This is a genomic window from Gracilibacillus sp. YIM 98692 (assembly GCF_010993965.1).
Lineage (GTDB): Bacteria > Bacillota > Bacilli > Bacillales > Amphibacillaceae > Gracilibacillus.
The window spans coordinates 403,700-461,370 of record NZ_WIXM01000001.1; the positions used below are offsets into that span (position 1 = coordinate 403,700).

Below are 57,671 nucleotides of genomic sequence, written 5' to 3' on the forward strand. Positions count from 1 at the left end.
GTTTCCCATAAAATAAATGTACCGATTGGATATCCTTTGATAATACTATCTAGAAGCTGTGATGATTGAGCTTTAGACCAAACAAAATCACGTTGGAACTGTGGGATTTTAATAATTCCTTTGTCAATATCATGAATTAAAGTGGAAAAAGTAATAGACTGCGGTTCAGGCTGATACATAATTATTCCTCCATTTCATTACATATTAGTGGTCGTGTTGTCCAAATTCCAGCTCATCCCGAAGTCATGCTGTTTAGGTCTTTTCCAACCCTCATGAAATGCGAGAGCAAATTATTCAGTAAATCAGCACAATAATAAATCTAGGATTCTAGCAGGTTATTGCTGGGAATGGCCGAAGTAGAAGCGTACGACTCTGATTATTATGACATCTACCTAGTACCGGGTATTTATCAAAAAAGGCTAGCGCTAGATCATTTTCAAGAATGATTTCTAGGTTGTTGTTATGGAAAAAAATGGGCATGACATAGTAAATTTTCCTTTTAATTTTCCCTTATTTTAACATAATTTGAAGTAGGATGTGGTAGAAAATATGCACACTACCACTCCTGACTCCTCAAATATTCCTGCAACCTTCGATCAGACTTAGTAGCTTTTTTCTTTTTTTCCTTTTCCTGTTTTATTTTTTGATTATGCTCTTCTTTTTGTTTCACATACCAATCCAGCACAATATCTCGTTTAGATTTATGATTTTTTTCTGAAATGCTATCGTTTTCTGTCAAGTCTTGTATCATCTAACGTTTTAATACCAGTATGTTCCCAGTTTAACAGCACACTTTCAATGTATTTCACCCCTTTTGTATCTGCTTTCGCTGCGACTTTCATTACAGCAAGTAACAAATCATAGCCATATTCGTCATACCACTGTGTCAACAGTTCGTAATTGAAAGGTGACTCGATAATCCCTCTTTGTAAATTGTCACGATAAAAATGAATCACTTTTTCCCAAAAGCGCTCGTCTTTATTATTATTATAATATTCTTTTATGTCTTTAATCTTTAATGTCTTTAATAATGTCTTTACGGAGCTTGTATCCCTTATCACGACTGACTCCCCGCCATTTATCGGTACGTATTTTACGAACTTGAAAGTAAGTGTTTTACTTACCGTTTTATTGCGTTTGGTAAGTAAATTACTTACCTGTATACTTTTAGGAGTTAGTGTTTCACTTACTTTTTTCGGCATTTTGGCAGCTGGTGTCATAGGTATCACCTCAGGTTATTTTCAAATATTCATAATGTTGACCATGCCATATTTATAATCATCAAAAGATGCGTAAAGGTTAGTTAGTCTAGTTAATTTTTACAAAAATTTTACATTATAGGAGTTTGTATGATTATGTAGTTTGAGGAATATAGAAATGGAACGAGGAAATTTCCGTGCGGTTATGTTTTAATTAAGGAAAAGCATGAAGATACCTTTATAAAAATCAGAAAGATTTCTTGCTTATAAATTCCCATAGAACGAAAAAAAACAGTCAATATTTTAAACTGTTGAAGGTTAAGAAATTCATATAATAAAGCCCATAGCGGTCACTATGGGGTGTGGATAAGTAGTCCCCCTTAGAGGAATCGGCTGCATTCTTCGATCAATGATACAATCAAGAAGGTGCCAAAAGTATATAACATTATGAAATCTAATACATACTCACAAGGCTACTCCCTTTCTAGTTAGGGAGTAGCCCAACTTAACCTAAAAAAACGTTACCCATTTTTCGGTATAACACAACTAACTTGAACAAACATTCTTTTATCATGTTTGTTACGGTGAGACAATCGACAAAAACCGGTAAGTACAGGCACTGGAAATTAAATAGCTTGACACCATTTCCAATATTTCATAATACGCAGAAATGCCGAAGAACGTTGCCCTTATAATCTTCTAAAATATATTAAAATCATGTAAACTATTTAACATAAGTTATCTATCTGTTTTCAGTTAACTTTTTATGTCTAATATAATCAGGAAAACCTTTCAAAAAGAAAACCACTTCTGTTACTGTATTATTTATTAGTCCTTGTAACATTCCCTTCCCTGATATCAGGATAACAAGCTCTAATCAAATCATTAGTACGACTAACTAATTCAGGTACACTTTTACTGTCTTTATTTTGAATATATCTATAAGAAGTAAATTCATCTATAACTTTCTGCTTTTGTTTAGAAAGTGGGTTACCAAAATATATGTCATTCATACCTATGAGACTTTTACCAGCTGCTTGTGAAATAACCTGACTTGATTTTGGATCGACTCCAGAACTAATCGCCCCCAGGTATGCTCCAACTTTGCCTAGTGTAGGCATCAATTTTAATGCATATTCCTTAAAGTTCTTCTTTGCTTTAGAAAAATTACCATCAATCACTTCATAAATCTCTTCAATTAAACTTTTTAACAATTCTTCGCTATTACTAACCATCCAAGGATTAAATCGGATGATATGACATTTTTTATCATCTATTAGGAACTGTTCACAAAAATTTAGCATAGTAGATTTTCCTGTACCCCAATCTCCATTTATCGATATTGCAAACGGAGTATGGGGGAGTAGTTTCTAATAAAATCAGCTATTTGTTCAGACCTTTCAGTAAAGTGTAACTTATCAAATTTAAAATCTCGTAAAGGTTGATACTCAATTAAATTTTCCAATTATATAACCTCCAGACCTGTCAAAAGATTCAATTCTTAGGGTCTCCTCACCATATAATTGTTCTATTTTATTTGAAATAGTACAATGTCTTTTAGAAGGAAGTGAAACTGATGCCCACTATCAATTTCGGAACAACAATAATCTATTATAATTACTTCATTCAGAATAGAAAAGACGTAAAAATTTCAATAGATCTTGTAAATGGTGTTGAAATCTATAAACCAAGGAATGTAAGTAAATCTAAATTAAACGATATACTTATTCAAAAAGCACCATGGATCAACCAAAAGCTTGAGGAACTAAATGAAGTTAAAACAAGCGTTCAACAAAAAGAGTTTGTTAGCGGCGAAAAACTTCCATACCTAGGTCGTCATTATCGATTAAAGGTATTCAAAGAGCCTGTTAAGACTGCTTCTATACAACTTAAACAAGGGCGCTTTATTGCGGTCGTTCCACATGATTGGACTCAATATCAAATCCAGGATCTTCTTGAACAACAACTTATTGCATGGTATCGTCAACATGGTTTTAAAAAAATAATAGAACGAGCAAAGGATTATCAAGCGATTTTAGGTGTTGAACCTCGTTCCATCCAATTAAGAACGCAACATAGACGATGGGGTACATGCACGCCCAATGGTGATATCTATCTGAATTGGAGAATGGTAATGGCTCCAGTTCGAGTGATTGATTATATCATTGTACATGAATTAGTTCATCTACTTGTTCCTCAACATAATGATAAATTTTGGCGTTTAGTTAAATCGACACTTCCTCATTATGAACATTCCAAAGAATGGCTAAGAGTTCATGGTGTTGAACTACATTGTATCGGCTGAATTCAATGCATATAACCCAGTTCAATTCGTTTGTAATCATTATAGACGGTTTGGTGATGCTGTGAAATATTCACACAACATTTGCTCGTTAGATGTGTACGCATTGTATATTCTTTATACGTGGTTCCAGCTCGTTTCATCTTATCCAAAACTCCTTGGACTGTGAAATTGATTTTACCTTTCTCTTTCACGAGCTCCTTGATAACCTGTAACATTTCATCTTCACAACTTGTTCTTTTTTTATCACCCATTGTTTTACCTCCTGATATGAAAGATGGCATAACATCTTACTCTGATGTTATGCCTCTCGTTGAAGCAATTAAGCTTTATAGTGAATTTCACCTAGTTCCATCAACTGTCTCGCAACACTTTCCACCTGCTTATTAGGAACAGAACTTGCTCGAAGTTGTTTCTTCAATTTCTTTCTCATTTCTCGCTTCACATCTTCTTTCTCCGTCCAATCAATTACCGCATTATCTTGAATGATATCCGTAATTATCTCGGTTAAATCTTTAATACTCTCTTGTTCAATTTCTTCTGGTAATTGCTGTTCTAGTAACTGATAGAATGGTAGTTGTTTCGCATCCGAAAGGCCAAATGATTGACTCTCTCGATCTATGTTTATCATTTCTTCTCGTATGGACTGATACTCTTCTAAGAGCTCTTCTATCGTTAATTGGCGTAATTTACGTTGTTGGATTAATTGTTCTAAGCGTTCTCTTATCGATGTATATTTCACTGGGTTCTCATCTAACTTAATTCTGATTTCATGTTTAATGGCATGCTCCATTTCAGCTGCTTTTGCTTCAGGTGTTTTTAGCTCATCTAGTTTTTCATCAAATTGATTCGTTAAAATATTGACTGGTTCAAATAAGATTTCAGGAGTGGACGCATAGACGTATTCTTCAATTAATTCACGTACCTTACCACCACAATCTGAAATATCCATGGTACCATCATCGATATAATAACGAGATTTGGCAAGCTTTCGAATCTTTCCTAGCCATTTTAAATCATCTACATAAGCCTTAGCTTTTGGACTAGGCATTACCATATCCATGCTTTCAGAAAACTTCTTGAAGGCTGTATCAAACTTATTTCGCACATCTTCTGGTTCTAATACTTTTAAACAAGCTTCAGCATCACTCTTATTAATATAATCAAAGAACTGCATGATCCTACGATGATGGGATTGTAAGCGAGGCATCTCTTCATCAACATGATGCATGGCACCTTTAATATCTTCTTCATGGAAGATACCTAGAGATTCTTCTAGAAATTGAGATACGCCATAATAATCGACAATTAAGCCATAGCTCTTCTTATCATAGGTTCGATTCGTTCTAGCGATTGCTTGTAATAAGTTATGTTCTTTTAATGGTTTATCCAAATACATGACCTGTTCAATAGGGGCATCGAAACCAGTTAAAAGCTTATCACAGACGATTAGAAAAGCGAGCGGGTCTACATCTATTGGTTTTTTGAAGCGCCCGATCACTTCTTTTTCTTCTGCCTTGGATACAACATATTGTTTCATTTCTTCTGATTCATTTTGACCTTTTGAAATAATCACCGCCGATTCGTAATCACTTAGTTCATCCATTAATTTTTTATAAGCAACTGCGGCCTCACGTGATACCGTAACAATTTGTGCTTTAAAACCATTAGGTTGGATATGCTGCTCAAAATGGTCAATGACATCAAGGACAACGTTTTTTAATCGTTTCGGTGATGCGGTTAAGGCTTCCTCTGTTACATACTTCTGTTTAATTCGTTCCTTATCTTCATCAGAATAATCACGGAAGAAACGGTCGAATAGCGTATCAATCGTTTCCCCCTGCACATGTAAATCGATCAACCTAGCTTCATAAAAGATTGGAACCGTTGCTCCATCTTCCACTGCTTTTTCAATTGGATATTTATCAATATAAGTCCCAAACGTTCGAACCGTACTTTTATCTTCTTTATCAATTGGTGTTCCCGTAAAACCGATGTAAGTTGCATTTGGAAGACCAATACGCATGTTCATTGCTAGCGAACTATATTGCGAGCGGTGCGATTCATCGACTAGGACAATCACATTTTCCGATTCAGTTAACAGTGGATAATCCTCGTCTTCATCAGTTTGGAATTTTTGCACTAAGGTCATCACTGTTGAGCCTGGTCCTTGTTGTAGTAATGTCTTAAGTTTTTCTACTGATTCTGCTTGTTTGGGATTAGGAAAACCACAACGTTTAAATGTTGCGGTAATTTGGGCATCTAAATCTTGTCTATCCGTGACCACTACAATAACAGGATTTTCCAACTGTTTTAATCGACGTAATTTCATTGATAAAAAGACCATGGATAAGGATTTACCAGAACCTTGTGTCGCCCATACAACGCCACCACGAGCTTGTGGATGTTCTCCTGTTAGAATACGTTCTACAGCTTTATTTACAGCTCGATATTGCTGATAGCGAGCCATTTTCTTAATTACACGGCCATCTTCTGGTTCATAGACAATAAAGTTTAAGATGATATCAAAAAGACGTTCTTTCTCCAATATTCCTACCGTTAATATATCTTGAGACGTTGCATTTTCCCCGATATCTTTTGTGGATAATGGATATGGTTCTTTCCAAGCACTGTAATGTTGAACTTGTGCACCAATCGTTCCTATTTTAGCACGGTCATTACTTGTTGCGATCAGTAACTGATTATAATGAAAAAGGGCTTCATTTTCTTGTTGATAACGACGTAATTGTTTCACGGCTTGTCCGATTTGTTCATCTGGAGGTAATGCTGGACTTTTACATTCAATCACAACTAATGGCAGTCCATTGACATACAACATAATATCAGGACGAATCGTTTCATTAGCATGGGTATAGCTGAATTGATTCGTAATAAGGAAGTCATTGTTGTCAATATTGTCAAAATCAATTAACTTGACTGTTTGATTTTTTCTTCCTGAACCAACATCTTGTTGCACCGATAATTGGTTAATCAGTAATTCATGAAAATGTTGGTTCGCTTCCATCAGACTCGTTGTTTCCATATGCGCAACAGAGCGAACCATTTTGTTTAAGTTGTTTTCATTTATCCATGGGTTTAAGCGTTGAATCGCTTGTTGTAGCCTTTCTTTTAAGACCACTTCTAATTGAGATATACGCTCTTTATCCAGTTCCGCCCCATGGACATACGTGTAGTCAAGCTGTTGAAGTTGGTCAATCATTCGATTTTCGACTAACGTTTCCTCATTCCAAGCTTGCGCTTCACTCATGACGGAACCTCCTCATTATCATCGATTGGTACACGGACTTTGCCAGTTAGAAGTTGTTGCATAAGACCTTGTTTTAACTGAATTAATTTTGTTAATTTAAATTGTTCATGGCTTATTTTATTATCAAAGGATTTGATGGTTTGATAAATTTTGATTTGTTCATACAGAGGAGGGCAAGGATAGTAAATAGATTTTAGTGTTTTACTATTAATTACTCCCATGGTTCCTCCTTGACTATATTTGCTTAATTGGTTATAAAAAATTTTAGATGACATAAAGTATTTGTAATATTTCACACTTGCTATAGTTTTATCAAATGTAATCTTTAGAAGTCGTGGATTAATTATTCCAGGTTCAACATCTTCTGGAACAATAGCGATTTTACCATAAGTTCCAACTAGACTTATAAGCAAGTCACCAGGTTTAATTTTGAAACTCTGTAGAGAAAAATATCTCTCTTCATCTACATAATAATCACCTTTAGAGAAGTCATTGGGAATTACCTGCTCTTGCCCATAGACTTTATATCCCTTATTAACATAGAACTCTTTTTTTAGTGCTGAGCCAAACGGGCCAGGTTTTATAGCATTTCTATCTTTATCTGCAATTTCTTCTAATGTAACTAACTTCCAATTTATAGGAATCTTACCTAAAGGAGTCTTTTTGAATTGTGAATGCCCAATCCCTTTCGTCAACAACTGTTGCATTAATCCTTTTTTCACCGTCTCTGTTTGTTTGATGATTTTTTCTGTTTGTTCGATTACTTCATCGACGGAGGTTAGGATTGCTGCGATTTTTTGTTGTTCTGCTAATGGTGGTAAACTCACTTCAATATTTAATAGCTCATCTGGCTTAATCCTTTTAGAACCTGTTCCATTACTAAGTCGTTCTAAACTGTTATAAAAACTTTTTCTAGCAAAATAATAATATAACCAGTTTTTATTAACAAATTCAGCGATATCAAACGTTGGTAAATCTGAAGATGATTGATAACCGTCTAATTCTTCAGGAACAATACCAATAGCACCATTGTGTAAATTCTGCTTACCATAAATAAACTGTCCAACTTTTCGATGATAGTATTTAGTTGAACCTATTTTGTCCGTATCTCGAACCTCTCTCGGGAAAACTCCTCCCATATGAAGTTTTACAGATAATCTTTTGTGTATATCTTCATTAGACTCAGGAATTTTACTCTCTTCTAATATTTCTCTTAACTTTATTTTTTGCCATTCACTCACCATATCCTAACTCCTTCAAATACCCATACATCTTGTCTTCAATGTCACCACGTTCTTGCTCTAGCTTTTTCAAATCTGTTAATGCTGCTTGAACGTCAATTTCTTCTTCCTTTTCGGTCGTATCAATGTAACGGGCAATATTTAAGTTGTAGTCATTTTCTTCTATTTCTTCTAAGTCAACGACTCGGCAATATTTTTCTTGCTCTTCCCATGCATCATAAGAGCTAACTATTTTTTCAATATCTTTAACTCGTAAAATATTTTGATTTCTTCCTTCTTCATAATCTTTGGAACCATCTAAGATAAAGACTTTTCCTTTTTGATGTTCTTCTTTTTGACGATTCAAAATTAGAATACATGCTGGTATGCTTGCTCCATAAAAGAGATTAGAGGGTATACCAATAATGGCTTCTACTAAATCATCTTTTAATAATTCTTTACGAACTTTCCCTTCTGCACCACCACGGAATAACACACCATGTGGCATGACTACACCCGCTTTTCCATCATGACTTAGTGTTGATACCATATGCTGAACAAATGCATAATCTCCAGCATTTTTCGGTGGAATACCAAAACGAAAACGACCATATTTATCAGCTTCTGCTTCTTCTTTTCCCCAGTTTTTTAAGCTAAACGGAGGATTACTAATACATCTCTGATATAAAAGCAATTCCTTATCTTCACCTAAAAGCTTTGGTTCACGGATCGTATCTCCACGCTCAATGCGATGATCACTTAAACCATGTAAAAGAAGATTCATCTTACAAATCGCCCATGTATTTAAGTTTCGCTCTTGACCATGCAGAGATAAGTTACGTGGGTCACCACCTTGTGATTTGATATAATCCACGGATTGAACAAGCATACCGCCTGAACCAACCGTTGGGTCGCATACCCGCATTCCTTCTTCAGGTTTAATCAGGTTGACAATCAGTTCTACGACTTTAGTTGGGGTATAGAATTCTCCTCCTTTTTTTCCTGCATCATCGGCGAACTGCTTAATTAAATATTCATAAGCACGACCTAGCATATCAGGCTCTGATAGATTGCCATTACTTAAATCAATCGCCGAAAAATGCTGAATTAACTGCATTAACAACTTATCAGGTAATTTTTCTTTATCATTAAAATCGATGTTAGCTAGCACACCAGCTAATGATGGATTTTCTTCTTCTAACGATTCAAAAGCTTTATTAATTTCATTACCAATATCTTGTGTTTGCACTTGAATATATGTCCAGCGGGCCCGTCCAGGAACAAAGAACTGGTGCTCATCACGATCATACCAACCATAGTCATCGTCTTCTTCTCGTTCAATTTCTTTTGCTGTTTCAATAAAAACATCACTTAATCGTTTCAAAAATAATAAACCAAATATGTAATTTTTATAATCAGAGGAATCTATACTACCTCGTAATAGATTAGCCGATTCCCATAAATGTGATTCTAATTGTTGTAACGTAAGCTTAGCCATCGTACTACCTCCGTAAATCTGACTTTTTTCTTATATGACAAATACTATCAAATTTACCACGGAATAGATAGAATCACGGCCCTTTTGTCAGAAAATCCCCTTATATAAAGAAAAAATTTACAAAAAATCTAATTCCAAGTTATCTATCATGAATGACTGATTACATTTGTTCCTCGCCCCCCTCTTCTATAGAAGGATTTCTTTATGAAATTGAAAGGAGGTAAGAACATGATTCGCCAAAGCAAAAACAAAAATGAAGAAAGGAAGTTGGACTGGATTTCTTATAACAAATAGGAAAAGCCCCGTACTAACCGATGGATTATGGTGGCTTGGTATGAAATTAACCCTTAGTAGTTAAGAAGAATTAGGACAATGTAATAACAAAACACGCTAGATTGTGTGCAAACAAGGGAGGAAAACATCAAATTTTATTCTATAAAAAATTTGAGCAACTAAATCAACATTGATAGGATGAAATGATACGAAAGATGAAGACAACATTATTACGTTCAATAAGAAAAACAATTTGGACAAATAAGCAGTTGGCGCTACATCTTCCTTCTCAGACTACAAAGAACAAATGACAGCATTAAAGAATTTTATCGAACAAATATTGATGGAAGGTGTTGATTTTGGAAAGATGGCTGGTTATTCCAATCCGACTCAAGCTTGGTGCCGAGAAAATCTGTCAGTTCTTAAAGCTTACAATTAATTATTATAAAAGTCATCGTCTTGAAGAACCTACGCTTTGCAGCATCTAATAGATAAGGCTTTATCAATGAAACACCTGTTGTAATAAATTCTAAAAAAGCCTAACTAGATTTCGTGGTTTATTACGTGCTATTATAAAAATAATTGATTCAATATAATATGGAGGAGTTTTATGAAAAAAACAGTGAAAGTAGTCGCAGCTGTTATCGAAAATGAAAATAACGAAATTCTATGTGCTTTAAGATCTCATGACATGTCAATACCGAACAAATGGGAGTTTCCTGGAGGTAAAGTTGAACAAGGTGAAAACTTAAAAGAAGCATTAGAACGTGAGATTTCAGAAGAATTAAATTGTAAAATTGTAGCCCATGAACTGATTTATGATCATACTCGTGAATATGAAAAATTTATTATTAACTTAATTGCTATAGAAGCCAAAATCGTAGAAGGGACTCCACAAGTATCAGAACACGCTAAGCTGATATGGCTACCTAAAGAAAATTTAGACTCTATCGTATGGGCGCCTGCAGATATACCTGCAGTAGAAGAAATTATGAAACACAACAAGATAGCAAAATAAGGATAGAACGCCTTAATAGGCGCTCTATCTTAATTCATATTTTCGTGTAAATAATCATAAAATGGCTGATCCACACTATCCTTTAATAAAAGATCCATTGTTACAACTGGTAACTCTTCTCCTTTATCATTTGGCATCGTTGTCTCCTCAACCGAATTTTGATCAGGTAGTGCTTCCCCTAGATAATAAAAATCATTACCTTCGTCATCATCTTTCTTTACAAATATATGAATCGTGACATCTCTTTTTTGTGATTCGATAATCTCTACTACTTCTTTTGATGTTTTTCTTCTTCGACTTCGTGTAAACCAATGCAACACTTCTGGACTTAAAAAAGTATCTTCGTAATTCACACTAGCTTCAACATCTGGTTCCTTATGATATGTGACAAAAATAGGACAGGTTTGGCGTTTTGTTTTATAGCCATACATAGTTGAGTGCTCATCTTTTTCCCAATTTAATAATTTACACACATCTTTGCGCGAATACTTTTCTAATCTAGTTAACGGTGAATCCTTTTTATAGCGATTAGTTCGTCGAAATGCTACTTTCAGAACATCCTCAAATAATGTTCTAAACCATTTACTCTCTAAGCACCGTTTCAAACTATCTGATAATTCATATACTCCTTCATTATTTATGATAATTGATTTCTGCCCATACTTTTTCTGATCTACTTCAGTGAAAAATGATAACTCCAGAATCCTTTCTATCGAATGAATAGTACTAGAATCCGATAACAAGTCATTCTCATTTAGAATATTCACATACTCTTCTTTTTCTAGATGTTTCATTTCTAAAAGCTTTGTAATCAATATTGCTTCATGCTGTCGCTTTCCTGAAAGTATTTCCTGAGTGATAAAGGTCAATAATTTAGATTCTTCACTTGATACATCAGAAATATCTTCACGCATTGATTTTAAAAAATCAACATAGTTATTCTTTTTATTAGCTATCACAACTGGATCAATGGAATGATGTTCAAAGAAATCAATTAATAGAGGCATCCGTCCAATTCTATTTTTTAATTCTTTATAAGCATCACGAAATACTTTCATATGTGTTAATTTAGCTGTTTTGATTGCCTCATATATACGTTCCTTAGCAATCGCTTCAAAATTAACACTAGAAGTACCTTTTATATAACTAGTGTCAATCATTTTTCGTCTAATCGAGTCTTTGTTCTGAGAATAGTCACCAGATAAAGCAATCGGAATCAAATAATTATTGCTATAATTTCCAATAAAATCAATTACAGTTAGATGCTCTTTAGAATCATGCTTTCTTAACCCTCTACCAAGCTGCTGAATAAAAATAATACTGGATTGAGTTTGGCGTAGCATGACTACTTGATTGATACAAGGGATATCAATGCCTTCATTAAAAATATCAACCGTTAATATGTAATCTAAATCACCATTCTCAAGCCGGGAAACTTCCCTCATTCTTTTTTCTTGTGAATCTTCTCCAGTTAATGGAACCGTTCGAAATCCATGTTGGTTAAAAATCTCTGAAAGGGCATGAGCTTCTTTTTTCGTACTGCAAAAAATCAAGCCACGAACTCTATCACCTGAAAAACCATAATAATCTAACTTTTCTAGTATCCGTGTGACTCTTTCTTCTGAGATAAGTTTATTAAATAAGACAACATCTTTCACTTCTCCATCTATTTCAAGATCAGTTACTCCATAATAATGAAAAGGGGTTAACATATCTTCTTCAAGTGCTTCCTGCAGACGAATTTCATAGGCTATATTATAGTTAAATAATTTAAATAGATCGTATCCATCTGAACGTTCCGGTGTTGCTGTCATCCCCATTAAGAACGAAGGCTTAAAGTAATCAATAATTCGTTGATATGAGCCTGCACCTGCTCGATGACTTTCGTCAATTAATATGTAATCAAAACATTCAGGATCAAATAACTGCAAAGTGCTCTCTTTAGACATCGTTTGCACTGTTGCAAATAAGTATGTAGCATCTATTTGATGATTTGTGCCTGATAAAATACCAAAATCAGATTCATTACCTCCAAGTACTTGCATAAAATCCAATTTTGCTTTTTTCAAAATTTGCTCTCGGTGAACGATAAACAACATTCTTTTTGGTTTAACTTTCCTAACATCAAAAGCTGCTAGATAAGTCTTACCAGTACCCGTTGCTGAAATGATTAAAGACCGAGTTTCACCCTTCTCACGAATTTTTTGAATTCCTTGTAATGCCGTTTGTTGCATTTTATTAGGTTCAATCTCTAGTGCATTCTTTACTTTATTAGTTATGTAAGAACCCGGAAATTCGGCTACTTTCTCTGGCATTTGTCTTTCAAATTCTTTTTTATAATGATCAATCCATTCAAAAGATAAAGGAATAGCCTCTAGCCACATATCTTCAAATTGAGAATAGAAATGATCGACTATTCTCCATTCTCATGAGAAGTTAATTTCACATTCCATTCATAATTTACCTTTAAAGCATTGGCTGACAAATTCGAACTTCCAACAATTAATGAATAATATGTATTATGTTGAAAAATATATCCCTTTGAGTGAAATCCATCCACATCTGCAATTCTAACCTCTACATTTTTAAGCTTTAATAATTCCTGAAAAACTTTAGGTTGATTAAAATATTGATAAGTCGAAGTAAGAATACGACCATTTATTCCTTTTTCATGTAAATCTAGCAAATGTGACTTCAATACTGCTAAGCCACTCTCTGTGATAAAAGCAACAGAGAACATAAATGACTGACATGACTTCAACTCATCTATTAGACTAGTTAAAACATCTTGCCGTTTATCTATATTATTTACTAAAAGTTCTGGCTTAAATCTCCCGGAATGAATGTATTCTTTATCAATGAACCCTTTATGGAAAGAGTTCTGTAGTTGCTGGATAAGTGGATCCATTTTAAAATCACCTTTTTGTGTTGTCTATTATTGTTATGAAACTATTTAATCACCATTATATGGGATTAAATTACTAGTTTCAATATTTTTAATGCAGTGATGAGTTATTAGAATGTTTGGTGAACAAGTCATTTTTTGGAAAAAGCAAATTTTATTACTTCTCTTCAATTCGTATTTTTGAAGGTATTTGTGACATTGCGTATAATCAATCATAAAATCTGGTAAGCGTTAAGTAGCTTAGACCTAGATAATATTGGTATTTACTTGCAAACGGTATACCTTCAGTAGTATAAACCCCTGTATCAACCTTCCTAGGGTGTTAGCAACTCATTAAACAATAAAGAAAATCAACTTGAATAGGACAAGCAGGCGATATCATACCTTTTATAAATGAGTTGGACAGGGAGGAGAAAATTTTGGAGTTAATAATGTATAACAAAGATTCAACAGTTGGAATGAATGAATTTCAAACAGGGTCTATTGACTTGATTGTTACAAGCCCTCCTTACTGGAATATAATTGATTATAATCATCCAGATCAATTAGGAAAAGGTTTGACTTATAAGATGTTTCTTGAAAATTTAAAAAAGAATCTGTTTGAATGTATGAGAGTTCTAAAAGAAGATGCCTTTATATGTATAGTAGTAGGTGATGTTAGGACTGGAGACTATAAGCAAAATGGGCGCCCTAGAATTTATTCATTACAGTCTAGTATAATAGAATACTTTACAGAGGAGATGGATTTTGATTTATTTCAGCACTTTATTTGGGAGAAATACGGGGTCAAAAAAAGAAAAGGCCCTAATATTTATGGATCGGTTGGTACTGGAAAAAATAAAGATAAAGCTGTACCCCCACTACTATACTCTGATCTAATAATGGAACACATTTTAGTTTTTAGAAAACCCGGCAAAAGAAGTAGAGGGACAATTCCTGAAAGATTAACTCAAGAAGAAAATATACTTATGAAAAATGACTTAGTTGAATGGTTAAATCCTATATGGAAAATCCATTCCCCTCCAAATCCTAAACATCCAGCTACTTTCCCTGATGATTTAACTTATCGATTAATTAAATTATTTAGTTTAAAGGATGATAAAGTTCTAGACCCTTTTGCGGGTACTGGTACTACCTTAATTAACGCTTTAAAACTAAACAGAAATGCTTATGGATATGAGATAAGTAAAGAATACACAGAAATCATTAAAAATAATCTAAACCTAAAATACATAGATGAAAACTGCCTTTCACTGTAAAAAATTATTTTCAATGTCCCTAAATTCATTTTCTATAAAATGATTTGTTCTATAAGCATTTGAGCTACTTTCCTTTATGTTAGATATTAAATTCGTTACTTTTTCTTTTAACAATCTACTTGCCTCTAATTCATCAGATATCTTACTAGATATATACTCTAATAATGAAAAATATTGATTTGGAGTTATTTCACGAGTGTTTTGTTGCGTGTAAACGTCAAATAGTATAGGAAAAATTAACTCTCCCAAATCACCGTACGCTTCGGATACCGATATACCTTTATTACCATTAATAATTATTTCTCTTTCTTTTTCAAAGCTAAACACTCTAGTCCATTTTGTTTTTCCACTTTTATATTCATCATTCCATAGGGGGATGCTTGGGTCAATCCCGTGAATATCACAATATTCTTCACGACTCATGATAGGTGATGTTACTTTACCTACAAATAGCTTTTGTAATTTCCAATTTGGGTAAATAGCATTTTGATCTTTCCAGTATTTATTTAATTTTTGTTTTATTTGAAATTCACCACCAGACTTAACAAAAAGAATTTTATCACCTTTTGCTAAGTCAAAACTAGTCAAATTATTAGTTGGACACCATATTCCACTTAATCTAGCAGGTTTTACAGGGTATGTTCTATAATGGTGATAAAAATTATTCACTTGACTAGTAAGCCATATTTTTTGATATTTATTGTCTCTGTTTTGAAGTTGTTTTTGTATGAGCCTGTTAAAATTTTCAATTACAAAAGCCCGAAAATCTTCAATATCAATTTCATAAATATCGACTTTAAATTTATTAATTAATCCATTTGGTAATAAATCGTGTTTTAGTACAATAATACAACCATTTTCCTTTTTAAATTTATTAAATTCCCTATCATATTTATCAATTTTATGATAATCAAATAATGATGTAAGAAATTTCACTTCGGCAGGCCGAACTCTATTAGTACCTTCAAATAACATTTCATTTATATCTGGAAAAGAAGTTTCTATTGGTTTTATCATATTTACTTTAAATAATGCTCTTTTTAGAACCCTCTTTCCTTTGCTAAAAGTTTTATACAAATATAACTTATTTTGCTTTGTCCTATACTCCAAGTATTCATAAATTACTCTTTCATGTAAAAAAGCTTTCGCAGTAGACACTTATATCACTCCAAGCTATTGTTAGTGACATTATGCCCACTTTTATGATGTTTTAAATTATTACTTTTACTTTTTCTAAAATAAATTTATATATAAGAATTATTAGTAGAATCGAGTAAAGGACGGATATATTAGGTGGAACGAAAACGATGTGAGTTAAACTAGTAAGCGATGATGAAACAACCATAACTATTCCACCTAATAATACAGTATGTATATTCACTGTAGAAGCTATCTGGGTATCTCGTAGAATTGGTGGTACTTACCATCCTAGAGTTTCTTTAGTTGCAAAGGGAATAGGCAATATATCTACTATCCTAGATCCACAATGGCATGGTCTGTCATTAGTAGCCGTAAACAATCCTACTTCTAGAACAATTAAAATTAGCGTTGGGCAAGCCTTTGTTTCAATCATGTTATATTATTTAAAAAATCCTGCTACAAAAGGAATAATAGAAAACCAAGCTAGTCGACCTGATATTTCATCTAAATTTAACCTAACAACTGAGGAAGAGACGTTTCTTAATGAACAATGGCATAGGAATCAGCATAGTCTTGTTACAAAAATGGTGCACTCTCAAAGCTACAAAAGTTTACTGGAGGATAAAGCTAAATTTAAAAGAAATATCGTTAGTATATTAGACCATAATCTAGTAGGCGGTTTATTAGGGATTAATTGCATGCGTTATTGGTGGAATAATTTTATTTTCTCTTGGTATGAATTAAAAACAATATAAATAGGGATATTTTTTAGATCACATGCACCTTCCATTTATTAAACTAGAATATGTTAACTTAATTTTTTTAATAATAAAGTTGTTATACTATGAAATTGATTTTAAATTGTAGGGAGTTTAAATTGGCTAACTTGTTTCTTATTGGAAATAGATTTGATATTAATACTTGGTGCCTGTCACTCCCCGAATTATGTCACGGACTCCAAATCGTATCGAAACCATTTTTAATCGAGTAATCGTAAAGTAAAATGATCTTTTTGTCTTTGTAGTTCGTCATTAATTTTTTAACATCTGTATCTTCTTGTTTTTGCTTATTCAATTCGTTATTCCTCTCAATAATAACCCCCAGGTAATCTCTAGTTGGAAGTTTGTCGCTTTTGGAACTGTTACACGTATTACAGGATAGAACAAGATTCCAAATCTGATCAGACTGCACAAACGACCATGGGATAAAATGATCCACATGGGTTTGTCTATTCCTGCTTGCTAATGATTTTCCACAATAGAAACAGGTCGAATCAAAATAGTGTAGTAGCAATTTTTCAAACGGGTGTAAAGAAGAACGTCTTGCAATACTTTCCACTTTTCCAAGTAAATAATTAATACTTGGCACTTCATTCAATTTTTCAATCATTGTAGCCATATGATAATTGGTAAGATTCACAATTAACCGTTGATAATTTAACATAAAGCGATGAACAACAGGGTTTAACCGCAAGCATTCTTGCTTATGATCGAAAGCATAAAAATTTCCTCTTGTATCCCCATAAAGTGCGCCATACACATTTTCTTTCATCGTACGTTTTACTTGACTGACGAGCTTTACCTGTAAGTCTAAATCAATCTTATCAAAACTAATCTCAGCTGGAATGCCATGTTTCATTTGCGCTTCCTTTATAATTGTGACTACCCTCGCATTTTTCCCTCTATTTTGTTTGACTAAATTATGATGGGCGATCAGGTTCCAATAGATTTTTGTAAAGGAATAGGCCAACTGATCATAGGTCAACTCAAATTGATCATTGATCTGGTATAGGTTTTCAATCAAAGATTTGATCAGTGCATATTTATAAGTCGAGGACTTAACGGATTTGCTAGATAATACAATGGTAAAAATTCGCCAAATATCCTCATCTGTTATGTATGTCTCTTGGAGCTCTCCCACCTTTAACTTATGACTCATCTTCAACCTCAACTAGAAAAATTTTATCCTTAAATCCTCCACGTTTTTCTGCTTTTTGCTGACGAATTTTCTCGACCTCTTCCATCGTTGTACCATCTTTGTAAGCCAGGGTATGAATGACTTCTAATACATCCGCTAACTCTTCTAAACGATCCTGATCATTTTCAGCGGCAAAGTATTCCTCTACTTCCTCACCCAGTTTAGCTCCTAATGCTGTTATGTAGTCTTCATCATCTAGTATCTTCGTTTCATAATTCTTTCCGGATTTTTCAATGATTTGCGGAACCAAATCTCGCACTAATTTATTGTACTCTGGCATGATTAGCTTCCTTTCTATAATGAAACTCCTTCATAATTTGTAGTAATTATGTGTTTTAATGATGCGAAAGTTGAGTTATTTATTATACATTTGTTGAAAGTATTTGTTCTCTTCTCGTTTTCCTCAACCACAGCATTTCTTATATTTTTTCCCACTACCACATGGGCAAGGGTCGTTTCTACCAATTTTCTGTTCATTAACTACAGGAACTTGCATTTCTTCATCTGATTCTGCGTCTATATATTTCCGTAAATAGTACTCAGGAAGTTTCCCCAACTTTTTACAGTAACGTTTTTCATTATATACTTCTTCATTTTTCATCATATCAAACATTTCTTCTCCTAATACAGCAGCAATCATTTCCTTTGATTCATTCTCGGCATAACCAAGATCAAATAATCGATTTAATGCTTTTTTCGTACATTTTGGATCATTATCACGTAATTGATTATCTACAACCTCAAGCATTTGAGCCTTTAATCTATAGTTCACCACGGGAATCTCTCCTTCATCTTTCAAGTTTAAATAGGCTTTTCATATAGTGTAATAATTCATTCGAGATTTACCAACTCCTATCTCTTAGCGAAACTGTTGTGTGGATTTAATGGTGCCTGTGGTCAATACCCAATTTAGTAGAGTGCACTCATACCGTCCAATTGAAACCTTTAGTTATTGTAATAATTGCATATCGAATTTATTTAAATTCTATTAAATTAGCTGGATTTACCGGAATCACATCTGGTAGCCAACCTCTAGTAACGATCTCTTGCAAGGAGTTAATGGAAATTTCATAATCAACATACTCTGATAAAAACTCTCTTGTATTTGTCTCATAATCTTCCTTAAAAACAGCATCGTTTATTATTTCTTGTAATACATCTAATAGTTCAAAACCTGCTTCACAGGAATATGTTTTCTTGCCTATCCTTCGCGTTTCTATTATTTGACTTACAAGAGATGTTAAGTTTTTTGTATTTAGTAAGCCGCTTTGATAAATCATATGAATATCATAAATATGTCGTGATTTGCGGTTATAGTCCTTTTCATGATGATAGTCACATATAGCAAATAACTTGTCCAAAAAAGTCCTATCGATAGATTGAGTACTCATAGAAAAAGGAGCCAAATGATACTCCTCAATTAAATTTATTAAATTCTCTTTTTCTAAAAATTTAGTTATGTAGTTACTAACAGGTTTTACTTCGCACGGGAATGCTTTAAATGCAAGTGTTGTTTCAATGAGAATATGATCTAGCATTTGTAAGTCATCCACATCCTTATAAGTCTGATTGTAACCAATCCTATACTTATTAAAATGTCTTTTAGATCGTATGGGTTCCTCATGTTCATCATTTAATAAAGTAAAATCTAGTTTCTCTATTGTTTCTTTAATTGATTGAATCAATGGTTCTTGGTTTCTCTTCAATGGGCCACTTGTTAACTTATTCCCTTCAAAATTGATCGTTAAATCAATGTCCTCCGAAAAACGATTTATGACATCATAACATTTTGAAAGAGAGGTCCCGCCTTTAAATACTATATTTGGCGCAACCTCATGTAGTTTTTTTAACAATAGTGATACGTAATAATCCTTTTCCACTTGAAAAGGTAGTAAGTTAAATTCATCTGATGCAGCTTCAACTACTTCTTGAAATACTTCCTTATTTCCGTGCAAATTCATTATAAAGCTCCATTTCTAATATATTTTCCAATGTTTTTCTCGGATATTTTTTTAGATACTGATTTAATTCACTGATGGTAAAATTAGCATCCTTTAAATATCTCCTTATAGAATCAACGGATTTTTCTAATGGAATTTCACTTATTCGATCGAAATCATTCAATAAATCTAATACTTGCAACAGTTTATAGTTCTGACTATCGATTCTTATTCTTGGTTTCTTTAGTTTCACAACTTTTTTGCCAAGTGTTACTTCATATTCAGGTCTTCCTGTTTCATTCGTTACAATCGTTGTCATACTGGCTGTTTGTGAAGTTAAACCAAGCTGATTCGAAAAATTTGTTCCCGTTATATAACCTATTACATTTTTATCAATTGGTTTTATATATCTTCGTCTTATTACTTTATCTATGTTTACACGTGGCTTCTTTAATACACTGTTGGCTCTTGGTACGTAATAAATACCATTCCTAACTTTAATTAAATTACCTTTATCAGACAATCTTTTCAAATTTTGACGTAAGGCTTCATCGGACATATTGATACGCTTTTTCAAATCTTTCGTAAATACAGGCTCATCATATCCATATTCTTTTAAAATGACTTCATACACCTTATTCACCTTACATCCCTCCTAATACATTTATTATATCATCAAAATTAACGATCATGTAACATATTTATATATCATTTTTCCCAAACGTGACATTTATTAATCAATAATTTATATTCAACAATTGATTTCGTTTGATTTTTAAAATAACACCTTTCTATTCGAATAATGTTTCGATTAGAAAGGTGTGTGGATATTTCATGACTCTAATTATTATTTACAACTTGTTTTGCTTCCTCTATTTTAATTGGGGCTTTTCGAGCTAACACAAAATAGGATAAAAAGGCTAAAAAGCTTCCGCAAAAGATAACAATCCCCATTGGAATAGCTGTATGTTCCCCTGCTATTCCCGCAAGTGGAGCGGTTAAAGAACCGAGTAAAAATGGCAATACACCTAGTAATGCAGATGCACTTCCTGCAATGTGCCCCTTTGTTTCGATAGCTAAAGCAAAAGAAGAAGTTGCAATAATACTGATGGAAGTTACGAGAAAGAAAATAGGAATAGCAACAGCTACTAATGGTGCTTTTAACAGAAGAGCTATAAGCAATGAAATAGCAGCCGAATTAGAAATAGTCAAACCTATCTTCAAAAAAGTTTTCTCCGAAACAACCGATACTCGACCAACAATTTGAGTACCCATAATTAATCCGAAACCGTTCAAACCAAATAAGAAACTAAATACTTGAGGCGAAACGCCATAGATATTTTGATAGACAAAAGGGATACCGGATACATAAGCAAAGATTCCTGCAATCGTAAAACCTTGCGCAAAAGCATAACCTGTAAATTCTCTGTCCTTTAATAAGGAGCCAAAATTACCGACGACTTGCTTAAAATTGCTTGGTATACGTCTTTCAGTTGGTAATGTCTCTTCAAGTTTGAATGAAATAGTTAAGATTAAAACTAAACTAACGCACGCCAAGACAACGAAAACCACATTCCAATTTGCAAAGGAGAGAATAGCGCCACCCATTACCGGTGCAACAATTGGTCCTAGATTTCCAACCAACATCAACGTAGCAAAGAATTTCGTTAATTCTCTTCCACTATAGAGATCTCTAACGATTGCTCTGGAAATGACGAGTCCACCTGCTGCTGCAAAGCCTTGTATGAAACGTGAAACGATCAACACATAAATATTAGGCGCTACAGCGCATGTTAAAGAAGATAGTAAATATAAGCCGAGAAAAATAAGCAATGGTTTCCGACGACCTTGTACATCACTCATCGGCCCAATGATTAACTGCCCCAAGCCGAGTCCTAACAAGCAAGTTGTTAAACTAATTTGTACTAAAGAAGCATTTGTTTGAAATTCTTCCACAATAGTTGGGAATGACGGCAAATACATATCTATTGTGAAAGGACCTAGTATGGATAGTGATCCTAATAGTAAAGCCAACTGTAACCGTTTTGTATTTGTTAACGCATTCATTAATCTATCTCCTTCTACATTGGGTTTTGATATGAACCCTATAAATTATGAAACTTTAATTCTTTTACCACTTTAAATAGTGTATAACTTTAGAGAAAATTTTTCACTAATTCTGTTTGGTTTTATTCGTTGTTTAGATTTGGCTACGGGCTATAGGAACAAAAAAATCAGGCATGTTGGAAACAATGCCTGATACTCTAATTTTGTTTAGCTATGTTGTTTCTAATAACTGATGTTATCTTGATAGATTTGTTGCAAACTTCTTATAACACTCTCCATAACAAACGGCGCATCCATCATGGACATATTTATGGGGAACTCTTTTATGCTTTTTCCGTCACCTTAGGAAAAGTTGCTGCAAATTTGAGAATAGCTGTCAAAATGATTGTTATGAATGCCAATACCATAAAATAAACAAATAGTTTTCCTGAAAAAATTAGGAGCATTCCAAATAATACAAACTGTAGATAACCCAATACGATTTTTAAAAGTACAAAAGACTTGTCGGCCCTTTCGTTACACGTTACGAAATTGGTAATCCCCATCCAAAGCAGAAATGCACAGGAAAGGAAATACATCATAAAAGGTAACAAAACATTACGGTAAATACTCAAATGCCCACTACTATCAATCATGGCGTAACCTTCCATGATAAAAGCTATTAAAGACATATTTGCTATTTCCCCAGACAGCTTTTGAGCCACAATAGCTAACACTAAACTAACAACAATAGTCATTAGTTGTGTGAAGTTATCCTTAAAAATTTCTTTCCCATATTTCACCACAAGCAACACCTCTTACTTCTACTCTATGAAGTCTAGTAGGAAAATAGGACAAGTCTTTTATATTTTTGATAGATGATAGAGTTATTAATGTTGCCTGTCACTACCAAAATCAGCTTGTTAAATTGAAATTTTGGTACTTATTCACTTTCTAAGTACCAAATTTATGATCTTGGGTTTCATTTTGGCACTTAAACCAGTTTTAAGTTCCATTTTGGCTATTTGCTTTCTCGTTTTGGTTCTTATTCTTATTTTAAGTACTATTTTAATTTCTCGCTTTAAATTTTGGTACTTACTTTTTATAAATTTGCCATAAAACAAGTAATCAAGGAAATGCTATCGTCTGACAACGCTTTTTCGGTGCATCTCCCCCATATTAATGGCGCCTGCCACTTCTCAAAATAGACAAAATCCGAAAAAAAAGGCACCAGAGGATCGGTGACTGAAATAACTCCTATTTAACTACGTAAGACTTTATAGCATACCAATCTTTAGGAATAACATCCTTCTCCAACTCTAGAAGTTCATCTATGATTTGGTCTGCATCAGCAATGGAATTGACTAGTGGGTCTGTCAACATCGCCCTTCTAAGCTTCTTGCGGTCGCCTTCAACAACAGCTTCAGCCGTTAATTCATGGGTATCCAGTACGACTTCCTGCATGCCGCGAATTCCGCGAGGCATCTCACCAACAGGTAACGGCTTCACCCCATCCATCGTAACCTCACACAACAGCTCTAAGAGGGCATCGTCGTTCATATTCGTTACGGCACCTTGGTTGAATGTGTTAATGTAGAACGGTTTTCCTAATCCCCCCACCATATTTTCAATAATATCTGTTGCATGGTCTGGACCGAAAGTTGTCATATACTCCTCGATTGGTGTTTCGCCACTTAGGAAACGGTCTATCTGCTGCCACATCTCCTCATGGCGTTTATACCGATCTTCCGTTTCCCAAATCGATAGCGGTGGAATGTCATCTTCCAGTTTGCCAAGTCCTTGCCAATAAGGGACGTACTCCTTTGTATGAGCAGTACAGGTTGGAACATATCCAAAGATGTCGTATAATTGGTAGCTTATTGAATCATTGAAGAGTGCCTTGGCTCCTGTGTCGCCCCCTACTGTTTCTGTTTCGGCTGATCGCCTCAATGATTCAGCAATCGCGGGACGGACATCCTTCCCTTCATACTCCGCTTTTAACAGCCAAGTAAAATGGTTTACCCCAGCAATACGGAGATCGAATTTTTGATCCATCTCTTCTGTGTATTCGTTTTCATTTTTAATAATACCTGCCCGCTTGGCATAGATAATTTTCTTATGTGGCATATGGTGCGAATCACATAGTGCAAAACTCTTTAGATTAGGCGCATATCGCTTTAACGCCATGCCATTGACAGTGGACGGATTAATATAATTAATCACCCATGCCTCAGGACAAATTTCTTCGATATCCCTTGCACAATCCATGATCGCTGGAAGTTCGCGCATTGCTCGGAAAATCCCGCCTGGCCCGATTGTATCTCCCGAGCACATTCTTATTCCATACTTCTCGGAGACTTCACAGTCGATCCCCCTATATTTTACTGTATCATCAGCGAAGCTAAGTACTACAAAATCCGCATCCTTCAGTACATCCTTACGATCAATCGATCCCTCAATCTTTAAATCTACATTATTAGCATCGACAACCATTCTGGCAAGCTTCACCAGCTTGTTCAACCTCTCTTCGTTGGTATCTACCAAGGCCAAAGTACCTTTATTTAGATGCTCGGAATGAACCATTTGCCAGATGCACTGACGACCAAAGAACAAACTTCCCGCTCCTAACACAACTACTTTCGGTTGATTACTAGTTATGATGATCTCCTCCTACATTTAGTCTCGTTATCCATTATATGTTATAAATCACATATAAAAATGTGGGGAAGTTAGCTTTTCATGTCATTTAGTAAGATTACTACTTCTTCTTATCCCCTTTTGTTACAATAGTATATAGTTATTATGTCGAAAAGTACGGAGTTGGTTACCGTGGAAAACTTACATATTTTTAATGAGCTATCTGAGCTTGTGATGCTTCGAATAAATGCTTGCAGCGAAATTGTTCATCCAAGTGATTGGGTAGAGAGCAAAAATCATAAAGATTATGACTTGTGGTATGTGCAAGAAGGGCAAATAGAAATCCGTATTCACGATGAGGTGCACCTCGCACAAGAAGGAGATTTAATTCTTTTCAGTCCAAAAGTGGCCTATACGGCAACAACCCTAGGCGGTTGCAGGTTTATTTTCACACATTTTGATTTTGGACTTGGGGATCATCATGAAATTCTAGACAATTTTCAACTTCCGGGAATTATGACAACCAAGCTTGTTCAAGAGGAAATCAGCCTGTTTTTAGATACTTATGATCAATATAAACGTAACACCCCGATGTCCGGCTTCCGGTTGAAAGGATGTCTGACGATTCTACTCGCCAAGATTATGGAACGTTATGGGCTTGGGGAATATCAAGGGGAATTTTTAAACCATACTCCCAATAGAAGGAAAAATAGGAATCTGCAGACACTGCAACCCGTCTTCGATTTTATCCAGGATCATCTGCATCAACCTCTCCGCATTTGGGAGCTTGCTAGAATAGCGGGCATGTCGGAGAAATATTTCATCTTTTACTTCAAACAAGCCTTGGGTATTACACCAGGCCGTTATATCTATCAGCTAAAAATGAATCGTGCCCGTGATTTGTTGCAGAGCAGAAGCTATTCCATTCAGCAAATCGCTGAGATGCTCGGATACCCTGATCCATACAGCTTCTCAAAAGCGTTCAAAAAATATTACAAAGTGCCTCCTTCACAGTTTATTTGGTAATTTTATGACTTCTCTGCTGCTCAAACGCTTGGATAAAATTCTCCGTTGGCTGAGCACCATTAAGCGCGTATTTTTTATTAATAAGGAAGATAAGAACACCGCTAATTTGATATCCCTTCGCTGTTGCTCATCGGCACGTACTTCTTCCTTCACCATCACTTGCAAGCATGTCAGCCACTCTCTTAGTTCCAAACTTATGATATTGTCTTTCAAAATGGCACTTAAACCGGCTTTAAGTGCCATTTTAACTCATTTACTTTCTGTTCTTGGTTCTTACTCGTCTTTTTAGTACCATTTTGATTTCGCACTTTTATATTTTGGTACTTATTTTTAGCAAAAAAAATCTCCATAAAACCCTTAACAAAAGACTCGATATCTGCACGAAAGAATATCAACTAAAACTACCCTGCCACCTTAAAGCAGCAGGGTGCTCTTGATTAAAGGCCAACACCAATCCACAGTTTTTCATCTCTCACCTCAAAATGCTTGAGTTTCCCTATTCGAATCGCTTTCGCCTTTTCCATTTGGTTTAGATCTATATGGATGATTCCTTTATGGCAATGAAGATAAGGCGATTTATTTAGAAGTTTTTTTGTTAACCACTCCTGATTTAAGGGCTTCATTCTGACTATTCTGAATGACAACTCCCGGTTCTCGGCTGCTAATGGTTTTAAATCCATCTGAAAATGAATCGTGATTCGGAGCTTTTTCGCGGCACCACTGATGACAATTTTATCTTTCACCAAACGGATATCTAAATTTGTAATTCCCTTTATTTTTTTCTTGCTTACAGCCCGACGTATCATGCTTTCGGCTATCGGTATCGTGACATATTTGTCTTCCAGTCCTTTCTTCGCCTTAGTAAGAAGACTCATTTCATCTTCAAATATTTTTTTAATTTTATCCTCGATGAATGCCCCCTCCTTTTTATGTGTGCTCATGTTGATTGCACGAGGCTTTACCATAAAGTGAGACTTCCATCAATTACTCACCGTGATCAATCTTGAATAGCCCTCAACGATTCGAGTCGTTCGTTAAACTTTATGTTAGAAAAAGATTGTCCTATGCCATAACCTTTTGATCATATATTGGAGAGTGACCCGTTTTCGCAAAAAAGTGGCCCGTTTCATGAAAATAATGACCCATTTATCAAGAAAAATGGCCCATTTTCCCCAAATAGTGGCCTCTTTCTTTTAAATAGTGCCCCCTTTACGGAGAAAAAGTCTCATAAGATAAAAACATATTTCTTACGAGACTTCCTTTTTGTTTTGCATTTATTTTTCGTTTTTTTCTTTCTCTTCTTCAACTAGCAATCGGCGCAAGGTTTTTCCTATTAATGACTTTGGCAGACTTTCGCGGAATTCGTATATTCGCGGTATTTTGTATGCGGCAAGCCTTTCTCGACAAAACGCTTCAAGCTCCTTTTCGTCTGTTGTTGCACCTTCTTTTAAAACAATGTATGCCTTCACCGTTTCACCTCGGTATTCATCGGGAACTCCCGCCGCAACGGCATCGATTATTGCTGGATGTTCAAACAAGACCTCCTCAATTTCTCGAGGGTAAATATTAAATCCGCCGGCAATGATGAGGTCTTTTTTACGATCGATAATGTAAAAGAAGCCGTCATCATCCATTTTCGCCATATCACCTGTATAAAGCCATCCATCCTTTAAGGTGTTACTCGTTTCCTCCGGTCGTTTCCAGTAGCCTCTCATCACCTGTGGTCCTTGAATGATCAGCTCACCCACTTCCCCGTTTTCAAGCTCTTCACCATTATCCGGATCGACAACTTTTGCAACCGTATCTGGAAAAGGAATCCCGATCGAGCCGAGCTTTCGTTTTTCCCATATGTTATTCGCATGGGTTACGGGAGAAGCTTCGGTTAAACCGTAGCCTTCAATCAGCTTGCCCCCGGTTATCTTCTCGAACGTGTCTTGGACCTCACCGGGCAGCGGGGCCGCACCACTAATACATATATTAATCGACGATAAATCATATTTTTTTATTTTGGAATGATGGATTAATGACATATACATCGTTGGCGCTCCAGGAAATGTAGTCGGCTGCAGTTTGTCAATTAACTTTAACGTCATGTCTACATCAAACTTCGGGAGAAGAATGAGCGTACCTCCCAATCTTATGGAAAGATTCATGAGGGCGGTCATTCCAAATACATGAAAAAATGGGAGCGCTGCCAAGTATCGTTCTTTCGCTTCCTCACTCCGATATACCCAGGCTCTCGTCTGCAAAGTATTGGCGACAAGATTATAGTGGGTAAGCATGACACCTTTGGACACGCCAGTTGTACCACCTGTGTACTGAAGCAGAGCCAAATCTTTTTCCGCATCCATTTTGACGTTAATCGGGTTAGCAGGTGCTATAGATAGAAGTTCCTTAAACGAATGCGTATTCTGATCGTAGCTGACATCCATCGATAAACCTTCTTTTTTTGTCTTGATCGGGTACAGTATATTTTTGGGGAATGGCAAGTAGTCCTTAATGGAGGTGAAAATCGTATGTCTTACTTCTATTTTCGGCAATACGTTTTGAACACGCTTAAACAAAAGATCCAAAGCGATAAGCACGCTCGCTCCAGAATCATTCATCTGATGCTCCAATTCTCTTTCCACATAAAGCGGATTGGTTTGAACGACAATCGCACCAATCATTAATGCTCCGTAGTAAGCGATGACTGATTGAGGACAATTCGGGAGCATAATTGCTACCCGATCGCCCTTCTCAATCCCTAACCCTTTTAAGACATTGGCAAACTGGTATGTTTCCTTTAATAACTGTTTATATGTGATCTTTTTTCCATAGAAAAACAGCGCTGTATGTTGAGGATATTTTTCTGCTGTGTCTAACATGAATTGAGCCAAATTTTGCTTTGGATATTCGTATGACGGTGCGACTTCTTTGGGGTAATACTCTAACCATACTTTTTCAGACATATCCAACTCTCCTTTTTGGCTATGACATTCAGTTGTTAAACGACATACTTCTCAGCTGAAATGACACGCTCGGCAATTTGTCTTTTCAGTACAACCGTATTGACTGGCGTTCGGCGAGCTAGCTTTTTTAGTACAGATAGCTGAGTCTTGAGCATATCCCCTGACTCCATCGCAGCTAAAGCATCCTTAGCGAGAGATTCGATTGTTTCAAAGGATTCGTGAACAAATACTTGCGTCATCGCGATTGCATTGGCCGCTTTCTCTTCACCCTGCTTAGCGATCAGCTTCTTCGTTCTGAGAAACGCACTTTCCGTTGCATACACTTGGATCATGATGTCAGCTAGATGACTCAGGATTTCTTGTTCATTTTCAAGTTTTTGCTGGTATTTTTGTACGGCTAGACCTCCGATCATTAAGAAGATTTTCTTCGCCATTGCAATCATGTACTGTTCTTGCTCCAAGAGCCCTTCAAACGTCCTTTTTGGCATAAATGTAAGCAGCTCTTCTTGCAGTGCTTCTGCTTTTTGCATCAGAGGAAGCTCGCCCTTCATTGCTCGCTTAATAAGAGTACCTGGTATGAGCAAACGGTTGATTTCATTCGTTCCTTCAAAAATTCGATTGATGCGCGAATCACGATAGATCCGCTCGATTTGATATTCTTGTATAAACCCGTAGCCACCGTGAATTTGAACCCCTTCATCTGCAAGAAAATCTAACGTCTCAGACCCAAATACTTTATTGATCGAGCACTCTAGCGCATACTCAGCAATCGCTTTGGCCGACGCCATCCCCGCATCTGAACTGTTGAAATCAATATCGTTCATACTCGAATCTATTAATCCAGCCGTTCGATACACCATACTGTCCAGAACATACGCTCTAATATTCATTTCTGCTAATTTATTACGAATGAGAGCGAAGGATGAGATTGGCTGGTTAAATTGAACTCTTTCATTCGCATAGGCCGATGCCAGTTCAATCGTATCCTTTGATGCACCGAGGCAACCAGCCGCAAGCTTAAATCGGCCGATGTTCAAAATGTTAAAGGCAATCAGATGACCTTTTCCAACCTCCCACAACAGATTCTCAGCAGGAACCTTCACATCTTCCAAAATAAGCGGACACGTGGAGCAGCCTTTGATGCCCATTTTCTTTTCTTCTGGACCAATACTGACTCCTTCCATCGTTTTCTCAACAATAAATGTACTAAAATCCGTTCCATTCACTTTCGCATAAACGATGAAAATATCAGCAAAGGCAGCATTCGTAATAAACTGCTTCGTTCCGTTTAAAATATAGTGCGTACCATCCTCAGATAACGTGGCGGTTGTTTTTGCACCAAGCGCATCTGAACCAGAGGATGGTTCTGTCAGGCAATAGGCTGCAATTTTTTGGCCGCTGGCTAAGTGAGGCAGGTATTTTTTCTTTTGCTCGTCTGTTCCAAAGTAAACGATCGGCAAGGTACCAATACCGACGTGTGCACCAACAGATAGAGCAAAAGACGATGCTTTAGAGAAGCGTTCACTGATTAAAGTCGAGCTTACTTTATCTAGACCAAGACCTTGATATTGCTCTGGCACATCCGCACTAAGAAGCCCCAATTCTCCAGCCTTTTGCAGGAACTTTACCGTAAGATCATAGTTTAAGCTTTCAAGCGCGTCATCCTGTGGCAGAATCTCTCCTTCAATAAAATCCTTTGTGGTTTCGGCAATCATTCGCTGCTCTTGTGTAAAATCATCAGGTGTGACAACCGAGTTATAGTCGACATCGTCAATAATAAAGCTTCCACCAACTATTTTTTCACCCATCATTGAGTTCCCCTTTCTTTCATGGTGCTGGTTACGTATGCAGAATGGTGATTCAGCGAGTTTCACGCATCATTTTACCCCGGATGCACTTCAAAAACTCCAGCTGCACCCATGCCGCCGCCGATACACATTGAAACCACTCCGTACCCGCCGCCTCGTCGTTTCAGCTCATAAAGCAAGGTTGAGGATAACTTGGCTCCTGTACATCCGAGAGGGTGGCCCAGTGCAATCGCTCCTCCATTCACGTTTACTTTCTCCTCATCGATATTCAGTTCGCGAATGATTGGCAAGCATTGTGCTGCAAATGCTTCGTTTATTTCAAAAAGCTTGATGTCATCCTGACTAACCCCTGCCATGTCAAGAGCTTTTGGAATCGCCTTGATCGGACCAACACCCATAATCTCAGGCTCAACGCCAGCCACTGCAAAGGATTTAAACGTAGCTAATGGTTTTAGGCCAAGTGCTTCCGCTTTCTCTTTACTCATCACAACGCACGCTGCTGCACCATCACTCATTTGCGACGAGTTTCCGGCAGTTACGGTCCCTCCCTGCTTGAATGCCGGCTTTAGTCCTGCCAGTACGTCAACACTTGTATCCGGACGAACCCCTTCGTCCGTGTCGACAACGGTTTGCTTTTCCCAGCGATTGCCTTTCTCATCGACTCCTTTAAGCGCTGTTTGCACCGGGGCAATTTCTTCCTTAAATTTCCCTGCCCGAACAGCTGCTGCTGCTTTCTGGTGGCTCGCTGCGGCAAAACGATCCTGATCCTTTCGTGAAACATTAAATCGTTCTGCCACTTCTTCAGCCGTAAAGCCCATCCCCATATAGATTTCCGGCATTTCCTCGACGATTTGCGGATGCGGGGAAAGCTTAAATCCCGTCATCGGGACATGACTCATGCTCTCTACTCCTCCGCCGATGACAGTATCGGCATGGCCGAGCATGACACGCTCTGCGGCAAACGCAATCGACTGCAACCCGGATGAGCAAAATCGGTTAATCGTAATGGCTGGAGTGGCAGCCGGAAAACCAGCATAAAGGGAGATAATTCTTGCAACATTTAATCCCTGCTCCCCTTCAGGCATGGCACACCCAATAATGATATCCTCCACATCCTCTTTCTTTAATCCGGGAACCCGCTCCATAACCGCATTTAAAACCGTACTTCCTAAGTCCTCTATGCGTGTTTGCGCAAATCCGCCTTTCTTTGCCTTCCCCGCCGGTGTGCGTGCTATCGATACAATCACTGCTTCTCTCACACAGTTCACCTCATTTCTCATTTAGTTACGTAATGGTTTCCCTTTGCTTAACATGTACTGCATGCGCTGCCTGGTTTTCGGCTCACCGCACAAGCTTAAAAAGGCTTCCCGTTCGAGATCGAGCATATATTGTTCACTCACTCGTGTCCCCGCAGGAACATCCCCCCCAGCTAATACGTGAGCCAGTTTATTGGCAATCAATAGGTCATGGTCACTAATATAACCCGCCAGCTTCATTTGATAAGCACCTAGCTTCAACACCGCCTTCCCTTCGTTTCCGACGACGCGAATATCCTCCTTTGGCTTTGGAGCATACTCCTCTTCAACCAACCTTAGTGCAGCCTGCTTTGCTTCATAAATGAGATGATCCTGATGGACAACAACAGTATCCTCATCACGCAAGTAACCGAGTTTTTTCGCATCTAAAGCACTTGTCGATACCTTTCCCATGCCGATCGTTTCAAAAATGTTGTTGACATATGGCTGTAAATCAACCTCAGGATTCGTAACAGAGCTGCTAAGACGACTGATGAGTTCCTTACATCCTCCGCCTGCCGGAATTAACCCAACACCAGCCTCGACCAATCCGTAGTACGTTTCTGCTGAGGCGACAACTTGATCGGCCGGCAGACAAACCTCAACACCGCCGCCTAAGGTCATCCCATGCGGAGCTGCAATGACAGGCTTTTCAAAATGCTTTAAGTGATACATTGTACGCTGGAATACGCGGATAATATGCTCAACTTCATCCCATTCTTCATCCTGCGCTTCCATCAAGAGCATCATTAAGTTTGCGCCAACGCAGAAATTCCGTCCTTGATTGGCAATGACGAGCCCATCGTAATGGCTGCGGACTTCTTCGATGCTTTGCTCAATCATCGTTAAAATATCTGCACCAATCGCATTGTTAGGGGAATGGAATTCGAGACATGCGATTCCATCACCAAGATCAATCAGGCTGGCTCCACTGTTCGCTTTTACAACCTTATTTTGCTCTTTAAGCGTCCGTAGTGAAATCACTTCAGGCTTTGGCTCTCGTTGTTTGTAGGCACCATTTGAAACGAAAAACGTCGTACCTTCTTGCTTCGTGTAAAACGATTTGTTCCCAGCTTCAAGCCAATCTTTCACCCATTGTGGAACGCTCAACCCTTCTGCTTCCATCCGCTTTACCGATGTTTCCAATCCAATTGCATCCCACGTTTCAAACGGGCCAAGCTCCCAATTAAAGCCCCACTTCATTGCTTCATCAATTTCCAGAATCGAATCCGCAATTTCTCCAACTTTTTCCGCTGAATAAAGGAGTACTTTTTTAAGCGTATTCCAGGCGAGTTCAGAGTAATGATCCTGCGCACTCAAGAGCGCTTTCAGCTTTTGCTTTGTTCCTTTTGCCATTTTTGCTGTTTCCAAAGATGCCCCGACCGCTTTCTTTCGCGGTTCGTATTCCATCGTCTGAAGATTAAGGGAAAGAATCTCCTTCCTCTTTTCGTTCTTCACCTTTTTATAAAAGCCCTGCCCCGCCTTCTCGCCAATCCAGCCTTTTTCAACCATCTCCCGTAAAATATCCGGAACTTTAAATACTTTTTTCTCCGCTTCATCGGTTACTTTTTCGTACATATTGTTGGCAATATGAACAAACGTATCAAGTCCCACTAAGTCCAACGTTCGAAATGTCGCACTTTTCGGACGCCCCATTGCCGGTCCGGTAATGGCATCCATTTCTTCGACTGTATATCCTTTAGCAAGCATTTCGTTTAGTGTGACGTGCAGACTGTATGCTCCGATCCGGTTCGCGATAAAATTCGGCGTATCCTTCGCAATCACGACCCCTTTGCCGAGCTTTTTCTCACAAAATTGACTCATGATGTCTACGATTTCCGGCAGTGTTTGCTTGCCTGGAATAATTTCTAATAGTTTCATATAGCGGGGCGGATTAAAGAAATGTGTGCCGAGAAAGTGCTTTTTAAATTCCTCACTGCGCCCCTCGACCATTGCATTGATGGAAATGCCTGAGGTGTTAGAGCTGACAATTGTTCCCTTCTCCCATACCGTTTCAACGCGCTCGAAAAGTTGCTTCTTCATGTCAAGATTTTCAACAATCACTTCAATAATCCAATCAACTTCCTTTATTCGCTCCAAATCATCCTCTATATTGCCAGGAGTAATAAACGATACTAAATCCTCATCATACAGCGGGGCTGGTTTTGTTTTCTTAAGCCTCTTTATGGCATTTACAGCTTTACGGTTACGGACTTCCTTACTATCTAGATTCAGTCCTTTTCTTTTCTCTTCTTCTGTCAATTGATCAGGAACAATATCGAGCAAGAGACAAGGGATCCCCACGTTTGCTAGGTGGGCTGCAATGCTTGCTCCCATAACGCCCGAACCGATTACAGCTGCACGTCGAATTTGTCTTTCCATACGATGAAACCTCCTGTTCTATCCTGTTAGTTTACTAGACTCGCCAAAGACAGCTTGCTCTAAGATCTCAGCAATATCCTTTGTCTTCACACGCTCCTCTACTTCCATTGCTTTCGTACCATCATCTAGCATTGTGAGACAAAACGGGCATGCACTGCTAATCATCGTCGGATTCACGTCAAGCGCCTGCTCCGTACGAGCGAGATTCACCCTCTTTCCAGCAGTTTCCTCCATCCACATCATACCTCCCCCTGCGCCGCAGCACATTCCATTCTCACGGTTACGCTCCATCTCAAGCAATTCCACACCTTTAATCGAACGGAGGATATCTCGAGGCTGCTCATAAAGATTGTTATAGCGCCCAAGATAACAGGAATCATGATACGTAATCCGCTCATTCAATTCATACGTTGGCGTCAACCGGCCTTCTTTCACTAGTTGATTGAGAAACTCGGTATGATGAAGGACCTCAACCCCGTCTAAACCAAACTCTGGGTATTCATTTTTCATCGTATTAAAAGTATGCGGACAGGCTGTAACAATTTTTTTCACATTGTATTTCTGGAATGTTGCGATGTTTTCCATGCATAGCTCTTGGAACAGTAATTCATTGCCCATTCTTCTCGGTGTATCACCGGAATTTTTCTCTTCATTGCCAAGAATCGCAAAGTTGACGCCTGCTTCATTAAGTAATCTTACAAACGCTCGGGACACTTTCCGGCTGCGATTATCGTATGATCCCATCGAACCGACAAAGTAAAGAATCTCAAAATCAGGATTTTCCTTTACTGTCGGCACCGGAATCCCTTCAATGTCTTCTGTCCACTTCGCACGGTCTCTTCGATTGATTCCCCACGGATTCCCTTGACGTTCAATGTTCTGCATCGCACGCTGGCCTTCATGAGGAACACTGCCTTCCATAAGAAGCAAATACCGGCGCAAGTCAACGATTTTATCAACATGTTCATTTCCGACTGGACATTGATCCTCACAGTTCCGACATGTCGTACATGCCCAAATCTCTTCCTCGGTCATCACATCGCCAACGAGACTTAGCTCCTGCACATTTTGATCACTTGTCGACCACATCTGCTGCTGAAGCGTCATCGTCGGTTGAATCGTCGTCCCTTGCCCCCACTCGACCTCTTCTGCATGAACATCGTGTACACTGTGTATACCAGTTTGTTTATACTTAGACTCCGGTACCCAAGGTGATTTCGATGTGATCGCTGCTCCTTTTTCAGTCAGGTGGTCTCGCAGCTTTACAATCAGATGCATCGGCGAAAGAACCTTGCCCGTATTGGAAGCTGGACACACATCCGTGCAGCGTCCACATTCCACACAAGAATAGAAGTCAAGCATTTGCTGCTGCGAGAAATCCTCAATTTTTCCAACACCGAATGATTCCGCATCTTCATCCTCAAGATCAAGGCTTCTCAATTGGCCAACCGGCTCCGTTCGTCTTAAAAAAATGTTGATCGGAGCAACGAAAAGATGAAAATGCTTCGACTGCGGAACATACACTAAAAACGCCAGCAAAATCAACAAATGCGCCCACCAAAACGTGTAAAAGAGAACATGTGCTGTGACCTCTCCAACCCATGTAAAAGTTGCTGCGATCACAGAGGAAATCGGAGCATACCAAGAAAAGGAGAGCTCATGTACGATCCGCTCAAATCCAAGCGTCAATAAAACCGATAACATTAAGGAAAAAATGAAATAAATAACGATTCTAGGCTTTTTCCCTCTTTTTAAGCGCGGCAGCTTCTCCCCGTAACGGCGGTAGGCAGCATAGCCAACTGCAAGCAAAATGAGAAAGACTGTCACTTCCTGAAAGAGGTTAAAGACGTGATAGCCAGGAACCGGAAGCCCATTTGCCCCTAGGCCTTTGACAATGATATCCAAGGCACCAAACTGTACAATGATAAATCCATAGAAAATAATCACATGCATGATTCCACTTTTTTTGTCCTTCAACAATTTTGATTGACCGAATACTTGAGAGACAAACGTCCTAAACCGTTCATCCAGCTTCCTTTCCATTTCCACCTGTTTTCCTAGCTTAATATATAAGTAGCGATGATAGACAACTTTTCCAAATAAATACAAGCCGTAACCAGTTACTAAGAGAAATGCTAGAAATTGAATCCATTGCCAAGCCACAATGATCGCTCCTTTCCTGAAATAGTAGGTTTACAGAAGCTTTTGGACCGCCTTTTTCCTTGAAGAAACACACATTAAAAATAAAGAGCTCTCATACATATAAAGATATGTACCAGCTTATTAGAAAATACCAACCCATTTATGTTTGAAAGGAGAATGATAGATGGATATTTATGTCATCATGAAACAGACCTTCGACACCGAAGAAAAAATTATCATTGAAGATGGCAATGTTTCTGAGGATGGAGTTCAATATGTCATCAACCCATATGATGAATATGCCGTAGAAGAAGCAATTCAAACAAGAGATGAATTAGGAGGAAGCGTTTACGTTATTGCTGTAGGTCCAGAGCGGACATCCGAAGCACTAAGAACAGCATTGGCTATGGGAGCCGATGAAGCCGTATTAATATCCGATGAGAGAATTGGCTCAGATGAAAACACGATCTCCAAGGTATTAGCTTCATACTTAGGTAGCCAGAAGGTTGATTTGATTCTAGGCGGTTATTTCTCGGTCGATAACGGAGCCGGTCAAGTGGCCATTCGATTAGCACAGCTCTTAGACATTCCGCACGTCGGCTCGATTACAAAGCTCGATATGAGTGATAGCAAAGCGAAAGCAGATCGAGATGCAGAAGGTGACCTCGAACAGGTTGAAGTCACACTTCCTGCTGTTTTTACTGCGCAACAAGGATTAAATGAACCACGTTACCCAAGCCTACCAGGAATTATGAAAGCCAAAAGAAAACCTTTTAAACAATTAACCTTAGATGATCTCGATATAGAGGAAGCCGAGCTATCCCCAAAAACAGCTAGAACAGCCCTTTCTCTCCCGCCTCAAAAAGAAGCAGGGCAAATTCTGAAGGGCGAGACTGCTGAGCAAGTGAAGGAGCTTGTTGAAAAACTGCGTGATGATGCAAAAGTATTATAATAAGGAGGCATTCCTATGAGTAAAACCATTCTAGTCGTTGCTGAGCACCGCGACGGAGCATTGCGTCAGGTCACCTATGAGGCCATTCAAGCAGCAGCATTGTCCTCAGCCGAAAACGACCAGCTCCATGTCGCCGTCATTGGTCATCAAATAGAAGGCTTGACAGAATCCCTTTCCAGTATTGATGCTGAAAAAATTTATCTTATCGATCACTCAGATTTACAGCAATACCATCCAGAAGCGTATGCTGCTGCTTTAAAGCAAGTAATTGATGCCTCCAATCCAGACGGAATCATTTTGGGACACACGGCTATCGGACGCGACCTGGCGCCGATGATTTCAGCAAAGCTCGATGCCGGGCAAATTTCGGATGTAACAAATATTGAGAACGTCGACGATCAAGTTGTGTTCATCCGGCCAATCTATGCGGGAAAAGCGTTTGAAAAAAAGGTTTTTCAAAGCTCCCCATGGGTTGTCACAGTTAGACCAAATAATATTTCAGCAGCTGATTCAAGCGGCGGCAAAGCTGAAGTGGAAAATATCGAGTATGCTAAGCCAGCTTCTTTACGAACAGTTATCCAAAACGTGGTCCGGAAAACTTCTGGAAAAGTAGATTTATCAGAAGCTAAAATTGTTGTATCAGGCGGGCGCGGAGTCAAAAGTGCAGACGGTTTTAAGCCTCTGCAAGAGCTAGCCGATGTCCTCGGCGGGGCAGTTGGTGCTTCTAGAGGGGCTTGCGATGCGGATTACTGTGACTATTCACTGCAAATCGGGCAAACCGGTAAAGTCGTCACACCAGAGGTCTATATTGCATGCGGGATTAGCGGTGCGATTCAGCACGTTGCCGGAATGAGTCAGTCAAAGATTATTGTCGCCATTAACAAAGATCCTGAAGCGCCAATCTTTAAAATCGCTGATTACGGTATCGTCGGGGACCTTTTTGAAGTCGTGCCTTTACTTACACAGGAATTTAAAAAGGTGTTAGGTTAGAAAAAGCTGGCCCAAATTGAGGACCTCTCCCCACTCGCTTGAGGGCCTCTTTTTCTTGCTTCCTCGAATAAGTGTCAATTCAGCTTGTTCATTTTAAAATTTTGGTACTTATCCACTTTCTTAGTGCCAAATTTACGATCATGGGTTTCATTTTGGTACTTAAACCGGCTTTAAGTACCATATTGGCTCATTCGATTTCTGGTTTTGGTTCTTACTCGTCTTTTCAGTACTATTTTGATTTCGTGTTTTTATATTTTGGTACTTATTTTTAGAAAGATATCATTCAACTAGTTTATGAATGGTTCCTGTCAGAGCGACCGATTACTACAAGACTAACTTCCCCACGTAAAGAAAACTCGGCGATTGCCAAGCCTTTAGGCGACAGCAGAGCCGTAGTTGCACTTATACTTCGCACCTTAAAATTTTTGCTACGTCGAGTAGCTTCCCTGCTAAAATTTCACACTTTTCTAACGTGCAAAAAAAAGACTTCTACCATCACAGTAGAAGTCTCCACCATTTATTCGACCACTGGCGTTCGCTGTATATGAGGATAGGTAAAAATATCCCATTCATCTCGGCTTAACCGCTCCCTCTTCATCCGCTTGAAACTAGTGCAATATCGGGGGTAATCAACTGAGATTTAACAAATTTTCTATTCAAGCGGTTTTTCTTTATATTCTTTAATCCAATATTCGTAATAAGGATTGTCCCATGTCGAACCATCATAAAATGTAACGCTTTTTACACATGCCAAAACTTGAGATATTCCATGAGGATCGTCAAGTTCCCATCCTACATTTTCTCCGAATCTGTCTCCAGCAACAACATTCACATCTTCCGCATTTCCTACAAATTCATACCGACCGCCTGAAAAGTCAAAATTCCCCCTAATTTTTAATGGATAGCCGTTGTTGTCAAAACCTAATACACCTACTTCAAAGTTTTTTATAGTCTTATCAGAATCATTTCTAATCATCACTTGTACCATATCTGGGTATAAGGCTTTATGCTCAGGATCTTGCTCAACAATCTTAGCATTTTCTACAATGATTATTTGTTCATCTTTTGCATTCTTCATTTCCTCTTGTCTTTCAGCAGCTCTGATTTTTTCTAATTGTCCCTCATAGACCTCTAATTTAGAAAGAATATCACTATCATCTGGAATGACGTCATCAGCATCTTGAAGCAAAGAAATAGCTTCTTCATATTTATTATTAGAAACATATTTTTCTGCCTGCTTTATAGCCTCACTCTTATAATTATCGCCTATTTCTTGTATTTGTTCTTGAGCTGATTCAAAGTTTTCATCTTCCTCCATAACTTTTCCAAACTCTTTTATTGCTTCTATGTAATTTTCAGAATCTACGAATTCCAATCCTTTTTTATAGGAAATTCTAGAATCATGGAGTTCGTTCATTTCATCGATAGTATGCTTCACATCAGTGGATATTAGTTCAGTACTTTCTATTGTTTCTAATCTGTTCATAGCTGCATTATAGTTCATTTCATTATTGATAAACTCATTCTTAATTTTTGATACTTCCTCCGCCAAGAATGTCTTCGCTTGATTTTCTTCCTCTGTATTATCCTCTATTTCATCTTCATATATACGATTTGCTTCAGAATAATTATTATCCCGTATTTCTGTTTTATATTGTCTTAATGAATCATTGAAGTAAACAAAAAATAGTAACGAGCAAATTACAATGATAACCATAGCTGACAGTAACATTAAAATATTTCTCTTCCCAATAATTAATTTAGATCTGTCTTTTTCCTTATCTTCATTATGTTTGTACAATTGCTCTCCACATTTTCTACAATAAATACTGTCTTCTTGATTCTCTGTCTTACACTTTGGACATATCATGATTTTCTCTCCCTTTTAACAGTGACACTTCCTGATGTTTTGATGCTTTGTTTCATTTTTTTGCAAGTTCTCCAACAAAATCACTGATAACATTGGAAGAGGATACAGTGATTGATGGCTTTACTATGTTTCAGCGGCCTCTGGGATTTCATTTAATTTTTACAAAATAATGCACGCTTCATATCATCTTCTGGAGTAATTTCTGCAAATAGATGGAAACCTAATTTTTCGTGAAACTTTACAGAACCTGCATTATACGGTTCCATGACAACTGCTAGGTAAATAGGTTGTTTCACCGTATCGATAAAAAAGCGATATAACTTCTTTCCAACTCCTTGTTTTTGAGCATTTTTTGCCACACAAATCTGTTTGATTACTACAAATGAAGACGCTGCATGCTTTTTGTATGCTTGATTAACTTTGCTATTATTTAATTCCGTATCCAAAAAGCCGAGTAAAAAACCTTGTAATTCTCCTTCTTTTTCTACTACATAAAAGTGTTCACAATCTTTTATATATTGTTGATATTGTTCTTTCGTATAGCCGGACACTAAAAAACCATTATTCTTTTTTTCTTCCTCACTTAATTGTGATAAAGAGTTTTCAAGAGCCATTTCAGCTATTTTATTTACATCACTTAAACGCGCTTTTCTCATCAATTGCATGTTCTAACTCCCTTCTGCTTAAATATAAATGAATGAAATAATTAAAATAATCAACCATATCATGAAAACAAGCAGCGGAAATGCTCTCATTACTTGTCCTGTAGGGGAAGCCTTAAATGCTTTATCGAATGGATTAAATTTCACTGCCACGATATTGATTCCACCTAAACGCTCTAATATTTCCTCTATTTCTACTATTGTTTTCTTCCGTTTCTGCAAATATTTTATTCCATTGTGGATTGTCACAAAAAACATCAAAGAAACAATAATACCTAAAATAGATAATGTTAACAACATTGCGAAAAATGCATTAGAGTAGTTGGAGTCAGCATTGGCAACAATACTAATCACACCGAACAAACCAGCTGAAACATATAGGAAATTATGGACTTTTGACCAATTAAGCTTATCCTCATGTTCATACAGACTTACTGCAAATTCATACTGTGTCATTATTACTTCCTTATCATAATGTGGATTGTTGGCTGGATTATTCCAGAAGAAAACTCCCTTTTTATCTCTTTCTGTTACTACTTCAAATTTTTGTTTAAATCCTAATGCATTATGTAATTGAATAGCAGGATTATTATAAGGTTCAATATCTGCCACAGCGAAAATATCATCACTGATTTTGGACATCAATTTTTCATATAGTAATTTTGCATACCCTTTTTTGCGATAAGATGCCTCAATACATACTTGTTGGATAACAACAAATGAATTACTAGCAAATGTTTTGATCTTTTGATTAATGGAATAGTTAGAATCTAACTCCTCTTCTTTCAAAGCAAATAAAAATCCAATTATATGTTGATTCGTTTCTAACACATAGAAATGTTCAGTAGAGTCTATCAATCTAGCATATATTTCTCTACTCTCATAGCCTGTTAAAAAGCCGTTTTTTACTAACTTTTTTTGTGACAAAGAATTCTTAGCACTTGCCCTTGCTATGTTATGAATGGTGTCTAGGTCGTTATGTTGTACTTTTCTTACTTGAATACTGTCCAATACTTTCCTTCACCTACTTTTCTTTATATCTTGTTCTCTAATTCCTTTCAGATAGGATATGCATTCAGTTTACCTGCTTATTATGTATAAAACAGAGCTGTTCCTTTTAAAGCCTCGTGAACTCCTTCTCAGTTGTTAACTGTACAAATCTAATACTTTATACTTATGACAATTATATCAAAACAATCTATATTTCACATAATCATCCAAATGCAAAGATTACTACAAACTATTTTAAGAGTTCCTGTCACTGGCGTTCGATGATCGGTGAAAAAATCCCATTATACGAAAGTTTCTTCTTTTGGATACCATCCTACCGCTCCTGAAAAAGGGATTCCATGTTATCAGGGTGGTGGAATGACCAAATTTATCATCTTGTGTTTCATTTTGGTACTTAAACCGACTTTAAGTACCATATTGGCTCATTAGATTTCTGTTTTTGGTACTTACTCGTCTTTTCAGTACTATTTTGATTTCATGCTTCTATATTTTGGCTCTTATTTTTTAGTAACAAAAGACTAGTTACCTGCAAATGACGTAAGAATATCCACGAGTGGCTCTATCCCTGATTGATTTAGCCGGTAAATGGGCAAAGTTGCCTGTCCCTACTTTCCCACCTCTAAAAGTGTCAGATAGCCTCACGATTGCATAGGCTAACGTGTAGATATTTTTTACAAAGGGGGGCTGATTTTGTCAGGAAAAGTGATTAACTACTATGCTGGTGGTAACACGGCAAAGGGATTCTACGATCTGTTCGAATCGAATATGCAAGAGTTAGAAAATATATATCTATTAAAAGGTGGTCCTGGTACGGGGAAATCCACGATGATTAAAAAGCTGGCAGATGCGTGGTTACAACAGGGTTATAATATTGAGCGGATTCATTGTTCATCAGATAATGATTCGTTAGACGGTCTTATTATCCCAGCACTTCAATTTGGAATTTTCGATGCCACTGCTCCACATGTTTTAGAGCCAAAGGCCCCTGGAGCAATTGAACAATATGTCAACCTTGGAGCTGCTTGGGATAAAACAAAACTAAAAGAAAATAAAGAAGAAATCGCTGAGTTGCAAACAAAAATAAGTGAAGCATTTCAATCGGCTTATGACTGTTTTGCAGAAGGTCTTCGGATTCACGATTACTTAGAGGATATATACATTAATGAAATGGATTTTAACAAAGCAAATCAAGTCACTGACGAATTAATTCAAAAGATTTTGCTCAATAAAACAAGTGATCAAGGAAATGCTGTCGTCAAACATCGCTTTTTCGGTGCATCTACCCCAGAAGGCGTCGTTGATTTTATTCCGTCTATTACCGAAGAGTTGACGAAGCGTTACTTTATTAAAGGGCGTGCTGGTTCTGGTAAATCAACACTACTAAAAAAAGTAGCCAGTGCTGGTGAGGATAAGGGCTTTGATATTGAAATGTATCACTGCGGGTTTGACCCGGAAAGTATAGACATGGTTGTCATTCGCGAGCTTGGTGTCTGTGTATTTGATAGTACCGATCCACATGAATATTTCCCTGAGCGACATGGTGATGAAATTGTCGACTTATACGAGCAAACGATCACACCTGGAACGGATGAAAAATATGAATCAGACATTACTCATTATACAAAAAGCTACAAGCAACGAATGAAAGATGGCATCACTTATTTACAAGAGGCCAAATCATTACATGATAACTTAGAAAAAACGTATATCGATGCCGTTGATTTTGCGGTCATTGATGAAATGTATTCCTCTATTTATAAAGAAATCGAAGAATTGGCAGGAGAAAGTTCATAATCCTATCCATTGAAATTACATTACATGCATCTTCTTCCCAATTTCTCCTTAGAAAAAAAAGAAAATGCCATAAGTAGTGGTGCCACTCCTTAACTCAGATAACCTCTTCTCCTATATATTGTGTTGCTGGCAATAGGTTTCAACGATTTCTTCTATTTGGCTTGCTTCAGGATATTTTCCAGAAAAGGTGAATGTCAATTCTTCTTTAAAATCACCTTGTTCATAAACATGGATGGCACCATTTTGATTAATCACACTATACTCTGGTTCAAATCTATATCCGTTTCGTTCAATTGCTCCCACTGCTCTCATCCTTTTATAATGATTATTTCTTTGATCTTACTAGAAACAACTAATGCTATACCTCGATCGCTCCTCCATTCACTCGCTTAAAACCACGCGATTTACCTAACTCTTCTACGAGCTTTAACGCTGCCCTATCCTTTGCTTTCGCCTCAATCATGATATCCGCTGATTTTCCATACGCTTTTAAAGGTTTTATAAAGTCTTTCGCAAAATCAATATCCACATAATCAGCATGTGCTCGTATCATTTTTTCCGATTTAGGTGAGGATAAGTGAAATTTAGGAGGATGGCCTGTTCCTTCCCAAGTCTCAAAAATTCTCGGGAGTAACTCTTCCCATGCTCCCTCTCCAGGGTTTGCCCAATGGTGATGATAGTCAAATACAAAAGGGACACCGTTCGTCTTACAAATCTGTAACGTTTCTTCTGCTGTATATGTCTTATCATCGTTTTCTAGAGTCGTTTGCATGCGAATATCCTTATCAAGCTTCACAAAATTTTGGTTAAATCGATCCATCGCCTCTTCTTTGTTACCATAAGCGCCTCCAACATGGATGTTTATCATTGCTTGCTTTTCTATTCCCATCGCTCTCAACATGTCATAATGATAAGTCATACCAACAATGGCATTTTCCGTGACATGGTTCTGCGGGCTAGTGAACAAGGTGAATTGATTCGGATGGAAGCTGACACGAAGCTTATGTTTTTGTACTAGTACTCCAATCTCCTTAAAGAGTGAAGCAAAAGGAGTGATAAAATCCCACCTTACCTCTGGATGTGTGGCAAGTGGTACAAGTGAGGATGACATTCGATAAACGTCTATACCATGTGCAATGTTGTAATGAAGAATACGAATGGTGTTTCTTAAATTTTGTTCCGTCAGATAATAAAGTTTTTCTTTTCTATCCTCTTTATTTAACTTCTTCCAATTGGTAAACGTTAACGTTCGAGAAGGAGACGCTTCCCAAAGCGAAAGCGCCATTGAGACGTAACCAAACCTAAGTATCATCGTTTCACACCAACTTATGAATGTAGATGGAATTAGTGTGAAGCAAAGGGACGGTTCTCATTCATGATAATGACATGGTACGTGAGAACTTTCCCTGATTAGGATTTTTATAAGAAAACCCTGCGATTTCTAAACTTAAAGAAGACAATTAACAGAAATTTAACAGAATTCCATCTCTTTTTTTCCATTTTTTGTGCTAAAATAATAAAAAGAGGTGAAACCATTGAGGTATGTATATCTAATTATTAGTGTATTATTTATCTTTGGGTTAGACCTATGGGTAGAAAATTCACCATTAGCATCCAAGTTCTACGATAACCTGCTTAGACCTATCATGGATGAGGGAAAGATTCATTTCATTTGGCTAATTGCTACAGTTGTGATTCTATCTATAATTTGGAGAAAACAAGTGATTGACAAAAATGATAACATACAGAATCTTAAAAATAAATTGAATTCTGAAATGGAGATTTTAATACAAGCTAATATGCAACTAAGCAAGTATAGATTAAAAGATAACATCTCCGTTCTTCTTAATAACTTTGTAAAGTCTCATTCATACGCTATTGCTGTTCAAATGTATGAGTTCCAAGAGATAAAAGTAAATAGAAAAACTATTTATAAAATTACTCTAGATGAAGGAGTAGTAACCGAAAATATCAACATAAATGCTGTTCAACAAATTTACTATAGACAAAGAACGTCTGTCATTAATCAATTTGAGAAAGCACAAAGACTTTCTTTAGAGAATGATAATCCAAACCCATTATTAGATTTTGTGTTAGACACATATAGTCACTTGAATAATTTCACACCTCATGATGAAAATGAAGAAGATGCTGTATTATGCTCTTTAATGTTTTTAGGATTGGAAATATTAGAAAAGGATTATGATTTAGGGATAGACTCTTTAGGAGATAACGAGGAGCAATTGCGTTCTTTGATGGATAATTATAAGACAGGCATTTTAAGAGGTGCATTGATGAGAGATGCCTTTTATACATTCACTCATATAAAGGAGAATGACAAATACAATCGTCAATATATAACTAGACTGGTTAATGTTAGAGGTAATTTAAAGCTATTTTTAATAGCTTTAGACGCTAGTATTTTAGATGATGAGGTATATAATAGTATCATGACTAACATTAGTGAAGGTTTTGAAAACCTTTTAATTGATCTGGAAAACATGTATAATAATAGTATAGAAAGGATAGGTGATTAGTTATGGTAACTAAGTTTCCGAAAAAGCAAATCACCAAAAAACAACAAGCGGCAGTTATTAATCGGTTGAGAAATGCAGGAATACAAGTACAAAAAGGAAAAAAAGCACCTGAAAACGGACGTTACTCTGGAATTGTCGGTAAAGAGCGCAAAGAAAGAGTTTTAGAAATATAAAGCCATAAATGATCGAGTATCTTATAGATGCACGGTCATTTTTTTATTCTGAATACATATTATGGTATTGGAGAAACTCTAAAAAAGAGGTGTTTTCCAATGCATAAAAACAAGAAAAAGAAATTTGATATAAATCAAGATTATATCCTTTCCAAGCTAAATCATGCAGGTATCAAAGCGACAAAAGGAGGAAAAAAACCAACAGATGGTACATTCTCGGGGATCATAGGGGAACGAAAAGGAATAAGAAAACTAAATATCCCATTTAACTTGCGTAATAAATAAATCTTGGTCTTAAATTCGAGTTCATGGCACCATCCGATAAAACGTAACCGAACCTAAGTATCATCGTTCACACCAACTTATGATTGTAGATGGAATTAGTGTGAGGCAAAGGGACGGTTCTCATTCATGATAATGACATGGATAACGTGAGAACTTTCCTAATTAGAATTTTTGTAAGGTAAACAGGGTCAGTCTGGCATAACTAATGCTAAAACTGACCCTTTTATTCATTTATTATTTATCGTTACGATTTTGCTGAAGCTGTTGCTGCCCCATCTTGACTAATTCCTGGACCATATTACCGCCTATATTCCCACCTATTTTTCCAGCATCTTTAGCTTTAATATTCCCATTATAGCCTTGATCAAGTGATACATGTTGTTCTGCTGCAACTTCGTATTTTGCTTTTTGAGGGTCATTGGTATTAGCAATTTTTGCTTTTAATTGATCCAATCCTTCTCGAGCTTCTGGAACAAGTATTTTATTCTTCTTTGCCATTTCATTCATATCCTTTTCTTGGAATATCTTCACCATCATGACTCGTTAGTTCATCATTTTTATTAGTACGATCGATTTTTCCATCGATCGTGCCTTCCATATAATCATCAGAAACTTGTTCATGGGTGATCGCTAAACCTTTTTCTGTTTGATCTTGGCTATTATAATCCTCAACATCATACATTTTTTCAGCTACTTTTTCACTATCCTTCAGTTTTCGATTGCTTTTTGCCATTTTACATACCTCCCTTTATTATTATGTTTTGCGTTCAACTAGAATTTATGAGCATCAATTGGCTACATCAAATATTATTTTTTAATTTTTAACGAACTTTAGTGATAAGGTGAAGGAGGTGAAATGATGTATAATACCTAACAAATTCGTTTAAAATAAGGGAGCGCTTCGGCAGTTGACGACAGCAAACCACACGGGTAGTGCCAAGTATCAGAGGAATTTAATAAAAATTATGCAATACTTCTATCATCATCGTCCTTATTCAAATTATTTAAATGTTGTTTTTTTACATTCCAGAAGTAAATGCGGGGAAGACCTGATAATAACCAATATTCATATACTAATGTAGAGCTAACAAATAATATCATGGTCCAATCTAATTGTTTCAAAAAAATCTCTCCCTTCATAACTATTTTATGGCAAGGGGAGGTTGTCTAAGTACGTTTCATTTAAAAGTACAATACTTTAAAATAAGGAGTTTTGTTAGATAAGATGCAATTTGATGATTAAGCTGAACCTCATACATCTCCCTCTAGAGAAGAGAATGCTCAGAATTGCGGTTGTGGTTTTGATGATTTCATTCAAAATAATTCCATCTATGTTCACCTTTTTTCTCATAGTATTGTTGTAATATACGAAAGATTCTTCTTTTGGAAACCATCCTACCGCTCCATTTAAAAAATGAGGATGATGTTATTTTTCGTTTAGGGAACAAAAAATGATACTCATCACTGATACGCAAAATAGCTTCCTTACCCTTTTCAACATGTCCACAACACATACGACATTCGATGCCTTGCTTTTTAGGATGTGTAGACATTCCACCACACTTATAACATGGAATCCCTTTTTCTAACTCATCATATTGATATTCTGGAAACTGTTTAAATGGAGGATGTTCGATGTGACTTACATTGATTTTTTCTGAAGCTTGTTTTTCTTGTGAGGTAAGATTAGCGGTGTTAGGAAATTGCCTGATAAAAGGATTGATTTGCGTTGGTAAGATAATATGTTTGTCTTGTGGAGCTTGAAAGATGGTGCACTCGGGGTTAACAAATATCAAGTAAGAAATCAAGGGGAGCCGTATTTCTAACGATTGGAATAATCTCCGAAGTATGGAATGAGCTCGATCACGTTGAGCTATCGGATTATCGATTTCCACTTGGTTCACCATAAATAATTTATCATCATGCCAATAAAATTCACCGTTGAAGTTTTTTATTTCAAATAAGAAAACCTTTCCGTTTTTTAATAAAATAGTATCCATTTGACAATATTTAGAATGATGTATCAATAAATCTTTTAATATGATATGCTCTCCTGCTAGTTTATCTAGGTATGTATCAAACATAACTTCTCCTTCAAAACCTCTAGCTAAACTTCGGTACCGATTCTTTTCTTCCTCGTTCAATTGCTTTCGTTTTGATAATAGCTCATAAGCGATTAATTCGTCAGGTTTTTTTCTTTGTTTTGCAACCATGAAACTCCTCCTTTTTTCCATATTATAACATATATATACATATATTTGATCAAACCAGTTAATCAGTTTCAATTCAGCTCGTTCATTTAAAATTTTGGTACTTACCCACTTTCTTAGTTCCAAATTTATGATCTTGGGTTTCATTTTGGTACTTAAGCCGGCTTTAAGTACCATATTGGCTCGTTTGCTTTCTTGTTTTGGTTCTTAATCGTCTTTTCAGTACTATTTTTGATTTCGTGCTTCTATATTTTGGTGCTTATTTTTTCAATTAACGGTGCCTGCTCGTCTATTTTTTTCGGATATAAAATGGAGCATACAATAATAAAAACATTACGAAGGTGAAAATTTCTAAAGGGATAATATAAAATGGCCATGGCCCTAAGTAATCAAAAATGGATGGGATAGTAGGCTTTCTCATCATATACATGTAATTACTGTTTATAACGACATTCACTATAAAAATGAATAACGCATAGACATTTACATACAGTAATGCTTTAAAGATAGACTGGAATCTGGGGCGATAACCTTCCACCAAGACCATGAATATATTCGCAATGGCAATTCCCCCATGCGAAAGAAAGAAGTGTACATACCTAAAATGAGGAAACGCATAGGCTTGAATGTCCGGTGTGAGCATAGCTTGAACAGCACTTCCAACACCAACAAAATAAGTGAACTCAAAAAGGCGATAGCTTCTTGTTAGGAGTAAAATACTTGATAAAAACAGCGAAAGGCTGCTTAAATGAAGTGGCAGTGAATACTGGATGGACCATTCGCCTATGAAATGAAGCCACCAAATTAAACTTGCTTCAGAAATAAGCAATCCTGCTGCCAAGCCATATCTAAATAGCCTGTTAGTTAACCCTCGTCTTAGCCGCTTTCTGAAAAAGTACATGCCAATACAAATAGCTATGATAACGGCCAAAGTCAATATATGAGTTACGGAAAATAAAACAAACGGCTCACTACCATCCTTAACGAACAAATCACTCATTTATTTCTGCTCCTTTATTCATTCAATCCGCATCCACTCATAGGATACATCGAGTGTGTGAAAATATCCTCCTTCTTATTGAATAACTTATATGATTGGAATCACCTTAAGCCTTGTTCGGGATCATTTTTAAAGCTTCGATATACTTGGCATCCGCCTGCATATTATGCGTAGTGGTTGCATTAAGAATTCCATCATCCCCATTGGAATTCGAGGCACTGACGATAATAACTAGGAGCACTTGTTGGATGGAATTCACGCTTTTTTCTAAAAATAAAGAAAAGAAAGGTTCGACGTTAACCTTTCTTCAGAACGTTGTTGTCTTCTAATTTATATTAACATTCACTGTGGTGCCTTGTTTCTTTTCGGCTTCCATTTTGTCTAGTCTTTTTTCGAGTTCCTTTATTTTGGCGTCCTGTAATTGGCTTAGCTTTTCTAGCGTAGAGATCTGATTTTTAAGAGTGGGGATATCGTGATGTTCAGAGCCGCGTATTGATATGCTTTCTAAAATATCTTGTTCGTCATTTTGTAGTGCTATTTGAATCTCGTAGTCTGTTTCCGTTACCTCTTTCACTTTTTCATAAATTAAAGACTTGTATCGACTTTCGATCCAGTCAGCAACAAATTGATTGGGAACCTTCACGATCAGTGTGCTGCCTTCTATTTCTGCTTCTGTTTTTCCAAACCACGTGATAAAACTTTCCGCATTTGTCACTTCGCTAACCTTTTTTAGAACAATTTTCCATATTTCACTCGTGCTCATTGTCATTTCCCCTTTATTCCTTTTTCACTTTTTCTATAATTTTCATGTATGTAGTAGATTACCATTATACTATTTCCCATACATAAAAGTTAAGCTAAAAATTTTATTATAATAGTCTATTGATTTTATATAAAGTGAAACTATCAAGGTGTTAGCGTCCGTTATGCCCCGCTTAAACTTCCTTGCTATTTTGAGGGGGTTTTATGGACGTTTATTCAGCGTAATAAAATAAAGAGAAAATGCCATGTCTAACCATTTGGGTAGCGTCAGGCACCTGAGGATTAGTTTCAATTCAGCTTATTCATTTTAAATTTTGGTACTTATTTACTCTCTTAGTACCAAATTGATGATCTTGGTTTTCATTTTGGTACTTAAACCGGTTTTAAGTACCATTTTGACTCGTTTACTTTATGGTTTTGGTTCTTATTCGTCTTTTAAGTACTATTTTGATTTCTCTCTTTTAAATTTTGGTACTTATTTTTGCAAAAAAGTCGTACTTAATCATCAAAATGTACGTGCATTTCTTTCATTGCTCTAAAGCCTACAAGTTTTCTCCATTCCACCTCTTTTGTTTCCAGATAAATATTTTCTGTGTTTTGTAAAAGTGTCTGTATCGCAATTTGAGCTTCTCGCCTCGCTAAGGCAGAACCTATACAGAAATGAATACCCGATCCAAATGCAAGGTGAGGATTTGGGGTTCGTGTAATATCAAAAACATCCGCGTTAGAGAACTGCTTTGAATCTCGATTAGCTGCTCCAATCAGAACGTATACATGTTCCCCTTTTTTAATGTGAACGTTGTTAAGTTCAACATCCTCTGATGCTACCCTAGCGATCATTTGAGTAGGACTTTCATATCGTAAGCATTCCTCTATTGCTGATTCAATAAGAGAAGGGTTTTCAACCAGCTTATCGTATTCTTTTGGGTTTGTTAAAAAACAATAAAGAGAATTGCTTATTAAATTGACAGTTGTTTCATGTCCTGCAATCACAAGTAATATAGTAGTCGCTAAAAGTTCTTCTTCCGTTAGTTTTCTATCTTTTTCTTGATACAGTAATTCGCTAATTAAATCATCCTGAGGAGATTGCCGCCTTTTTTGAATCAGATCTTTAAAAAAAGATAGCATCTCCAAAGTTGTTTTGTTTCCGTTAACAATGGCTCGTCTTGAACGTGTCAGATCGATCGATTGAATTAAACTCCATGCCCATTCGCGAAAAATATTTTTATCATTATCTGGTATCCCTATTATTTTAGCAATCACAAGACTGGCAAAAGGAAATGCAAATTCGGAAATCACATCTATTTTCTTTTTATGCTTAATTTCATTCCATAAATTTATTGCTATTTTTTCTATAAATGGACGATATTTTTCAATACGAGCAGGAGTAAATTTGTGACTAACAAGCATACGTAACCTTGCATGTTCAGGTGGATTTTTAAAAAGCATCATATCGTTTTGAATATTTTTCAAGACTTCATACTTTTTCGTTGTTTCGGGCAGTGGGATTCGAGTTTGGAAACGGTTATCTTTAAGAATGGTTAATGCTTCTTGATATCCAGTTACATACCATCCAGGATATTTTAAAAAGCTGCCTTTATACACCGGATGAATCGAGCGAATTTCCTCATAAAAAGAATACGGGCTTTTCACTATTTCCATTGTAGATCTTTCCGTACTTTTTTGATTAATCATGTACTTCCTCCTGTTTTGCATTCATCCCTTACTGCGTCACTACATTTTCCACTTTTCTTTATTTGAGGCGATGCTCGCCACCATACAACTATATGTACCAATAGTTAAATCGTATCCACGTCATTCATTTCGTTACCTTCCATTTTTTGAATAATTTTGGATACATCTATATGATCTTTTATCATTTGTTTAATAGTTTCTTGATTTATATCCTCAAGCTTCGGAGTAATTCCTAAAATGGGGACTCCGCATTGCTTCTCGATCACGTCGGGATTAGTTTGTTCTGCTAAATTAAAATCACGATTTTTTCCATTTATAATAATTCCTGCAATTTCGATTCCTATACTTTGGGCATATTTTACTGTTAAAAATGTATGATTAATGGTGCCTAAGTTGGGCCTTGCCACAATAATGGCTGGCAGATCTAAAGCTGTTATTAAATCACTTACTAAAAAATCCGGGCCAAGTGGAACCGAAATGCCGCCTGCACCTTCAACTAGAAAATATCGATGCTTCTCCTTCATCTGATTCCAATGATTTAAAACATCTCGAAAATAAATCGATCTCCCCTCTAGCTTTCCTGCTACATAAGGGGCAAGAGGTTCCTTAAATTCAAATGGTGTAATTTCTTCATAGGTTAAGTGGGTTTGTGAACTTTCTTTAAGCAGTTTCGTATCACTTTTAGGGTGCTCACGTGAAACTCCGCTTAATAAAGGTTTATAAACACCGATATCCATTTGTGTTTCCTTCAATACAGCAGCAATTCCACTTGTTATTATTGTTTTTCCTACATCTGTATCTGTTCCAGTAACAAATAATCCCTTCATGATATTACCTTCAACTCTCTTCCAATATCTTTAAATGACGTAAGCAAATGCTCGACTTGTGAATCAACATGAGCAGCAGTAACAGTTAATCGGATACGACTTTCTCCATTAGGAACAGTTGGAGGGCGGATCGCAGGTGCATAGATACCATTTTCCTGAAGCTTTTTTGAAAATTGAACCGACGTTTCTGCATCACCAACAATCACAGGGATTATTGGTGTATCCTGTCCATATACTTTGAAACCCATTGTATCTAGAGTACTTTTTATTATTTTTATCTTTCTAAGTAAATGTTCCCTTTTATCTTGATTTTTCTCTATTATATCTATGGCAGCATAGGCTGCCGTACAGCTTACTGGTGGAATAGCGGTTTGAAACATAAAAGTTCTAGCATGGTTTAACAAGAAATCAATCAATACTTTTGATCCCGTTACAAAACCACCTTCAACGCCTGCCGCTTTACTTAAAGTCCCAATCACTACATCTGGAGAAACTCCAAAAAGTTCACTTGTTCCTCTTCCTCCTTCTCCTAAAACACCTGTAGCATGTGCATCATCGACAATGACATAAGCATCATATCGTTTAGCTAGTTTCATTATTTGATCTAATGGTGCAATCGTTCCATCCATACTAAACACACCATCTGTCACAATAAATCTACGAGTATAAGCTTGTGTTTCTTTTAATTGTACCTCTAGACTATTCATATCAGCATGCTGGTAAATGACGGTTTTAGCTTTCGATAGTCTGCAGCCATCAATGATACTTGCGTGATTGAGTTGATCACTTAGCAACACATCTCCTTGTTCTGGCAACGATGAAAGAACACCGATGTTTGCTAAATACCCACTCGAGAATAAAAGAGCAGCTTCCGTCTTTTTAAAACTAGTAATCCTTTGCTCTAGTTTTTCATGCCATTCCGTATTTCCGGTTGTCAACCTGGATCCACTGCTTCCCATTCCAAATTCCTGTAACGTTTTTAATGCCTTTTCGATTAGAATGGGATCATTGGCTAAGCCTAAATAGTTATTTGATGAAAAAACAACTTGCTTCGTGCCATTAACTATCATTTGCGGCTGTGGTGCCGTACTCATTGTCCGTAACTCTCGATACAAACCAGCCTGTTTTGTCTTTTGGATTCTTTGACTTAACCATTGATCACTGCTCACTGCAAGTTACCTCATGAATCGCTTGTTTCATGATGTTCACCATAGCCTTAAGCTCTTCCGTCGTACTTACCAGTGGAGGCATAAAGACGATGACATCTCCCATTGGTCTTGTCAGCATCCCTAGTTCTCTCATTTTTAACGAAACCTGATAGCCCATCCTTGCTTGTATCGGATAACTTTCCTTAGTTTCTTTCGATTTCACTAGCTCAATTCCACACATAAAGCCTAACTGTCTGACATCTCCCACATATGGCATATCCTTTAATTCTAGTAATAATTTATGTAGATGTTCTGCTTTTTCACTTACTTGTGCAACAATTTGATCTTGTTCAAACAAACGTAAGTTTTCAATCGCAACTGCACAGCCTAGCTGATTTCCAGTATAGGAGTGACCATGGAAAAAAGTTTTTGTTTTGTCATCATCATAAAAAGCCTGATACATTTTTTCTGTTGTAAAAGTTGCAGCTATTGGTAAATATCCACCTGTAATTCCTTTTCCAGCAGCCATTAAATCGGGTTGTACTCCTTCATATTCACAAGCAAACATTTTCCCAGTACGTCCGAAGCCAGTTGCTACTTCATCGACAATCATGAGGACATCATATTTTGTACATAGCTCACGAACGCCGGACAAAAAACCTTCTGGCATGACAATCATACCGGCAGCCCCTTGAACCATGGATTCAATGGAAAGTGCTGCAATCGTTTCATGTTGTTCCTTCAGCAGCTGTTCTAGCTGTTTAAGACATTCATCCCTGCAAATTTCTGGATCTCCACTTTCTGAACGGTACACATATGGTATTGGAGATTTGTAGCTTTCAAACATAAGTGGTCCATAAATATGGTGGAAAAGCTCGATTGAACCAACACTTACTGCGCCGATCGTATCGCCGTGATAACCATTTTGCATAGAAATGAACTTTTGTTTTTCAGGCCTTCCAATATTCTTCCAATATTGAAATGCCATTTTTAATGCAATCTCCATTGCTTCTGCACCGCTATCAGAATAAAAAACTCTTGTTAAATTTTCTGGAGTAATTCCTATTAGTTTTTCAGCAAGCTCTGTTGCTGGAATATTTGTCATCCCCAATAATGTGGAATGGGCGATTTTATCAAGTTGTTGTTTGATCGCATCATCTAATTCCTTTTTTCTGTGGCCATGTACATTAAGCCATACAGACGAAAATCCATCATAATACTCTTTACCATCAATATCCTTTACCTTTATCCCTTCTCCACTTTCAATGATTAAAGGATTTTCATCATAATCCTTCATTTGTGTAAAGGGTAGCCATAAATATTTTTTACTTTTTTCAATCAACTCTTGTGTCATGCTCTTCCCCCCATTGAACTAAAATTGGTTGTTCTTCTAAATAATTTATATATGTATGGATATCAGAGAACGTATCAACAAAAAAGATACGGCATCCTCTATCATCACCGTACTGTTTAAGTTGCGTTATACGTTGATAGCCTATTTTTTCACTAGCTACATAGCCTGTAATGTAATCTGGGTCATCTGACCAACATAATTCTGCAATGGTTAATTGATGATTACACACTTTAGTAGCAAGGATAAGTGCTTCCTTTAATCTCTGATTAGGAGAAACGGCTTTTGATTTTGCCCACTTTTTAAAATTTCTTGTTTGCCAATCCATTTTAGAGACACGAACACCTTTGTCTATTCTCCCATCTACGCGCTTCCCCGTATGAATATCAATGAGGATAGCTCCTCTAACAGGATATTCAGGAATTTCCTTATAGGCTTTTTTTATAATGTCTTTAGGTACACCCGTTTTCTCAAGTAGAGATTTTGCTAGCTCGTGTCCTTCTTTAACTGCAGTCACGTCATTTGTTTGGACTGTTAAAGGATTCAATAGTTTAATAGGTTGATTTACCATTTCACATTGAATTTGCAAAAAATCTGGCTTTCCCCTTGAGTGATGTAACGCTTTTTCCAGTAATGTATTTACTGACAACCCTAATTCACTATAAGAAGAAAGTAATTCACCACCAGAAATATGTCTTCCGCCATTTTTATGTAATTCATTTTCTGAAGCTCGCATTCTGACACTATATATTCTGCTCTGATCCATTCCTGTCTCTCCTAAGCTTATTAACTAGTATGAAGATTAGTAGTTCTGTTTTTTTGTTAACCTAAATTACAAAACGGTTAACAAATAAAATGATAAATACGTTAACCATAATTGTCAATAAGTTGACGAAAAATAGTTTTAAGTGAATTAGGTTTAACTGGAACTACGCCAATATGCATAAGAAAAATCTATACAAAAAAGGATGGAAATTTTCATTTGAGCAATACTCACTTCTTTGTCTCATCCCTCAACTCTTTAGAATTAGGGGTAGCGTCAGGAAAATGCGGATTTACAACGTTAAATAATTTTTAATATTAAAAAAGCCTAATTTCTCCATTTAATGCTGAGAAATTAGACTTTTTTCGTTACTCCATTAAAGCCCGTTTAATGGAAGATCGTTCTATAACATCTGTGCTGGGATGATATGGTAGAAATAAAGGGAATTTTGGGTGCTAGTTAAAACCTCATTACTTATTGAATTGGTATCTCCTCCTAGTAAAAACATAAAAACCTAGGCCTAAAATAAGAATTACAACTCCAACTAATAATAATTGATAGGTATCAGTAGCCGTGTCTGGTAATTCAGGTGATTCTATATCTTTTGCTTCATCTTCATTAAATGTTTTTTCAAATACTGTAAACGTACTAAAATGGTTTGTGGCTGCCGTAACTATGTCATCTTCTTTATAAGTACCACCAATCAATTCCCATATCTGTGTTGCTTCATTATAATAATACACTTTTGCTTGTTCTGGATGTTCTAGATCATTAGAAACTTTAAACGAAAGGGTCATTTCTTCCGTAAACGTATGAATTCGTTCACCATCTGACATTACTGTAAAATCATAGACAGCACTTTTGGCTGATTCATTATCCTTCATCCGTTTGATATGAACAGATCCATCTCCAGCTGGTAAATTAACTGGTGGAATGTTGACAATCACTTCATGGTTTTTAAGTTCTAATGTAATGCTTTGTTCTTTCATCAAAACTACTTGTTCATTTGATAGAGAAAAAATGACATTTTCCACTTTTTCGAAGTCAACGTGTAACCTTCCATTTTTTTTTATTCCCTTCAGATCATCGGGAGAAAGGCTTACTTTTCCATCTTTTACTTTAGCTTTTACTTCTTTCTTCGTTACTTCTTTTTCATCTTTGTTTCCTGGATCATTCGGATTTTTTCCATCAGACTTGTCTTCACCGTTAGTCGGTCCTTCCCCATCATCAGGAGTGTCTCCATCTGTTGGATTTTTCCCATTGGCCGGATCTCTATCATTCGGATCCGCCGGAGTTTCTCCACTATCTTTGATAACTATTGTGGTTAACGGATCAATTTTTATTGAATTTGCTGA

Annotated in this window: 49 protein-coding genes and 3 pseudogenes (2 of these 52 running past the window's edge); 11 read left to right on the plus strand and 41 right to left on the minus strand. The window is 36.7% G+C overall.

Translation table 11 applies throughout. From position 1 onward, the window contains the following. The 4 genes and pseudogenes from GHD00_RS01705 to GHD00_RS01720 form a co-directional block, all read right to left on the minus strand. Positions 1-179 carry the start of a GmrSD restriction endonuclease domain-containing protein gene (locus GHD00_RS01705; protein ID WP_163536353.1) on the minus strand. The gene continues 1,417 nt to the left of window position 1, outside the view, so 179 of the gene's 1,596 nt are visible here — the first part of the coding sequence; its start codon is at positions 177-179; the stop codon falls past the left edge of the window. A gap of 377 nt (positions 180-556) precedes the next feature. Beyond that, positions 557-739 (minus strand): hypothetical protein, encoded by a 183-nt coding sequence (locus GHD00_RS01710; protein WP_163536354.1) that lies wholly within the window; start codon positions 737-739, stop codon positions 557-559. Continuing rightward, a complete protein-coding gene (locus GHD00_RS01715) occupies positions 723-1,220 on the minus strand; it encodes a DnaD domain-containing protein (RefSeq protein ID WP_163536355.1) in 498 nt (165 codons plus the stop codon). The genes GHD00_RS01710 and GHD00_RS01715 overlap by 17 nt, the downstream gene beginning before the upstream one ends. Positions 1,221-2,020: 800 nt before the next feature. Then, positions 2,021-2,548: pseudogene (locus tag GHD00_RS01720) on the minus strand (P-loop NTPase fold protein); the annotation flags it as partial. A 227-nt stretch (positions 2,549-2,775) separates the two neighbouring features. Here GHD00_RS01720 and GHD00_RS01725 point away from each other — a divergent pair. Next, complete coding sequence (locus tag GHD00_RS01725; RefSeq protein ID WP_163536356.1) at positions 2,776-3,504, plus strand: M48 family metallopeptidase; 729 nt, start codon at positions 2,776-2,778, stop codon at positions 3,502-3,504. Positions 3,505-3,506: 2 nt separating this feature from the next. Here the strand turns inward: GHD00_RS01725 and GHD00_RS01730 are convergent, their stop codons facing one another. From GHD00_RS01730 to GHD00_RS01745, 4 genes are all read right to left on the minus strand, one after another. Next, positions 3,507-3,755: a DUF7669 domain-containing protein gene (locus GHD00_RS01730; protein ID WP_163536357.1), complete on the minus strand. Its 249-nt coding sequence runs from the start codon at positions 3,753-3,755 to the stop codon at positions 3,507-3,509. A 68-nt stretch (positions 3,756-3,823) separates the two neighbouring features. Further along, a complete protein-coding gene (locus GHD00_RS01735) occupies positions 3,824-6,769 on the minus strand; it encodes a type I restriction endonuclease subunit R (protein WP_163536358.1) in 2,946 nt (981 codons plus the stop codon). Beyond that, the gene (locus GHD00_RS01740; RefSeq protein WP_163536359.1) at positions 6,766-8,010 is read right to left on the minus strand and encodes a restriction endonuclease subunit S; all 1,245 of its coding nucleotides are present in this window, start codon (positions 8,008-8,010) and stop codon (positions 6,766-6,768) included. The genes GHD00_RS01735 and GHD00_RS01740 overlap by 4 nt, the downstream gene beginning before the upstream one ends. After that, positions 8,003-9,487: a type I restriction-modification system subunit M gene (locus GHD00_RS01745; protein WP_163536360.1), complete on the minus strand. Its 1,485-nt coding sequence runs from the start codon at positions 9,485-9,487 to the stop codon at positions 8,003-8,005. The genes GHD00_RS01740 and GHD00_RS01745 overlap by 8 nt, the downstream gene beginning before the upstream one ends. A gap of 883 nt (positions 9,488-10,370) precedes the next feature. Here GHD00_RS01745 and GHD00_RS01750 point away from each other — a divergent pair. Next, positions 10,371-10,778 carry a (deoxy)nucleoside triphosphate pyrophosphohydrolase gene (locus tag GHD00_RS01750; RefSeq protein ID WP_163536361.1) on the plus strand — a complete coding sequence of 136 codons (408 nt, stop codon included), beginning with the start codon at positions 10,371-10,373 and terminating at the stop codon, positions 10,776-10,778. Between the two features lie 29 nt (positions 10,779-10,807). Here GHD00_RS01750 and GHD00_RS01755 read toward each other — a convergent pair. Beyond that, positions 10,808-13,686 (minus strand): annotated as a pseudogene (locus GHD00_RS01755) (DEAD/DEAH box helicase). A 416-nt stretch (positions 13,687-14,102) separates the two neighbouring features. Between GHD00_RS01755 and GHD00_RS01760 the strand changes: the two are divergent. After that, entirely contained in the window at positions 14,103-14,942 is an 840-nt protein-coding gene (locus GHD00_RS01760; RefSeq protein WP_163536362.1) for a DNA-methyltransferase, read from the plus strand. On the opposite strand, the gene GHD00_RS01765 is transcribed toward GHD00_RS01760, so the two are convergent. Continuing rightward, positions 14,934-16,100, minus strand: coding sequence for a hypothetical protein (locus tag GHD00_RS01765; protein WP_163536363.1), 1,167 nt, complete (start codon positions 16,098-16,100; stop codon positions 14,934-14,936). The genes GHD00_RS01760 and GHD00_RS01765 overlap by 9 nt on opposite strands. A 413-nt stretch (positions 16,101-16,513) precedes the next feature. Between GHD00_RS01765 and GHD00_RS21395 the strand changes: the two genes are divergently transcribed. Beyond that, on the plus strand, positions 16,514-16,837 hold the full coding sequence (locus GHD00_RS21395; protein WP_240468563.1) for a hypothetical protein: 324 nt from the start codon (positions 16,514-16,516) through the stop codon (positions 16,835-16,837). A gap of 193 nt (positions 16,838-17,030) precedes the next feature. On the opposite strand, the gene GHD00_RS01775 is transcribed toward GHD00_RS21395, so the two are convergent. The 8 genes and pseudogenes from GHD00_RS01775 to GHD00_RS01815 form a co-directional block, all read right to left on the minus strand. Beyond that, the gene (locus GHD00_RS01775; RefSeq protein WP_163536364.1) at positions 17,031-18,020 is read right to left on the minus strand and encodes an HNH endonuclease domain-containing protein; all 990 of its coding nucleotides are present in this window, start codon (positions 18,018-18,020) and stop codon (positions 17,031-17,033) included. After that, the gene (locus tag GHD00_RS01780) at positions 18,010-18,339 is read right to left on the minus strand and encodes a nucleoside triphosphate pyrophosphohydrolase (RefSeq protein ID WP_163536365.1); all 330 of its coding nucleotides are present in this window, start codon (positions 18,337-18,339) and stop codon (positions 18,010-18,012) included. The genes GHD00_RS01775 and GHD00_RS01780 overlap by 11 nt, the downstream gene beginning before the upstream one ends. Positions 18,340-18,462: 123 nt before the next feature. Next, a pseudogene (locus GHD00_RS01785) lies at positions 18,463-18,546 on the minus strand (SEC-C metal-binding domain-containing protein); the annotation flags it as partial. A 487-nt stretch (positions 18,547-19,033) separates the two neighbouring features. After that, on the minus strand, positions 19,034-20,020 hold the full coding sequence (locus GHD00_RS01795; protein ID WP_163536366.1) for a nucleotidyl transferase AbiEii/AbiGii toxin family protein: 987 nt from the start codon (positions 20,018-20,020) through the stop codon (positions 19,034-19,036). Next, positions 20,001-20,642, minus strand: a complete 642-nt coding sequence (locus tag GHD00_RS01800) for a DUF6088 family protein (protein ID WP_163536367.1) — start codon at positions 20,640-20,642, stop codon at positions 20,001-20,003. Before GHD00_RS01800 ends, GHD00_RS01795 begins: the two co-directional genes overlap by 20 nt. Before the next feature lie 197 nt (positions 20,643-20,839). Then, positions 20,840-22,066 carry a Bcr/CflA family multidrug efflux MFS transporter gene (locus GHD00_RS01805; RefSeq protein ID WP_163536368.1) on the minus strand — a complete coding sequence of 409 codons (1,227 nt, stop codon included), beginning with the start codon at positions 22,064-22,066 and terminating at the stop codon, positions 20,840-20,842. 323 nt (positions 22,067-22,389) lie between these two features. Next, positions 22,390-22,851 carry a hypothetical protein gene (locus GHD00_RS01810; protein ID WP_163536369.1) on the minus strand — a complete coding sequence of 154 codons (462 nt, stop codon included), beginning with the start codon at positions 22,849-22,851 and terminating at the stop codon, positions 22,390-22,392. 451 nt (positions 22,852-23,302) lie between these two features. Beyond that, positions 23,303-24,709 carry a family 4 glycosyl hydrolase gene (locus GHD00_RS01815; protein WP_346427593.1) on the minus strand — a complete coding sequence of 469 codons (1,407 nt, stop codon included), beginning with the start codon at positions 24,707-24,709 and terminating at the stop codon, positions 23,303-23,305. 165 nt (positions 24,710-24,874) lie between these two features. Between GHD00_RS01815 and GHD00_RS01820 the strand changes: the two genes are divergently transcribed. Continuing rightward, positions 24,875-25,708 (plus strand): AraC family transcriptional regulator, encoded by an 834-nt coding sequence (locus GHD00_RS01820; protein WP_240468564.1) that lies wholly within the window; start codon positions 24,875-24,877, stop codon positions 25,706-25,708. A 437-nt stretch (positions 25,709-26,145) separates the two neighbouring features. On the opposite strand, the gene GHD00_RS01825 is transcribed toward GHD00_RS01820, so the two are convergent. The 6 genes from GHD00_RS01825 to GHD00_RS01850 all read right to left on the minus strand — a co-directional run bounded on the left by GHD00_RS01825 (position 26,146) and on the right by GHD00_RS01850 (position 36,307). Further along, the gene (locus tag GHD00_RS01825) at positions 26,146-26,673 is read right to left on the minus strand and encodes a hypothetical protein (RefSeq protein WP_163536371.1); all 528 of its coding nucleotides are present in this window, start codon (positions 26,671-26,673) and stop codon (positions 26,146-26,148) included. 309 nt (positions 26,674-26,982) lie between these two features. Then, positions 26,983-28,659, minus strand: coding sequence for a long-chain-fatty-acid--CoA ligase (locus GHD00_RS01830; protein WP_205600694.1), 1,677 nt, complete (start codon positions 28,657-28,659; stop codon positions 26,983-26,985). 35 nt (positions 28,660-28,694) lie between these two features. Then, entirely contained in the window at positions 28,695-30,467 is a 1,773-nt protein-coding gene (locus GHD00_RS01835; RefSeq protein ID WP_205600695.1) for an acyl-CoA dehydrogenase family protein, read from the minus strand. Positions 30,468-30,541: 74 nt separating this feature from the next. Next, complete coding sequence (locus tag GHD00_RS01840) at positions 30,542-31,726, minus strand: acetyl-CoA C-acyltransferase (RefSeq protein WP_163536374.1); 1,185 nt, start codon at positions 31,724-31,726, stop codon at positions 30,542-30,544. Between the two features lie 21 nt (positions 31,727-31,747). Next, entirely contained in the window at positions 31,748-34,144 is a 2,397-nt protein-coding gene (locus GHD00_RS01845) for a 3-hydroxyacyl-CoA dehydrogenase/enoyl-CoA hydratase family protein (protein WP_163536375.1), read from the minus strand. An 18-nt stretch (positions 34,145-34,162) separates the two neighbouring features. After that, positions 34,163-36,307 (minus strand): (Fe-S)-binding protein, encoded by a 2,145-nt coding sequence (locus tag GHD00_RS01850; protein ID WP_163536376.1) that lies wholly within the window; start codon positions 36,305-36,307, stop codon positions 34,163-34,165. 163 nt (positions 36,308-36,470) lie between these two features. Here GHD00_RS01850 and GHD00_RS01855 point away from each other — a divergent pair, with 163 nt between their 5' ends. Together GHD00_RS01855 and GHD00_RS01860 are read left to right on the plus strand one after the other, a co-directional pair. Continuing rightward, positions 36,471-37,238, plus strand: coding sequence for an electron transfer flavoprotein subunit beta/FixA family protein (locus GHD00_RS01855; RefSeq protein ID WP_163536377.1), 768 nt, complete (start codon positions 36,471-36,473; stop codon positions 37,236-37,238). 15 nt (positions 37,239-37,253) lie between these two features. Next, entirely contained in the window at positions 37,254-38,228 is a 975-nt protein-coding gene (locus tag GHD00_RS01860) for an electron transfer flavoprotein subunit alpha/FixB family protein (protein WP_163536378.1), read from the plus strand. Positions 38,229-38,880: 652 nt separating this feature from the next. Here the strand turns inward: GHD00_RS01860 and GHD00_RS01865 are convergent. The 3 genes from GHD00_RS01865 to GHD00_RS01875 all read right to left on the minus strand — a co-directional run bounded on the left by GHD00_RS01865 (position 38,881) and on the right by GHD00_RS01875 (position 41,771). Continuing rightward, positions 38,881-40,029, minus strand: coding sequence for a DUF5780 domain-containing protein (locus tag GHD00_RS01865; RefSeq protein ID WP_163536379.1), 1,149 nt, complete (start codon positions 40,027-40,029; stop codon positions 38,881-38,883). A gap of 221 nt (positions 40,030-40,250) precedes the next feature. Further along, on the minus strand, positions 40,251-40,763 hold the full coding sequence (locus GHD00_RS01870) for a GNAT family N-acetyltransferase (RefSeq protein ID WP_163536380.1): 513 nt from the start codon (positions 40,761-40,763) through the stop codon (positions 40,251-40,253). Between the two features lie 18 nt (positions 40,764-40,781). Continuing rightward, positions 40,782-41,771: a GNAT family N-acetyltransferase gene (locus GHD00_RS01875; RefSeq protein WP_163536381.1), complete on the minus strand. Its 990-nt coding sequence runs from the start codon at positions 41,769-41,771 to the stop codon at positions 40,782-40,784. A gap of 690 nt (positions 41,772-42,461) precedes the next feature. On the opposite strand from GHD00_RS01875, the gene GHD00_RS01880 reads away from it, so the two are divergent. Further along, on the plus strand, positions 42,462-43,565 hold the full coding sequence (locus GHD00_RS01880; protein ID WP_163536382.1) for a PRK06851 family protein: 1,104 nt from the start codon (positions 42,462-42,464) through the stop codon (positions 43,563-43,565). Positions 43,566-43,676: 111 nt separating this feature from the next. Here the strand turns inward: GHD00_RS01880 and GHD00_RS01885 are convergent, their stop codons facing one another. Further along, a complete protein-coding gene (locus GHD00_RS01885; protein ID WP_163536383.1) occupies positions 43,677-43,868 on the minus strand; it encodes a YbxH family protein in 192 nt (63 codons plus the stop codon). Positions 43,869-43,923: 55 nt separating this feature from the next. Next, a complete protein-coding gene (uvsE, locus tag GHD00_RS01890; protein ID WP_163536384.1) occupies positions 43,924-44,877 on the minus strand; it encodes a UV DNA damage repair endonuclease UvsE in 954 nt (317 codons plus the stop codon). A gap of 223 nt (positions 44,878-45,100) precedes the next feature. Between uvsE and GHD00_RS01895 the strand changes: the two genes are divergently transcribed. The 3 genes from GHD00_RS01895 to GHD00_RS01905 all read left to right on the plus strand — a co-directional run bounded on the left by GHD00_RS01895 (position 45,101) and on the right by GHD00_RS01905 (position 46,560). Further along, the gene (locus tag GHD00_RS01895) at positions 45,101-46,102 is read left to right on the plus strand and encodes a hypothetical protein (protein ID WP_163536385.1); all 1,002 of its coding nucleotides are present in this window, start codon (positions 45,101-45,103) and stop codon (positions 46,100-46,102) included. Positions 46,103-46,104: 2 nt separating this feature from the next. Beyond that, a complete protein-coding gene (locus GHD00_RS01900; RefSeq protein WP_163536386.1) occupies positions 46,105-46,275 on the plus strand; it encodes a hypothetical protein in 171 nt (56 codons plus the stop codon). Positions 46,276-46,374: 99 nt separating this feature from the next. Further along, complete coding sequence (locus GHD00_RS01905; protein WP_163536387.1) at positions 46,375-46,560, plus strand: hypothetical protein; 186 nt, start codon at positions 46,375-46,377, stop codon at positions 46,558-46,560. A 234-nt stretch (positions 46,561-46,794) separates the two neighbouring features. Here GHD00_RS01905 and GHD00_RS01910 read toward each other — a convergent pair whose 3' ends face one another. The 12 genes from GHD00_RS01910 to GHD00_RS01965 form a co-directional block, all read right to left on the minus strand. Beyond that, complete coding sequence (locus GHD00_RS01910) at positions 46,795-47,058, minus strand: small, acid-soluble spore protein, alpha/beta type (RefSeq protein WP_163536388.1); 264 nt, start codon at positions 47,056-47,058, stop codon at positions 46,795-46,797. A gap of 1 nt (position 47,059) precedes the next feature. Next, on the minus strand, positions 47,060-47,293 hold the full coding sequence (locus GHD00_RS01915; protein ID WP_163536389.1) for a YozQ family protein: 234 nt from the start codon (positions 47,291-47,293) through the stop codon (positions 47,060-47,062). 230 nt (positions 47,294-47,523) lie between these two features. Further along, positions 47,524-47,682 carry a hypothetical protein gene (locus tag GHD00_RS01920; RefSeq protein ID WP_163536390.1) on the minus strand — a complete coding sequence of 53 codons (159 nt, stop codon included), beginning with the start codon at positions 47,680-47,682 and terminating at the stop codon, positions 47,524-47,526. 188 nt (positions 47,683-47,870) lie between these two features. After that, complete coding sequence (locus GHD00_RS01925) at positions 47,871-48,773, minus strand: nuclease-related domain-containing protein (protein ID WP_163536391.1); 903 nt, start codon at positions 48,771-48,773, stop codon at positions 47,871-47,873. 286 nt (positions 48,774-49,059) lie between these two features. Next, the gene (locus tag GHD00_RS01930) at positions 49,060-49,770 is read right to left on the minus strand and encodes a YwaF family protein (RefSeq protein WP_163536392.1); all 711 of its coding nucleotides are present in this window, start codon (positions 49,768-49,770) and stop codon (positions 49,060-49,062) included. A gap of 325 nt (positions 49,771-50,095) precedes the next feature. Next, on the minus strand, positions 50,096-50,533 hold the full coding sequence (locus GHD00_RS01935; protein WP_163536393.1) for a DnaA N-terminal domain-containing protein: 438 nt from the start codon (positions 50,531-50,533) through the stop codon (positions 50,096-50,098). A 497-nt stretch (positions 50,534-51,030) separates the two neighbouring features. After that, positions 51,031-52,227, minus strand: coding sequence for a cytochrome P450 (locus GHD00_RS01940; protein ID WP_163536394.1), 1,197 nt, complete (start codon positions 52,225-52,227; stop codon positions 51,031-51,033). Positions 52,228-52,331: 104 nt separating this feature from the next. After that, the gene (gene bioD / locus GHD00_RS01945; RefSeq protein ID WP_163536395.1) at positions 52,332-53,054 is read right to left on the minus strand and encodes a dethiobiotin synthase; all 723 of its coding nucleotides are present in this window, start codon (positions 53,052-53,054) and stop codon (positions 52,332-52,334) included. Continuing rightward, positions 53,051-54,223 carry an 8-amino-7-oxononanoate synthase gene (bioF, locus tag GHD00_RS01950; protein WP_163536396.1) on the minus strand — a complete coding sequence of 391 codons (1,173 nt, stop codon included), beginning with the start codon at positions 54,221-54,223 and terminating at the stop codon, positions 53,051-53,053. Before bioF ends, bioD begins: the two co-directional genes overlap by 4 nt. Continuing rightward, positions 54,213-55,556, minus strand: a complete 1,344-nt coding sequence (gene bioA / locus GHD00_RS01955) for an adenosylmethionine--8-amino-7-oxononanoate transaminase (protein ID WP_163536397.1) — start codon at positions 55,554-55,556, stop codon at positions 54,213-54,215. Before bioA ends, bioF begins: the two co-directional genes overlap by 11 nt. Then, the gene (bioW, locus tag GHD00_RS01960; protein WP_163536398.1) at positions 55,537-56,319 is read right to left on the minus strand and encodes a 6-carboxyhexanoate--CoA ligase; all 783 of its coding nucleotides are present in this window, start codon (positions 56,317-56,319) and stop codon (positions 55,537-55,539) included. The genes bioA and bioW overlap by 20 nt, the downstream gene beginning before the upstream one ends. Before the next feature lie 467 nt (positions 56,320-56,786). Next, a protein-coding gene (locus tag GHD00_RS01965; RefSeq protein ID WP_205600696.1) for a pullulanase crosses the window boundary here: on the minus strand, positions 56,787-57,671 show its 3' portion. Its footprint extends 5,514 nt past the window's final position; the window shows 885 of its 6,399 coding nt (coding positions 5,515-6,399); its start codon lies beyond the right edge, outside the window; the stop codon is at positions 56,787-56,789.

Bases quoted from the DNA above. Each gene is read 5' to 3' on its own strand.
- GHD00_RS01830 (WP_205600694.1), bottom strand. From the start codon at position 28,659: ATGTCTGAAAAAGTATGGTTAGAGTATTACCCCAAAGAAGTCGCACCG.
- GHD00_RS01915 (WP_163536389.1), bottom strand. From the start codon at position 47,293: ATGGCAAAAAGCAATCGAAAACTGAAGGATAGTGAAAAAGTAGCTGAA.
- GHD00_RS01715 (WP_163536355.1), bottom strand. From the start codon at position 1,220: ATGACACCAGCTGCCAAAATGCCGAAAAAAGTAAGTGAAACACTAACT.
- GHD00_RS01870 (WP_163536380.1), bottom strand. From the start codon at position 40,763: ATGCAATTGATGAGAAAAGCGCGTTTAAGTGATGTAAATAAAATAGCT.
- GHD00_RS01735 (WP_163536358.1), bottom strand. From the start codon at position 6,769: ATGAGTGAAGCGCAAGCTTGGAATGAGGAAACGTTAGTCGAAAATCGA.
- bioW (WP_163536398.1), bottom strand. From the start codon at position 56,319: ATGGATCAGAGCAGAATATATAGTGTCAGAATGCGAGCTTCAGAAAAT.
- GHD00_RS01930 (WP_163536392.1), bottom strand. From the start codon at position 49,770: ATGAGTGATTTGTTCGTTAAGGATGGTAGTGAGCCGTTTGTTTTATTT.
- GHD00_RS01855 (WP_163536377.1), top strand. From the start codon at position 36,471: ATGGATATTTATGTCATCATGAAACAGACCTTCGACACCGAAGAAAAA.
- GHD00_RS01795 (WP_163536366.1), bottom strand. From the start codon at position 20,020: ATGAATTTGCACGGAAATAAGGAAGTATTTCAAGAAGTAGTTGAAGCT.
- GHD00_RS01905 (WP_163536387.1), top strand. From the start codon at position 46,375: ATGCATAAAAACAAGAAAAAGAAATTTGATATAAATCAAGATTATATC.
- GHD00_RS01860 (WP_163536378.1), top strand. From the start codon at position 37,254: ATGAGTAAAACCATTCTAGTCGTTGCTGAGCACCGCGACGGAGCATTG.
- uvsE (WP_163536384.1), bottom strand. From the start codon at position 44,877: ATGATACTTAGGTTTGGTTACGTCTCAATGGCGCTTTCGCTTTGGGAA.
- GHD00_RS01775 (WP_163536364.1), bottom strand. From the start codon at position 18,020: ATGAGTCATAAGTTAAAGGTGGGAGAGCTCCAAGAGACATACATAACA.
- GHD00_RS01845 (WP_163536375.1), bottom strand. From the start codon at position 34,144: ATGGAAAGACAAATTCGACGTGCAGCTGTAATCGGTTCGGGCGTTATG.
- GHD00_RS01825 (WP_163536371.1), bottom strand. From the start codon at position 26,673: ATGGTAAAGCCTCGTGCAATCAACATGAGCACACATAAAAAGGAGGGG.
- GHD00_RS01750 (WP_163536361.1), top strand. From the start codon at position 10,371: ATGAAAAAAACAGTGAAAGTAGTCGCAGCTGTTATCGAAAATGAAAAT.
- GHD00_RS01940 (WP_163536394.1), bottom strand. From the start codon at position 52,227: ATGATTAATCAAAAAAGTACGGAAAGATCTACAATGGAAATAGTGAAA.
- GHD00_RS01725 (WP_163536356.1), top strand. From the start codon at position 2,776: ATGCCCACTATCAATTTCGGAACAACAATAATCTATTATAATTACTTC.
- GHD00_RS01925 (WP_163536391.1), bottom strand. From the start codon at position 48,773: ATGGTTGCAAAACAAAGAAAAAAACCTGACGAATTAATCGCTTATGAG.
- bioD (WP_163536395.1), bottom strand. From the start codon at position 53,054: ATGAAGGGATTATTTGTTACTGGAACAGATACAGATGTAGGAAAAACA.
- GHD00_RS01900 (WP_163536386.1), top strand. From the start codon at position 46,105: ATGGTAACTAAGTTTCCGAAAAAGCAAATCACCAAAAAACAACAAGCG.
- bioA (WP_163536397.1), bottom strand. From the start codon at position 55,556: ATGACACAAGAGTTGATTGAAAAAAGTAAAAAATATTTATGGCTACCC.
- GHD00_RS01835 (WP_205600695.1), bottom strand. From the start codon at position 30,467: ATGGGTGAAAAAATAGTTGGTGGAAGCTTTATTATTGACGATGTCGAC.
- GHD00_RS21395 (WP_240468563.1), top strand. From the start codon at position 16,514: ATGTTATATTATTTAAAAAATCCTGCTACAAAAGGAATAATAGAAAAC.
- GHD00_RS01745 (WP_163536360.1), bottom strand. From the start codon at position 9,487: ATGGCTAAGCTTACGTTACAACAATTAGAATCACATTTATGGGAATCG.
- GHD00_RS01730 (WP_163536357.1), bottom strand. From the start codon at position 3,755: ATGGGTGATAAAAAAAGAACAAGTTGTGAAGATGAAATGTTACAGGTT.
- GHD00_RS01780 (WP_163536365.1), bottom strand. From the start codon at position 18,339: ATGCCAGAGTACAATAAATTAGTGCGAGATTTGGTTCCGCAAATCATT.
- GHD00_RS01910 (WP_163536388.1), bottom strand. From the start codon at position 47,058: ATGGCAAAGAAGAATAAAATACTTGTTCCAGAAGCTCGAGAAGGATTG.
- GHD00_RS01935 (WP_163536393.1), bottom strand. From the start codon at position 50,533: ATGAGCACGAGTGAAATATGGAAAATTGTTCTAAAAAAGGTTAGCGAA.
- GHD00_RS01805 (WP_163536368.1), bottom strand. From the start codon at position 22,066: ATGAATGCGTTAACAAATACAAAACGGTTACAGTTGGCTTTACTATTA.